Origin of the sequence: Dyella sp. (genome assembly GCF_035277725.1) — a bacterium.
In the GTDB taxonomy this organism is placed as follows: Bacteria; Pseudomonadota; Gammaproteobacteria; order Xanthomonadales; family Rhodanobacteraceae; genus Dyella_B.
This window is the reverse complement of record NZ_DATEJY010000005.1, coordinates 1-57,671: the sequence shown is the minus strand read 5'-3', so window position 1 is coordinate 57,671 and position 57,671 is coordinate 1. Positions and strand designations below refer to the sequence as shown.

The following is a 57,671-nucleotide window of genomic DNA, read 5'->3' as shown; positions in this document are numbered from 1 at the left end:
AGCGCGGCACGAGGTGATACGGAATATCGACGAGGGTGGAACCGGTGAGCAAACCGCGCACGTGATCGGCCGAATGCACCTGCCCCGGATGCGGACGCAGCGCATGCACTTCCGGGTGCAAGGCGCCGCTGCGGCCAGCGAAAGCATCCAACGTCATCGACGCGGCGAGATCGGCCACGTTGAGCAAATACTCCAGCGTATCCAGCGCCAACGCGGCGGTGGCCAGCATCTGCGCCGTGCCGTTGTTGAGCGCCAGACCTTCCTTGAAGGAAAGACGGATCGGCTTCAAGCCCGCGTGTTGCAATGCTTCCGCACCAAGCAAACGCTCGCCCTTGTAGAACGCTTCGCCGCCGCCGAGCAGCACGATCGCCAGATGCGAAAGCGGCGCCAGATCACCACTCGCACCGACGGAGCCTTTCTCCGGCACCACTGGAATAACGTCGTGGTTAAGCAATTCCGTCAGTGCTTCCAGCGTCTCGACACGAATGCCGGAATGGCCGCGCATCAGCGTATTGATGCGGATCACCAGCAACGCACGCACCACCTCGGCCGAAAACGGCTTGCCCACGCACACTGCATGCGTCGTGATGAGGTTGTGCTGCAACTCCTCCAGCAGCGTGCCTTCTGGCTTGTGCGGATTGCCGCCGGGCAATTCATCGCGCAAACGATACGCACCCAGCAACTTGTCTGCATTGCTGCCGAACCCGGTGGTAACGCCATAAATGGGCTCGCCGCAACTCACCTTCTCCGCCAGGAAATCCGCGGTGCGGCGCACGCGCGCGAGTTGTTCGGCATCCAGTCTTACACCGTAACCATGACGCGCCACCGCGACGAGTTGCTGGCGGCTGAGGCTGTTACCGTCGAGGAGAATGGTTTGGTTCACAAAGGCTCCAACGTGTTGTCGATGTTGTTATCGGCGACATGGCGTAGGTTGGGGTGCGAACCCCAACATGGCGATGTGCGCACATGACGATGCTAGGAGCCTGTCGGACTCTGGTTGGCCGGGCTGCAAATCCGCCTGACGCGGTCTCAAAGGCCGCCGAATCTTGCCCTGTACAACCAGCACAGGGCGGCGATCCGTCGACCTTTGATCCTCGCGCAGGCGAATTTTCGCCGCGACCACCAAAGTCCGACAGGCTCCTAGGGTTCGCACCCCAGCCTACGCAGCTGGCGCAACCGGCCGTCAACCCATCACCGCCGCCTGCTCCAGCTCTACCCGCAGCGTCTTCACCAGTTCCGCGCGCGACACCTCAAACTGATCCTCGCGGCGCAGATCCTTCACCGTCACCACGCCCTTCGCCAGTTCGTCTTCACCCAGCACGATTACAAAGCGAATACCGGCGCGGTCCGCATACTTGAATTGCTTGCCCAGCTTGCCGCCTTCCAGCACCACCTCGGTGGCGATACCCGCCGTGCGCAGTTCGCTCGCCAGCGCCAGATACGCCGGCAGTTGCGCGGCATCCATCTGCGTCACCAGCACATCCACCGTGCTGCGCGCCGTGTTGATCAGGCCGGCATCGCGCAACTGCCAATAAAGACGCGTCAGGCCGATGGAAATGCCCACACCCGGCAAGTGCGACTTGGTGTATTGGCCAGCCAGGTTCTCGTAGCGGCCACCCGAACAGATCGAGCCGATCTGCGGGTGATCGTTGAGCGTGGTCTCGTAAACCGTGCCCGTGTAGTAATCCAGGCCGCGCGCGATCGACAGATTCAGCGCGTAGTGCGTTTCCGGCACGCCGAAATCGCGAATCAGGCCCAGCACTTCTTTCAGTTCGGCACGCCCCTGCTCCATCGCCTCGGGACCGGCGCCCAGCGCATCGAGCTTGTCGAACGCATCCTGCAACGAGGTAGAACGCACCTGCACGAAATCCAGCACCTTCTGCGCCACCGCCGCACTGAGGCCGAATGCCTCGCCGGTCAAGGTGTCGCGCACATAATCGGCGCCACGCTTGTCCAGCTTGTCCACCTCGCGCAGCACCAGCGTCTGCCGTTCCGGATCGGTCACGCCCAGGCTTTCGAAGAAACCGCGCATCAACTTGCGGTTGTTCAGCTGGATGGTAAACGCACCGATGTTCAGCTCGCGGAACACGCTGTAGATCACCGCCGGCACTTCGGCGTCATAGCGAACCGACAGGCTGTCCTTGCCGATCACGTCGACGTCGCACTGATAGAACTCGCGGAACCGCCCGCGCTGCGCCCGCTCGCCGCGATACACACGCTGCATCTGGTAGCGGCGGAAGGGAAAGTTGAGATCGTGCTCATGCTCCGCCACGTAGCGGGCGAGCGGTACGGTCAGGTCGAAGCGCAAGGCCAGCTCAGGCTTCTCGCCCTGCTCCAGCGCGCCGGTCGACTGCACGAAATACACCTGCCGCTCAGTCTCCCCGCCGGTCTTGGTCAGCAGCACATCCGAATACTCGATCACCGGCGTCTCCACCGGCAGGAAGCCAAAGCGCTCGTAGTTGCGACGGATCACGTCGAGCATGCGCTGGAAAGCAATCTGGTCGAGCGGCAACAGCTCGAGCACGCCGGGCATGGTGCGGGCCTGGGTAAGCGCCATGGAATCCTCATTGACAGTGGAAAGCGCCGGGCAACGGCAGCCCATTACTTTAACAGATACCCCTTTCCACCCCGCCCCCAACCACACGCGGAAATTCCACCACCGGCGCCTATCCACGCCTGTTGCCAAGGTCACTTAGGACCGTTAAGATACGCGGCTCCCGCGGGGTGTAGCTCAGCCTGGTAGAGCGCTACGTTCGGGACGTAGAAGTCGCATGTTCGAATCATGTCACCCCGACCAAAATTTCAAAAAAAGCCGGCCTTGGTGGCCGGCTTTTTTTATTTGGCGAAGTGCCGTATGCAAGTCTGCTTCGAGTCGACTTCGTTAACCAAACCACCTTGGCGCCACATCAACTGAAAATTGATGCGGCGTCCTTTATAGACAGCAAAGTTTATTCGTCGCTTTTGACGTGAACGGTATGTATGGGACGACACTGCCCACTATCGCAGTCGATCAGCACGCCGTAAGTACCGCAAGGCGCAATAAATGTCGTAGCGCCGTTGGCTTGAACTGCGCCGCAACCCAATCCTGTTGCAACGGACTGTGCGAGAGGTTCGATAGCAGCTATGGCAGCAGAATCCTGCGGGGTTATGGCCGCAACGGACATAGATTGAACCGGCGCAACCGCGGCAGTCTGAGAAGGCAAATCCTGCGCCGCCGATTTGATTTTGGCTACGGGTTCAGGCGTTGAGGTAACAGCTGCAGCTATCGGCGCAGTAGCAACAGGCGTCGAGGACTGAACCTGATTAGGCGCTACTGCGAGCTGCGGTGATGGATTGGGCTCTGTTGGCGCGGCTTCAGCCGTAGGCGTCGTCGATGTTGGAGTTGTCGATGCCAGTTTAGCGTTTGCTGTTGCCGCCAGCGCCATCTCTGCTGATCCATCGCCTTTTACCAGGCCACATTCTCGTACGCCGTCCTCCCCGGTTGCCTCCGTCACCAAATGCAGCTTAGATCGGGCGTAAAGCACACCCATTTTTACTTCCTGCCACACAAAATAATTCTGCCCGGCCTGCATATCGACGGTGAGCGAAGAATCATTTTCAGCCTTTGAAACAATGGTGTGGCTACCCGGTGGCAACGTTTTGAAGATATACGCCTTGGCGACGGTATCGCCTGCCTCCACGCCATCAATGAGCACCGGCATCTTGATCGCCGACCCGATAATCTCGTTCCGATAGATATACAGATTCGCCGTCCCACCTTGCGAAGGACCAAACTGCTTCGCCTTTGCATCTGCATTCTTACCTGCCATCGGCACACTGGCGCAGCCAGTCATAAGTAGCACCGCCGTCAGCACGACGGCAGCCATTAACTTGCGCATCATTTCCCTTCCCCTGTTTTTCCTGTCCAAATTGGACGACTGTCTTTACCGTGTTTACTCCCTAGATACAAGACCGCAGCTTGCGCACCCCCTCTCGAATCTCCTGCACGCTCGTCCCCGAATAACCCAATATCACCCCGCCCCGCTTCGGCGGCTTGGCGTAGCAGATAGATAGCGGCCGCGTAGAGACGCCCAGCTTGGCAGTCTTGATGGATAGCGCCACGTCATCGACGCCGCGCGGTAACAGTGCGGTCAGTTGCATGCCTGCGTGGGTGCCGATCACTTCCAGTTTGCCGCCCATATGCTGGTCGATGGCTTCGAGCAAGGCCATGTGGCGTTCCAGATAAAGCGCACGCATGCGGCGGATGTGCCGGGCGAATTGGCCATCGCGGATGAAGTCGGTGAGTGCGGCTTGATAGAGCGTGGATGAGAACGTATCGAAGGCGTCACGGACGGCGGCGAAGGCGCTGATGAGGTCTTTGGGCACCACGATGTAGCCCACGCGCAGTGCGGGGAACATCACTTTGCTGAAGGTGCCTACGTAGATCACACGGTCGTCGGTATCCATGCCTTGCAGCGAGGCGAGTGGTCGGCCGCCGAAGCGGTATTCGCTGTCGTAGTCGTCTTCGATGATCCATGCACCGGTGCGCGCGGCCCAGTTGAGCAATTGCATGCGGCGCGTGGCGCTCATGGTCACCCCGAGCGGAAACTGATGCGATGGCGAGATATAGGCCGCACGTGCGTTGCGGCTCAGCGTGATGGCTTGATCCACATCCAGGCCTTCATCGTCGACAGGCACCGGCACGATGTGCGCGCCGACGGTGCGCAACGCCTGGCGCGCGCCGGGGTAGCCGGGGTCTTCCATCCACACGTGGTCTTTCGCTTCCAGCAAGGTGTGGGCGCAAAGCTGCAGACCGTGTTGCGAGCCGGTGGTGATGATGATTTGCGATGCATCGCAGCGTACGGCGCGTACGGTGGCGAGGTATTCGGCGATGGCTTCGCGCAGTGGCGGGTAGCCCATCGGGCCGGCGTAGACCATGTGGTCGATGGGCGCCTGCCGCGCGTGACGATTGACGAGCTTGGCCCAGGCCGCGTTGGGGAATTGATCGATCGCGGGCAAGCCGACGCGAAAGGCGCCTTGATTATCGGCCCAGGTTTGCGGTGGCGTGCGCAGGCTTTCCACGCGCTGGGCGATGTTGCGCGGCACGTTTTGTGTAGGACGTTGCGACGCACGTTGTGCCGGGTTGATCGGCTTGGTGTCGGTGGGTATGGAATGCGCCACGCAGGTGCCGGCGCCGACGAAGGTTTCCAGATAACCCTCTGCGAACAACTGCTCATAAGCGCTGAGCACGGGCACGCGGGAAATGTTGAGTTCTTTTGCCAGGCCGCGCGTGGAAGGGACGCGCTGCCCCGGCCGCAGCTGTCCATCGAGGATGGCGCGCCGAAACCACTCCGAAAGCTGGTCGTACATCGGCACGCCGCCGGCGGTATCCAGCGCGATGGGGGGCAGGAACCCTTTGGAGAGCCGTTTCATGCGAGTAGCCTGAAGTGGTTGCCGGGAATCATACCGAAGTGGCTATTTTCGCGAACCACTGGCGGACGTACTTTTTGCCTATTCCCCCACCCAACGCGCATGTTCCGGATGGCGAAAGCAGCACCGCCAGCCGAAGCTTGTCGGTCTTCCGACCCAAGGCCAATCATGAGAACAAGGCTACGCACCGCCCTTTTGCTCTGCATGCTCGGTGGTATCGCGCCGCTGCGCGGTTTTGCGCAGGAGGCGATGAGCGATGCCTGGTGGACCGGCCCGATGTTGGCGAACTCCGCAGAAACATTGCCGCCGGGGCATTTTCTGTTCGAGCCTTATCTTTATGACGTCCGGCGCCCGCACACCGATACGTTCGGCTCGAACTCGTACATCCTTTACGGCTTGATGGACCGGCTTTCGGTCGGCATGATTCCTGTGGTCAGCTACAACAAGGTCAGCAACGGACCGAACAGCTCAAGCGTCAACATCGGCGATTGGACACTGCAAGCGCAGTACCGGCTGACGGAATTCCAACAAGGCAGCTGGATACCGACCACCGCGCTCCTGCTGCAGGAAACCCTGCCAACCGGCAAATACGACCAGCTTGGCAGCCGGCCTGCCAATGGCATGGGTAGCGGCACTTACACGACGACGCTGTGGCTCAATTCGCAGATGTATTTCTGGTTGCCGAATGGACGCATTCTGCGTACGCGCTTCAATGTGTCGCGCTCGTTTTCGCGCAGTGCATCGGTGAAAGGTGTGAGTGTGTATGGCACGGATGAAGGTTTTAGCGGGCGCGTAAAACCCGGCAACGGTTTCTTTGCCGATCTCGCCTTTGAATACAGCCTCACACAGCGGTGGGTGCTGGCGATGGATTTGACCTATAGCCATAGCGACAACACGCGTTTGGCGGGTGTGGACATGGTGGATCCGAATGGCGTGCTTTATCCGCAGGACGTGCACTTGAATTCAGGCCCGAGTACATCGTTTGGCGTGGCGCCGGCGATTGAGTACAACTGGTCGCCGCGGATTGGGGTGTTGTTGGGGACGCGGGTGATTTTTGGCGGGCACAACAGTACGGGGAGTGTGACGCCGGCGGTGGCGATCAACTATGTGTATTGAAGTTGGGTACCGACACTGATCAAGCGACTTCCAGACGCAAATGCTTGCCGAGTGAATTCAGCGCTTTGGCAATCGTGTCGATTTTGGTGCTGTGTCGCAGGTCGGTAACACGGTTGATTTCTTGTCGAGTAAGACCAATGCGATTGGCCAGCTGAGCATTGCTGACATGTTGAGCCAGCATTTCGTTGAGCAGCAATACCTTGGCGGCAACGCTTGGCATCAACTCCACCAGACGCTCTCCCCTGCGCGGCGTAGACGGTAGAGGCACGGGCCGATGATCTTCAAAATAAAAATCCATCGCGGTCACGAGCGCATCGATAGCCATTTCCATGGCTTCTTCCTCGAAGTCGCCTTGCGTGATGGCTTCCGGGATATCACGAAAAGTCACCACGAAACCACCTTCAGGAGCAACTTTGAAACGGGCGGGATAACGCATAGTGACCCTCCTGGAAACATTCATTCGTAGTCATTCGGGCACCGCTGAAGTCTGTTGTTGCGCGATTGCCGATTTACTTGAGGCCCAAGGCCTTTTTTACTCCTTCCACCAATGGCTGTTTAAGTTCAGCGGACGGATGGCGTGGAAGAATGGTTTGCTTACCCAGGTGATAAAGCTTCAGATGTTTTTTGCATTTCTTATCTCTACGCCCTGAGCTCGCAGCCATTTCACGAATTCGCTCTGCTTCATTGCGCTTCCTTGCAACGGGCACTCGCCGGCATTGTAAGCAAAAATGTTTACTTGTCAATAAACCATTTGGCTAGCCCATTTTGCGGGCGGAAAACCGTCGAACCAAGACGAAATTCCAGCATCGCCATGCATGGTCATGCTGGGATTTCATCCCAGCCTACGGGGCTACGAAGCGAGTGCCAGCTGGGTGAGTTGATCCAGCTCTGCGTCATCGAAACCTGCCTGCAAGCGGGCGGGCCGATTGAAGGGGCCGCGTAGATTGCGGCCCATGTAATCGCGCACGAAATCGAGAAACGTCTCGCGTGGATCGACGCCATCACGCTCGCAACACCATCTGAACCAGCGCGTGCCGGCGGCAACGTGGGCGACCTCTTCGCGCAGAATCACTTCCAATATCGCGATGGTGCTTTCATCGCCAACGCCACGCAGGCGCTCGATCATGCCGGGCGTGACGTCAAGGCCGCGCGCTTCCAGCACGCGCGGTACAAGTGCCATGCGCGCGGTGTCGTGATGCGCGGTTTTCTCGGCCATTTCCCATAGGCCATTGTGTGCATCGAAATCGCCGTAGGCGTGACCGAGTTCGGCAAGGCGTTGGCAGAGCATGGCGAAGTGGCGTGCTTCGTCGTTGGCGCAGCTGGCCCAGTCGCGGTAGTAATCCGGCGGCATGTTGCGGAAGCGATAGACCGCGTCCCAGGCGAGATTGATGGCGTTGAATTCAATGTGCGAGACGGCGTGCACGAGTGCGGCGCGGCCTTCGGGGGTGCCCAGGCCGCGATGAGGGACTTGGCGTTGCGGGACGAGCCGCGGCAGTGCCGGACGACCCGGCGCGCCGATGGGATCAGGCGCGGGCGAGTTTGCATCGGGATGCAGCAAGCCCGCTTGCAAGGCGTCCCATGTTGCATGCGTGAGGCGCAGCTTCTCGGCCGGGTCGGTGGCGTCCAGGCAGCGCTTGGCGGCGGTGTGCAGATCGCTCATCGTTTCCGTAGGTTGGGATGCGACCCCCAACATAGCCATGCATGCATAGATCACGATGTTGGGGTTCGCACCCCAACCTACGCGCTGCGGCGGGCCGCTTTTGCATCATCCGAGCGCAGCATCTCGATCTGCTCCAGATAATGCTGATCAAGACCGGTGATGTACTCTCCCGAGAAGCACGACGTATCGAAATGCTTGATGCTTTCGTTGCCGTCCTGCACCGCCCAGATCAGGTCTTTCAGATCCTGATAGATCAGCCAATCGGCACCGAGCATCTTCTCCACTTCTTTCTCGCTATGCCCTGCGGCAACCAGTTCGGAAGCGGCAGGCATGTCGATGCCATACACATTCGGATAGCGCACCGGCGGCGCGGCGGACGCGAAGTACACGTTCTTGGCACCGGCATCGCGTGCCATCTGGATGATCTGGCGCGAGGTGGTACCGCGCACGATGGAGTCGTCCACCAGCAGCACGTTCTTCTTGCGGAATTCCAGCTCCACCGGGTTGAGCTTGCGGCGCACGGATTTCACGCGCTCGCCCTGCCCCGGCATGATGAAGGTGCGGCCGATGTAGCGGTTTTTGACAAAGCCTTCGCGGAACGGCACGCCGAGCATTTCGGCGAGCGAACTGGCAGCAGTGCGCGCGGTGTCGGGAATCGGGATCACGGCGTCGATGCCGTGATCGGGCCGCTCGCGCAGGATTTTCTCCGCCAGCTTCTGGCCCATGCGCAGGCGCGCCTTGTATACGGAGACGTTTTCGATCATCGAATCGGGACGCGCCAGGTACACGTACTCGAAAATGCACGGCGCATGCACCGCGCCTTCCGCACACAAGCGGGTATGCAGCTGGCCGTCGTTGGTGATGAACACCGCCTCGCCTGGCGCCACGTCGCGCAGGCGCTTGAAGCCGAGAATGTCCAGCGCCACCGATTCGGAAGCGAGTGCGTACTCACGGCCTTCCGCGGTGATGCGTTCGCCCAGCACCAGCGGGCGAATGCCGTTCGGATCGCGAAACGCCAGCAGGCCGTAGCCCAGCAACAGCGCCAGACACGCATAGCCGCCGCGTGCGCGCGCATGCACGCCGGCCACGGCCTTGAAGATGTGGTCCGGCGTCAACGCCATGCGATCCTGGATCTGCAGCTCGTGCGCCAGCACGTTGAGCAGCACTTCCGAATCGGAATCGGTATTGATGTGGCGGCGATCGTCCTCGAACATCTCGCGCCGCAGCGTTTCGGTATTCACCAGGTTGCCGTTGTGCACGATGGCAATGCCATACGGCGAATTCACGTACAGCGGCTGCGCTTCGGTGGCGCCTTCGGAACCGGCCGTGGGATAGCGGCAATGCCCGATGCCCACGCGTCCGCGCAGGCGGTTCATGGCGGACTGGTTGAACACGTCGCGCACCAACCCGTTGTCCTTGTGCAGTCTGAGGCGCGCACCGTCCACGGTGGCGATGCCGGCGGCGTCCTGTCCGCGGTGTTGCAGGACGGTGAGGCCGTCATAAAGCGCCGATGCCACTTCAGTGGTACCGACTATGCCGATGATTCCGCACATGGTGTTGCTACCCGTTAGTGTGATGCGTGGTGCCGGCCGCGCTCGAAGCGGCAGCCGGCGAAGTGGAACTGTGCGCCGGGAATCCCTTCGGCAACACCTCAGGAGCCTGTCGGGCTTTGGTTGGCCGGGCTGCAAATCTGGCTACGCGGTCCATATTTCCGTCCATTCTTGACCCATAGAACCACTATGGGCCGGCGAATGACCGAAAATCTGTCCTCGCGCAGCCAGATTTTCGCCTCGACCACCAAAGCCCGCCAGGCTCCTAGGCAGGTGCGCCGGGAAATTTTCCGGGCGCAGGTGCTGGCGTACGTTGGGCGGCATTTCGCTTTCCAGCCACGTCGCCAAGCTGTTGAACTGCGGCAGCAGGGTCGATTGCTGCCACATCGGCTCGCGCGCGAAACCGGTCTGGTTGACCAGGAACACGATCAGCGTCACCAGCAGCACGCCGCGCGCAAAGCCAAAAATCATCCCGAGCAGGCGATCCGTGCCGCCCAAACCCGTGCTGTCCACCAACGCTCGAATGGCGAACCGCACCAGGGCGCCAAGTATCAGCACGGCGATGAAGCACAAACCATAACCAATCAGTACCCGCAAAATCGGCGTCTGGACCGAATGCTCGAAGTGCGCCGATACCGCGGGGCCGTACGTCCATGCCACCCAGAACGCCGCGATCCACGTCGCCAGCGCCAGCACCTCGGATATGAGGCCGCGCCACAGACCTACAAGGACCGACAACACCAATACCGCGATGATGATGAGGTCAACCGCGTTCATGTAATAAGTCGCTTCCGGCCAGGGGCGTCGTGGGGGCGTAGTTTAGTTGGCGCTGACCACGTTGCCGTCGAGGCCCAGCTTGGCCTTGATCTGGTCACGCAGGGCTATCGCATCGCTCCGCTGGGTCTGTGGACCGGCGCGCACGCGCCACAGCTGACGGCCACCGGCGTTCACGCTATCGACGAAACCGTCGAAACCGTTGGCGCGCAACTTGTCGCGCAGCGCCAGCGCATCGGCCTGGCTGCCCATGGCCGCTACCTGCACCGCCCAGGCGCCGGCGCGAACCGGCGCACCGGCGGGCGGCGCCGGCACATCGCCCTGCGGGGTAGTGGCGCCGCTTTCCAGGCGGGCCGGCACGCTGGGAATCGTCTGGGTGATCTTGAGGCGGGCGGCCTCGGCCTGCGCACGGGTTTCGAACGGGCCGGCGCTGACCAGGGTCAGCGTCTTGCCCGCGCGCTGGATGGGTTCGCTGCGCACCGGGTAACCCATGGCGCGCACCTTCTGTATCAGGCGATTGGCGCCCTCGGTGGTGCCGTAGGCACTCAGGTTGACGGCATAGATGCCGCGCGCGGCGGTGGCAGGCGGGGTATCCGGGATGACGGGAGCAGCAGGCGCGGGAGCCGGCGTGACCGGACGGTTTGGCGCGGCCGCCGTCTTCGGCGGCGTGGCCGGAATCACCGGCTGCGATGGTTGCGGCGCGGCCGTTTGCGGTTGCGGTGCGGGGGCGGACGGTGCCGTGTCGGCGGCAGTCGTGTTCACCGGCGTCATGCCTTCCACATTCGCCGCCGTGCTGGCCGGCGGCGGCATGCTGCTGCCTGCGGCGGCCGGGCCGGACAGGCTCATCGTCTTGGTCTGCAGGTCGCGGTCGGGCGCGGGGGGAATCGCCAGGCTGACCGATTGATCGGTGCTGGCGGTCGAGGGCGGCTTGCTCGAAAACATCATCGGCACGAACAGGATGGCCAACGCAACGAGTACGGCAGCTCCCAACAGGCGTGTGTTCAAGACGGACTCCAGACAACCAGCTTGTGCGTGACGCGGCGGATTATACCTGCCCGTGCTCGGTTACATGACAAACGGATGGCGATCGACACGCAGGTTGGGGTGCGAACCCAACATCCCGATCTTGCACGCATGGCGATGTTGGGGTTCGCACCCCAACCTACGACTCGGCCAATACCGCCGAGGCCACGAAGAACGAACCGAACGCAAGAATGCGCTCCCCGCGCCGTGCCCCGGCACGTGCGGCGGCGAGCGCCTGATGCACATTGTCATGCGTCGAGAAATTCGCGCGCGGCAACACTTGGCGCAGCACGCCGGCAAGCACCGATGCGGAAAGCCCGCGCGGCGTGTCTTCCTCCAGGCTGGCCAGATGCCAGTGCGCAATGCGCGAGCCCAGCGCCATCATCACGCCGCCGACATCTTTATCTGCCAACGCGCCATACACGGCATGCACGCGGCCACCGCGCTGCACATCGAGCCAGTCCGCCAGCGCGCGTGCCGCCTGCGGATTGTGGCCGACGTCGACGATCAGCGCCGGATCGCCACCCAATGACTGCAAGCGCGCCGGCGCACGCGGAAAATGCATGCCCAATGCCGCGATGCGTTCCAGTTCCACCGGATTGACCGCCTGCACCGCATGCAAGGCGGCGATGGCCGCCGCGGCGTTTGCGTATTGCACAGGCGCGGCCAGTTCCGGCGCCGGCAGGTTCAGCACGGTGCCGTCGCGGTGGTGCCAGCGCCAGCGGTTCCCCTCGCGCTCCACATAGAAATCGTGCCCTGCCCGTTCGATATACGCGCCCTGCTTGGCCAATGCTTCCAGCAAGCCTTGCGGCGGCTCGGTTTCGCCGACGATGGCGGGACGATCGCGGCGCGCGATGCCGGCCTTCTCGCGGCCGATGCTGTCGCGGTCCGGCCCCAGCCACTCCACGTGATCCAGATCCACGGTGGTGATGATCACCGCATTCGCATCGATGATGTTGACGGCATCCAGGCGACCGCCCAATCCCACTTCCAGCACCGCCACGTCCAGGTCGGCGCGCGCGAACAGATCGAGCGCGGCCAGCGTGCCGAATTCGAAATACGTCAGCGTGATATCGCCGCGCGCCAGCTCGATGCGGTCGAAGCTTTCGATCAGCATGGCGTCAGTGGCATCTGTGCCGGCCAGGCGAATGCGTTCGTTGTAGCGCAAAAGATGCGGCGAGGTGTAGCAGCCCACGCGCTGGCCCGCCGCGGCGAGCATGGCTTCCAGAAACGCCGCCGTGGAGCCTTTGCCGTTGGTGCCGCCGACGGTGATCACCCGCCGCGCGATCACCGGTGCGCCCATGCGTTGCCACACGGCGCGCACCCGATCCAACCCCATGTCCACGCCCAGTGCATGGACGTGCTGCTGGTAGTCCAGCCATTCGGCCAGAGTGGTGGGTCTCGTGCTGGGCTTCACGCGCGGCTCCTGTTCCAAGCCCGCGAACATAAACGCAGCGAAGCGCTTGCACAATCCTTTGCTGGAAAACGTCGATCAGAACAGATGCATGCCGCTCGCGTGGAACACCCAGTACATCGCGAACGCAGTCCAGAACATGCGCTTCAACGCTTTGCCGGCAAGGAACGCCGCCAGCAGGGCCAGCAACCAGGGCATGTATTTGTCGAGCGTGCTGCGCGTGTCGTGGATGGTGTTCATGGCGTGTCCCTCCCGCACCCCATCGGTGCGGGAGGAATCATCTGCCCGAGCGCGCAGTGGCGGCAGGCGCAGGCGTCATTGGTTGAATCTGACAGGCGTCATGTGGCGCTGGGCTTGCCCAAATGCTCGATACATCGTCGCCCCGGGATAACCATGTCCGCGTAGGCTGGGGTGCGAACCCCAGCATGATCATGCATGGCGATGCTGGGGTTCGCACCCCAGCCTACGATTTCATCCCGGCCTACGCGACTACGAACCCTTGTCCAGCAACGGCTTCAACAAATCCAGCGGCAGCGGAAACACGATGGTGCTGGATTGCCCGCTGCTGGACATGCTCGCCAGCGTCTGCAGATAGCGCAGCTGCAATGCCTGCGGCTGTTGCGCCAGCATGCTCGCGGCATCGCGCAGTTTTTCGGCCGCCTGCAATTCGCCGTCGGCGTGGATCACCTTGGCGCGGCGTTCGCGTTCGGCCTCGGCCTGGCGGGCGATCGCGCGCACCATGGTGTCGTTGATGTCCACGTCCTTGATCTCGACGTTGGTGATCTTGATGCCCCACGGATCGGTCGCTTCGTCAAGAATCTGCTGCAAGCTGTGGTTGATCGAATCGCGCTGCGAAAGAATGTCATCCAGATCGTGCTGGCCCAGCACCGAACGCAACCGCGTCTGCGACAACTGGCTGGTGGCCTGGTAGAAGCTCTCCACTTTCAGCACCGATTTGTCCGGCTCCACCACACGGAAGTACACCACCGCGTTCACGCGCACGGAAACGTTGTCGCGCGAAATCACATCCTGCGGCGGTACGTCCATCACCGTCACGCGCAGATCCACGCGCATCATCCGCTGCACCAGCGGCACCAGCACCACCAGGCCCGGCCCCTTGGTGCCGGTGTAACGGCCCAGCGTCAGCACCACGCCCCGCTGGTATTCCGGCAACACCTTGATCGACGACGACAGCAGCGCAATCACGAAAATCACGATGACGCCCACAAAACCGATCATGAAGATTCTCCTTTGCCCAACCCCGATGCAGCCACTTGCAGCAGCAAGCCCTGACGACCGATCACCCGCACCCGTGCGCCAGCTGGAAGCGGCACGTCGCTATGCACGCGCCAACGTTCGCCGCCGATACGCGCCCAGCTTTCGCCACCTGCGGCGACCGCCTGCAGCAATTCGCCCGTGTTCTGCAGCATCTGCGCTTCGCCATTGAAGGCGCGTGCGCGGCGTGCGCGCATCACCAGGCGCAGCAGCATCGCCAGGATCGCCATCGCGCAGCAGGCGATGCCGGCGATCACACCCAGATTCACCGCGTAACCCGGTACGCCGGAGCGAAACAACATGATCGAACCAAGCACGAACGCGATCACGCCACCGATGCCCAGCACGCCCGCCGTGGGTATGAACACTTCCGCCAGTAACAAGGCCACGCCGAGTGCCATCAGCGCCAATCCCGCATAGTTCACCGGCAGCAGTTGCAACGCATACAGGCCAATCAGCAGGCAGATGCCGCCGGTCACGCCCGGATAGAACGAACCGGGATGGAACGCTTCCAGAATCAATCCGTAGATGCCGGCCAGCAGCAAGATGTAGGCGATGGTGGGATGCGTGATGATGCCGAGAAAACGCGCGCGCCAATTCGGCAAGTAGTCGCGCACCGGCAGGCCGCGCAAAGCGAGCGTGACGATGCCGCCATCCACACGTACCGCGCGGCCATCTGCCTGTGCAAGCAACGCATCGGTATCGGGCGCGATGAAGTCGGCCACGTGTTGCGCAACCGCTTCGTTGGCAGTAAGCGTGGCCGCACCGCGCACGGCCTGCTCCGCCCACGCGGCATTGCGCCCGTGCATTTGCGCGAGGGCGCGGATATCGGCAATCGCGTCGTTGAGCATCTTGTGACTCTCGGCGTCGCCTGCGTTGTTGCCGGCCTTGTCGCTCGACTTGCTCGCTGACGGTGCGTTGTTGTTAAGCGGCGGCGGCATCGGCGAGCTGCCACCCAGGTCCACCGGCGTGGCCGCGCCGAGATGCGTGGCAGGCGCCATCGCTGCGATCGGGCATGCGTAAAGAATGTAGGTACCGGCCGAGGCGGCACGCGCACCGCCTGGCGCGACGTAGCCGAGCACCGGAATCTTCGCCGCCAGAATACCGTTGATGATGTCGTGCATGGATTCCAGCAAACCACCTGGCGTATCCATTTGCAGCACGATCGCCTTGGCGCCGTCGTTCGTTGCGCGCTGGATGGTGGTGTTGACGTATTCGGCAGCAGCCGGGCCGATCGGGCCGTTCAATTCAATGCGTGCGACGAAGCTGTCTGCGGCCGGCGCTTCCTTGGCTGTGCGCGTCCATGCCAGCGCCAACGCAGCGCCAAGAATGGCTCCCCACACGATCCACCCTTTCCGTGACATGGCATGGGCCCTCGGCCGGCATGTTCAACGCGTCGCCGTCGTGCGTGGCGGCTTTGGAAAGGATCTTACGCTGATACGTTTGGTGATGCGTGCGCCAAGACCTGAGCCTTCTGCCACACGCAGAAGACTCTCGTAGGCTGGGATGCAATCCCGGCACCCAAAACCCCTGAGTGAAGCTGGGATTTCATCCCAGCCTACGTGCTGTCGATCGTCGCGAAAAACAGTTCCCTCCCCTACTTTCGCAGGGGAGGGAGTGCATCATGGCAAGCGGCGTGGCATCCGGAACTTACCAGCGAGCTGGGATTGCATCCCAGCCTACTTGCCGACGTATTCCACCCGCCAGATCGAATCCGATCCATCATCCGTCACCAGCAGCGAACCATCCGGCGCCGTGGCAAGACTCACGGGACGTCCCCACACGCGCCCATCCGGCAACACGAAGCCGGTGAGGAAATCCTCGTATTCGCCGCTCGCCTTGCCGGTGTGATGACGCGGAATGCGGATCACTTCATAACCCACGCGCGTGGCCTTGTTCCACGAACCGTGCTCGGCGCCGAACAGATCGCCCTGGTATTCGGCAGGGAAACGCGTGGCTTCGTAGAAGGTGATCTGCAGCGCAGCGTTATGCGGCTGCAGCAGCACGTCGGGAGTGATCACCGTGTCTTTCAACTCCGGATGCTTGCCTTCATGGCGCGGATCCTGATGGCCGCCCATGTACCACCACGGCCAGCCGTAGAAGCCGCCTTCGCGTACGGAGGTGATGTAATCGGGCACCAGATTGTCACCCAGGCCGTCGCGTTCGTTGACGGTGGTCCACAGTTGTCCGTTCTTCGGATCGATCGCGATGCCGGACGGATTGCGAATGCCCGAGGCATAGACGCGTTTGTGGGAGCCATCGGGATTGAATGCCAGGATATTCGCGCGCTCATGCTCCGCCGGGGTGGTGTCGGGATCATCGACGTTGGATGCCGAACCCACCGCCACGAACAGCGTCTTGTTGTCGAGCGAAAAAGCGATGTCGCGCGTCCAATGACCGCCGCTCGGCAGATCGGCGATGTGCTCGGCCGGCCCGCGCGCTTTCAAATCGCCATTGCGATACGGAAAACGAATTACCTCGTCGGTGTTGCCGACGTATACCCACTGCGGATTCGGCCCCACCGGATAAAACGCAATGCCGTACGGCCGCTTGAGGCCGGTGGCGAAAACCGCCGTTTGCGCGGGCTTTCCATCCGCGGTGATGCCGCGATAAATGCGGATCTGTCCGTTGCCGCTTTCGGCCAGGAACATGTCGCCGTTCGGCGCTTGGCGAATCACGCGCGGCGTATGCAGGCCTTCGGCAAACAGATTCACTTTGAAACCAGCCGGTGCCTTCGGCAGGACGCCATCGGGACGCGCCACTACTTCCGGACCGTTGCCGGCGGAATGGGTGGCATACGGCGCTGGCAGATCGTTCACCGCAATCTTGCGCAAGCGGCCGGGGGCTTCGTAACGGAAGTCGGTAAACGGTGGCGTGGGCGGTGGTGTGTTGATCGGCGATTGAACGGCCGGTTCCGTCGCCGCGGTGGTCACGTCCGGCAGCGTTTTCACGTACGTCACGACCTGCCAACGCTGCTGTTCGGAAAGGCTGGCCCACGAAGGCATGCCGTTAGCCGGCGAACCCTTGGTGATAAACCAGAACAGCGCGCCTTCCGTCGTCTGTTGCGCGGGACCTTGCCGCAACGCAGGAATATTGCCGCTGCCCTGCCCCGTGCCACCGTGGCAACTGGCGCAATACGTGCCATACAACTGCCCGCCTGCATGCGCGGCAGCGGCCTGGCCGTGATACGGATTGGGTACGGACGATGCAGCAGCCGGCGCGTCGTGGAAATTGTCGGCGGCGTATGCCGTTGCCAGAACCAGGCAACCGGCAAGAACCAAAGGTACTGCGCGAAATGCTGCCGACGACACCAAAGAATGCTTCGCCATGAGCTGCTGCCTCTGATCGCAAGAACCAAGATGGCTTGGGCGCTCCCCACCGAACAAGCGCAAGCCAGGTCAATTGTCGGACCATTGTCGTCGCAGAGAGGTGCACGATGCTACGGGAAATTTGCCAAATCCCATGACCGTGCCATCAGTCATGCCTGGTGCCCACACCATCAACGATGCGGAGGTTGGGGCGAGCGAATGCGAACCCCAACATCCCCGGCGATTAGGTGACATGTTGGGGTTCGGCGACGCCTCACCCCAACCTATGTGCAACGTGTTGCACCGCGCTCAGGCTTCCGAATCGTCGTCGGGCTCCACGTCGATTTCACGGAAGTAATGATCGATCAGGCTGCGCGCTTGCGCTTCCCATTGCGCGCCGTCGGCGGCGGTGTGCTGCTGCGGATCTTCCGGGAAATAAATGATGCCGCCGCGGGTGCCGTCGTTGTTTTCGTGCATGAACTTGATGCCGCGGTATTCGCCCAACTGCTGATCGGAACTCATGCGTGCCTTGCCGGTTGCTCGTAAGGCGGCAAGTGTAACCCGGCCGAACCTGGCGGCAGTCAGAGCGCCCCGATGCGCACCTTGGTGACGCTGGGCGCTAGCGGCCGGCGGTCAGAAACTGACACGCTGAGTACACCGAGCGCGATGCCGATCAGCGCCAGCGCGAGACCGGAAGGCACGTCGGACAGGAAACGAACCAGCTTGGCGGCGCCATACCAGGAATGCGGATTGGTCACGAAATCGCATGCGCCGGGACACACGCCATGAATCCAGGCCATCACCGGCGGCTGCCGGGTCCAGTGCCCGTCGTGCAGCCATTGCAGGCCCTGAAAACCCAGCCACAACACCGATGCCATGTTCAGCATCACCGCGGTCAGCCACAACATGAAGGAGCAGCCTTCACGAGCCAGTACTTCCAAGCGCTTCGTTGTCATGGGCGTGTACCTGCGCATCAACGTCAGTGGATGCGAGGATTCATGCATAGGTCGTGCCTGTGCGCGTCTGCACCTACCTGCTGACGACGAATATGTGATCCGGTATTCAAGTCGCTCGACGTGCGGCCGATACGCGTTCAGGACCTCGCGCAACGGCGAGGCTTCGCACGCCACACAAGGGGAAACGGCCATGACCCTCTCGGTAGTCGAAGAGCTGATGCTGCACAACCTTTCCTGTCCCCAATGCTGCGCCGGCGATCCATGCCTGGTCGCCGAACATATCGAGGACAGCTGGCCACGGCGCGTGGCGCTGGAAGCGGCAAGCAGCCTGCGCAAGATCACCATGCTGGAAGAACAGCACGCAGCCGCGTCTTGATGTCGAAAAAAATATCGTCCCGATATGACAGGCTTTTGGCCTGTCGGGAAATGCCTGGCGCCTGGGTGGCCGCTCTATATTCATGGGACATCCACCCTTAACAGTCTTCCCAGACTGATGGCGCTGGCAGTGATACTCCGCTTCTCACTGCCGCGCCTCTTTTTTTGCCTGTGATGTGCCGCTCGTAGATACGCATGCCGGGATGACATCCCGGTCCGTGTATGGCCGTCATTGACCAGCTTCGCTGTTGTAAAGCACTTCCGCGAAAACGCACTGCTGTCCGAGAAATCGGGAACCAGCATCTTTGCCAGCCTATTCAACGGCACGATTCGTCACCCCGGCGAAAGCCGGGGCCCAGTGTCTTGGGCGAAATGCAAGTCGCTGGGTGATTTCGCTCAGCTCACCCCTTTCGGGGCCGTCCATTCGGACGTTCTCCGCGCTTCGCGCTGCGTCCGGCTTTCGCCGGGACGACGTTGTATTAAGCGTTACGACGAATGTGGAGATTTTTCCCCTGACGGAGCAGTGCGTAGGCTGGGAGGAAGTCCCAGCTTTATATCCGCATGGCGATGCTGGGATTTCATCCCAGCCTACGGGCTCAGAATTCGAACGTTGCAGATGCCGTCGGTACCGGCCGGTCGCCGGCCAACTGCTGCACGATGTCGTGCGACTTCTGCCAGGAATCGTTCTGCCCCAGCGCCTGGTAGACGCGCGCTTCCACCCATGCCGCACGCCAATCGGTCTGGCTCCAGGAAGATAGCCGTCCGCTGATCGCGACTGCCTGGTCCACCTGCCCTGCTGCCAATAGCGCCAGCGCATAGGATTTGCCGGCGCTGACGATCACTTCCGGCACGCCGAGCTTGTCCGCCAGTTCCATCGCCTGCTTGAACTGCGCAAGCGCGTGATCGTGCGCGCCATCGATCCATGCTTGCGCCGCCTGGGCACGCAACACGTAGACGTGCGTCCAATCGTTCTTCACCGGCAGCTGCGTTTCCCACGCCAGCATGGCGGCAATCTCATGCTTGGCCTGGTCGCTCTTGCCCGCGCGCTGCAACGCTGAAATGCGCAACAGCCACGCTTCGGCGTAATCACGCTGATCGTCCTCCTGCAACGCCGGCGTCAGCGCAGCAGCGGCAAACGCGGCAGCACGTTCGTTGTCGCCGCGATCCAGCGCCAGGCGTGCAAGCCATTTGTTGACTTCGGCACGCAGGCCCGGCTCCTTGACTGCATCGGCGTCACGCAACACCTGTTGGAACAACGCCGACGCTTCGGCGGTACGCCCGTTGTCGGCCAACGCGGCAGCACGCACCATCGCCAATTCGTGGCGCATGTCGTCGCCGATGAAACCGAAATCCTTGCTCTTTTCTTCCAACGGCCAGAAGCGGTCGGTGGTAGTCAATTCATCCGGAAACTTCAGCAGCATCTGCTGTGCATAAGCCAGCGCATCCAGGATGGAGGGCAACATCGAGCGCATGCCCATGCTGACGAACTGATCGTACGCATGCTGCAGCAAGATCACCGCGGCATCGGGTTGCGCACGGCGCAAGGCCAGTCCGCCCGTGGCCTGATCGGCCTTGGCCACGCCGACGAGATCGCCCGCCAAGTTGTAATTCACGCGTGCGCGGCCGAGATCCGCGGTGGCCTCCTCCAATCGCCACAATTGGGTGTGGACGTAGGAGCGCACCAGATAAGCAGTCGCCAGCGCCTCGAAATCCTTCGGACCGTGTGTACGGCGTACGCCCTCAAGCATGCGCACCGCTTGTTCCAGCGCAGCTTCACTCTCCGCGGTGCGGCGTTGATCCAGGTAGATCTGGCCGAGCACCGTAAGAATCTGCCCGTGCAACACCGGATGCTGATCGTCGGGCAGGCGTTTGAGCAATGCCTCCAGCCGTTGCTCGCAGGAATCGTTATGCCCTTCGTCGCAATCGATCGAGGCCAGGGCATACGCAAGTTCGGGTTTTTCGCGCAAGGCCGGCGGTGCCTTTTCAAGCAGCTGTTTCGCCAGCTGCGGCTGGCCGGCCAACCGCGTGGCATCGACGCGCTGCATGAATTCCTCCAGCGCATCGCCCGGTGCCGGTGCGGACAGGCCACCGCCATAACCCAGTTGCGCCAACAGCAGATCGCTGGCCGCGCGCGTTGCCGCCAACACATCGCTCGCATTGGATTCGGCGGTCCAGGTGCGGCCGTCTTTGGCTTTGGCATTCAAGTGAACGTGCCAGCCGTCGGCCGACAACTGCGCGCGCGGCTGGATCACCAGCGCAAAGGTGGAGAGCTTCGCGTCCGCTTCATCGCCGTTCTCTTTGAGCAGCTCCAGCACTTCCTGGCTGCTTTCGGTCGGCACGCGCGCATCGCGCAGGCGGTTGGCGACCATGTCCATCATGCCCAGGTGCAGCCATTGCCAATCATCCGACGCCTGCACGTCCACCGGCAGCACCACCGCCGCGCTGCGATTGAATTGAAAACTGGCCTTGGCCGCCCGGCTGCTGAGCAACTGCCAACCGCCATAGACCAAACCCAGCAGCAGCGTGAACGCCAATGCGGCGCGCATCGAGCGGCGCAATGCCGGCGGTGATGGCGGCGCGGCAACCGTATGGCCAGGTGTTGCGTCGTCAAGCAACGCCTCTTCGGCCGGTTCGGCAGCTGGCTGTACCACTTGGATATCGAGCATCCAGCGATAACCGACGCGCGCCACCGTCTTGATGCAGCGCTGTTCGGTACCGGCATCGCCGAGCGCACGGCGCAGGCGCACAATGGTTTGCGCAAGCAGGTTGTCGCTGACGTCGGCGCGTCCCCATACCGCGGAGATCAATTCGTCCTTGCCGACCGGACGCTCGCGGTGTTCGATCAGATAGACCAGGCAGTCGAAAGCACTTGCGGCCAGTTCGACCGGCTCACCGTCACGGCTCAGCTCACGCGCCAATGGATTGAGCTGGAATTCCCCGAAGCAATAAACGGTAGCCCCCTTTTCCGCCATGACTCTTGTCTGCATCGACCCCATTCAAGGGGATGATACATGTCTCATGACAAGTACTGTCGTGAGTTTTATGCGGTATTTGCAGATGACCATCCCAGCATCGGCATGCCTGTAAAAGCTGGGATTTCATTCCAGCCTGCGAACGGCACCACATTCAAAACACTGGCGCGGCCGGCGTCTGCACCGGCCGGTCACCGGCCAGCTTGCGCGCCTTGTTCCACGACGTTTGCGCCTGGTCACCCTGCCCCAGTGCCTGGAACACACTCGCCTCCACCTCGGCGGCGCGCCAGTCCACATTGCTCCAGGTGGAAAGCTGGCCGCTGACGGCCGCGGCCTGATCCGTATGCCCGGTCGCCAGCAAAGCCAAGGCGTAGGACTGGCCGACGCCGACGGTGAATTCCGGCACGCCCGAGGCATCCGCCGCGGCCATGGCCAGCCGCAGCTGCGCCAACACCTGGTCGCGTTGCCCTTCACCCCAGGCTTGCACCGCTTTGGCACGCAGCAGCCAGATCGCAATCCAGTCATCCGGTTTCGGCAAGGCGCTCACCCATGTCTGCATGGCGGTGACGGCACGCTTGAGTTCGTCCGTCTGGCCGGCGCGTTGCAAGGCAACTGCTTGCAGATAGCAGCCTTCGGCATAGTCGCGCTGGTCGTGCTGGGCAAGCGATGATCCTTCCAAGGCTTTGCTTATCCATGTCAGCGCAGCGCGATCGTCGCCACGCTGCAAGGCAAACTTGGCCAGCAGCATGCGTGTTTCCGCGCGCAATCCTGCTTCTTCATTGCCGTTTGCATCGGTCAGCACGCTTTCGAGCAGGCTAGTCGCATCCGCGGTGCGGCCGTTGTCGGCCAGCGCGATCGCGCGCGTCTTGCTCAGCTGATGACGCGTGTAGGGGTCGATAAAATCCATGTGCTTCTGGTCGAACGGCCAGAAGCGGTCGGTGGTTGCCAGTTCGTCGGCATATTGCAACGACATGCTCTGTGCATCGGCCATCGCATCCAATGCCGACGAAAGCAACTGGCGCATACCCATGCGCTGGTATTGCTCGTAGGCATGCTGCAACAACGGCAACGCTGCGCCGAACTGGCCGCGGTCGATGGCGAGCTCCCCCATCGCGCGATCGACGCGCGCCTGGCCGATGGTGTCGCCGGCCAACGCGAACTGGATGCGCGCATGGCCGAGATCAGTGCTCGCCTCATCCAGCTTGCCTTGGTAAGTCTCCAGATGGGAACGATCCAGATAGGCTTCGGCCAGCGCATCGGCATCCTTTTGCCCCTGCAGCAGCCGTACGGCTTCGTCGAGCGCCGCTTCGCCTTTGTCCAGCTGATTGCGGCGCCGGTACGGAAACCATAGCGAGGTAAGTACCTTGCCGCGCAACAGCGGTTGCGTGGTGGGCGAGAGCCGCTTGCGCAGATCGGTCAGCGATGATTCGCATGCGTCGATGTTGCCTTCCACGCAGTAAAGCTGCGCTTGTGCAAAGGCCAGTTCGGGCGTGTTGCGCAACGACGGCGGCGCTTTGTCGATCAGCTGGTGCGCCAGATCGGGTTGCCCGGCAAGCTGCGCGGCCTGGATGCGCAACAGATATTCCTGCTGCGATTCACCACTTGCCATGTTGCGGGGCTGCGTATTGAAACCCAGTTGCGTCAGCAACAGATCGCTCGCGGCACGCGCCGCAGCCAGTACGTCTTCGGACGATGATTCCGCTTGCCAATCGCGTCCATCCTTGGCCTTGGCATCCAGATGCACGTGCCAGCGGTTATCCATCAAGGCGACGTGCGGTGTCACCACCAAGGCAAACGGCGCCAACTGCGCGCTGCTCGCGGTATCCGCCTGGCGAAGCAGGTTGAGCACATCGCGACTGTTCTCGGTCGGTACCTGTGCCTGGCGCAGTTGCGTGGAAACCAGATCCATCAGGCCAAGATGCAGCCATTGCCAATCATCCGGCGCCTTCACCTCGGCCGGCAGCACGATGGCTGTGCCCTGGTTGAAATGCACCGCAGGAGGCGCCTGCCGCGGCAGCGAGAATTGCCAGAGCGCGTAACCCACCGCCACGATCACCGTCAGCAACAAGGCGATCCACAAGGGGCGGCGCACGCGTTGCGGAGTAACTGCGACGTCACCAGTAACAGCAGCGCTTGCATCGTTCGCTTCACGCGTCGATACGGGCGCATCAGCAGCCTGCACCACCGTGGTATCCGGCATCCAGCGATAACCCACGCGCGCCATCGTCTTGATGCATTGCTGCTCGTTGCCCGCATCGCCCAGTGCACGCCGTAGACGCACGATGGTTTGCGCCAGCAGATTGTCGCTGACGTCCGCGCGTCCCCACACCGCGGAAATCAGTTCGTCCCGGCCCACCGGGCGTTCGCGGTGTTCGATCAGGTAGACAAGGCAGTCGAACGCGCTGGCCGCCAACACCACGGGCTCATCGCTCCGGCGCAATTCCCTGGCAAGCGGATTGAGCGAGAAATCGCCGAAGTAGTAGACGGGGGTCCCCATGGCCGAAACTCTACCATCCACGATTCACGCTCGCTCTATCCGTAGGCTGGGATGAAATCCCAGCATGTATCGGCATGGTGGTGCTGGGATTTCATCCCAGCCTACGTGGCAATTCCTGGCGGCATGGCTACAGATAGCGCGTCCAGGTGATCGTGCTGGTGTTGCTGCCGTTGGAACCGGCTTTCGCATCGGTACATCCCTGCATGCACGGCACGCTGCCGGGGTTGTAGGTGCCCGGCAACTGGCGCATGTCCATCAGCGTTGCACCGCTCAGGCTCACCGGCGAGTTGTCGTTCTTGTTCTGCGCGGCCGAAGTGATCGAGCCGTTGATGGTGGTGCTGCCGCCGGTATTGAGCACGTTGCCCGCCATCACGCTGCCATTGATCACCGAGCTTGCGCCCACGTTGATGTTGCCGCCGGAGAATGCGCCGTTGACGTAGCCGCCGGCCAGCAAGGCAATGTTGCCGACGGAATTATCGATCCACTGCTTGTTCTTGGTATCGCAAAAGTTGGTCGGATACATGCCGTCGAAATCCGCTTTCTGCGTTGCACTCAGCTGCAGGCCGGACGGCGTGGCGTTGGCGCAGATTTCGTCGTAGCCGGCGAAGTTCGGTGCATCGATGCGGAACGCACCGCCGGTGCTGATGTTGCCGGTGGCAATCGCAGTATCGAGGTAATAGCCGCCGTTGAAAGCGAGATCGCCTTCAAACCACAGCACGCCGCGCGCCAGGCTTTTGCCGCTCAGCGTCCACACGCCGTTGCTGTAGGAAAAACAGCCGTTCTCTTCTGACTGTCCCTGGCAGACCGTGTTAGCCGGCGACACCGGTTGCTGGCATTGCCCGATGCCGTCGGTGCCTACGCTGTTCGGCACCAGCTTGGTGCACAGGAAATCTTCGTAGCCGCGGTAAGAGCCGCTGGCAAATGACGGCGGATAACGGCCCAGGTAATACGTGCCGTTAGCGATATTGGCAATGTTGGACACGATCACCTGGATGGCGCCATTCACGAACTTGAACTGGTAATTGGCTACCGATTGCAAGGCATACGCATCGATCGCGGGATGATCGATGGTAACCGGCGGCAACGGCGTGATCTTGATGGTCGGCACCGTCACCGTGTAGCCGGGCTGTTCGGTGACATGCACCTTCAAATTCCAGAACTGCTCTTTGGTGAGCTTGCCGCCGATCGTGCCCGTCACGCTGTCGTAGCCCTTGACGTCGAGATCGCCACCCGCCTTCAGCGAACCGATGTCACCACCGCTGGTGCTGTCGACCACGTTGCCCGCGGCGACGACGCTATCGGGGCCGGCCCCGGTCAACATGACATTGCCGCCCGCGGTAATGCTCGTGTGGTTGTTGCTGCCCGCATACGTCACATTGCCATTGGCCTGGATGGTCGAAACGCCGCCGCCCGTACCAGTCCAGTTGACGTTGCCTTCGGTGGTGATTGTGCCAATGTTCACGCCGCCGGCAGGCACGTCGACGTCGCCGATCGCCGTCACCGTCGTCGCACTACCGCCATTGAACGTCACCGAACCATTGGACTGGATCACGAACGGCTTGGCGCCGCCGTCGATGACCACGTTGCCCTGCGCATTGATCAAGTCCGCACTGGCCGCACCGGTCACGGTCACGTCGCCATTGGCATATACCTGGTTGACGTGGATGCCGCTGCCGATCGTCACGTTGCCGGTGGAGCGAATGCTGTTGACGCCGGTGACCGTGGCGTTATCGAGCGTCACGTTGCCCATCACGTTCAAATTGGCGTTTTGCGCGCCACCGAGCACCGTGATGCCGCCGGTCAGATTGAGGTCTTTGTAAAAGTTGAGCGTGTTGATGTTGACCGATGCGTTGCCATTGCTATTGCTGGCACCGGTGCCCTTGGTCGCATTCGGTGTGACGTTGTAGACCACCTGCAAGATGGCCTTGCTCGCTGCCGGCGTACCGGTTGCCGCGCCCGCGGTGATGTTCGCCACCACCTGATAAGTGGTACCGCTTGCGCCCGACGTGGACGAAGTCGGCTTCACATTGAGAATGCTGACGGCAATGCCATCGCAACCGCTTATCTTCAGATCGCCAGACTTCAACGCGCTCATGTCGGCGGCAGCCAGATAACGGCGCACCACTTCCGCGCCCATCCAGGTGGAACCTTGTGCGGGCGTGATCGAGTGCAAACTGAGCTGCCCTTCCTGCGAACTGCGCACGCTGTGCACCACACCCATCGTGGTCACGGTCATCGCCAGGCCCACCAGCAAGACCAGCAATAGATTCATCACGCCTCGCTGGCGAGACGGCGAGGCGGGTAACGTGGCGCGTCGCATCAGTGGGTTCCTTGCTGCTGGAAATTGGGCAGGCATACCGAGAACGTCGGTACGTTGGTGACGGCGGAACTGCTTGAAAATTCGCTGCTGGAAGAACTGGCGGGGTTGTCACCGGACGAACCTGATGAACCATTGGAACCGGACGAACCCGATGCATCGCCGGAGGAACCGGAACCTGATCCGCCGTTGCTCTTGCCTTTGCTGGCGCCGTAATCGTTGCCCTTGCCGTTGTCGCTATGGATGCTGCCGTCGCCCGAGCTGCCGGAACTGCTGCTCGAATCGCTGGAACCGCCGGGAAGATTCGTCTGCCCGTGATCCTGCTGATCTTTCGTCGGCAGGTAATAGCTCAATTGCAGCGTGCTCCCTGTCGACGCCGCCTGCGATTGATACGGCCAGCAACTGCCCGCATTGGCCTGGAACATCGACAGCGGCCCCAGGTAGCCGGTAGCGGCAAGCTGCTGCGGTTTCCACGTCACGCTCTGCCAATTGGCGGCACTCTTGCAGCTCGTCGGCGGCAGCAACTGCAAACCGTTCGACGTGACGATCAAGCCTTCGCACATATAGCCAGCGGGATCGATCGTGCCGGTCGCCGCCGTGGGGTTGAAACCCCAGATCACGGCGTTGCCGTTGGCGGCCGCACTGTAGGAGGTCAGCGCCGTGCCCTTGAGCTTGCCGTTTGTCAACGTGGCATTGCTCAGCACCACCAGGTCCGTACCTACCGTGGCGCCCGTGATGCCGAAGCCCGCTTGTTGCATTTCCTGCTGCGCCGCCAGCGAACCGGTGGCGATCTGTCCATCGCGCATGGATTGCTCATTGATGCTGCGCGCTTCCGTCACCAGGTTGCGGTAAAGCGTCAGCATGGCGGCAATGCCGATCAGGCCGACGGCGATGCCGACCAAGGTGCTGATCAGAGTGAACCCCGCGGCTCGCCTGCGCACGGCGATCAGCTGTGCTGGTTGCATGCCGCCACTCCCGTCGCAATGGCAGAGGCGTCCGTTCCCACCACGATGGAACCGTCAAACCCATCCGTGGGGCTGGGAATGCACAGCACCACGCTGGACGGCTGCGTCACGGCAATGCCGCCCACGGTGATCGAACTGCCGGCCGGGCACTGCACTGTCACCGCATATGACGTATTGGTCAGCGGCAAGGTGATCCTGGCCTGGTTGTTGTTGGCCTGGCCTGGGCAAAGCGTCGATCCGTATTGCTGCAACAGCAAGCGCATCTGGCTCGCCGCCACACCGTCGACGCGCGTGTATTTCGAACTCACTTCCATGCGGCTCACTGCGTAAGCGGTACCGGCACCAATAAAACCCATCACCAGCACGGCGATCAGCGCCTCCAGCAGCACGTCGCCGCGTTGTGCGCGTGGTTTACGGCAGGAAAACATGCAGCGCCTCCTCGGAGCTTACGTTGACGTCGAGGTATGTCACCTGCCCTTGTACGGAGGATTGGGATGGTGGCGATGATGACGCCGATGGCAGCGGTGGCGGCGTGCACGCAAGACTCGCCAATGACACTGACAGCAACACTCCACGCTCGTTATAGGCCGCGCATTGAAAAGGAATATTGGTCGCGGTTCTCACCACCGACGCATCGGAAGAAATCTGCGCCGTCCAATCGGCCTGGTTGGCGCAGGTGACCTGCTTGTTCGTATCCGCGCCAACGACACTCAGCTGCTGGCCGCTGAGACACACGGCGGCGGTCGGCAGACTTTGGTCCGTCAAGCCTTGCTGATTACGCAGCGCGAGTGCTTTGGCACGCCCCAGCGCTTCGGTCAGCTTGCCGGCGGAGTCGCGCTGGTGCGCCGACAATACCCATTCGCGCGCCAGCGGAATGCCGATGGTGAGAAGAAAGGCAACCAATGCGATGGTCACCATCAATTCGATCAGCGTGAAGCCACGCGTTACGCCCCTGTTGCGTATCGTCATGGCTCACCAGGTGGTTATGGAAGCGCAGCTGCCGGATATACCGCGCTGTCCGGCATCGTCCAAGGTCAGGGAGCACGTTGCGAGCGGACCCGCTTTGCCCTGGGCCGTCATGGTGTATGTCGTCGGCGAAGAATCGAGCGTGTACGTGAATGTGGCATCCTGAGACGGAGCCCATCCTTTATAGGCGTTCCTGATGGAATCGGTCGTAATGTTGCTATGCGTGCCGTATACCAGGTTGCGCTGCAACTCGTTTTGAAGATTCAACGACAATGCCGTCAGATCGGCCTTCGCCGCCTGCACTTTCGCGCGAGTGATGTAACTGCCATAGGCGCTCATCGCGATCGAAGCCAGGATGGCGATGATCACGATCACCACCATCAACTCGATCAAGGTAAAGCCGCGCTGCGAGCGCGTACTGTTCATGAGGATGTCCCCTTGCTTTGCGTGTGTTACGTGAGCATCGCCTTGCGGCCTGTGCAACCCGATTGCCGGCAACGGCGCCATGGCAATCAACGATGCAAATCCGACATGCGGGAGTCCTTGCTGCGCTGCTTTTCCGTCGCGGATGGCGTTCATTGGCACGATATCGGTTGTTAAAAATCGTAGGCCTGTGGGCCCAAGCAAACCATGGCATTACGCAGCCCAATCTCTGTCACAGTGGGACATGCGACACATTAGTTTTCCCGGTATTTCCGCAGCCAAACACCGATGACCTCAAGTGACAGTTAATCGAGCCGCAAAGGCAATGGCCGTCATTCGTATGTAAGGCGATCATGCGCGCCACACCACGAGCGCATTGAAGCGGCATGGACATCGCACCGCGTTCGTCACGACTCTCGACAGTCATGCCGCCTGGTTGAAACACATGCACGAACCTCTTGTAGCCAATGCCGCCTTTCGCAGGCTGGCGGAGCTCCGCGCGATCTGCGACCGGGAGCTGGCCGAGCTTTGCCAGCAATACCCCGAAATCAGCCTGGCCGTGGTTGCCACGGCCGATGCACGCCTGATCAGCATGCGTTCTTCCCTCGTGCAGGACGGCAACCGCATCGCCGCCATGACTGGATCGCTGCTGGGCCTGTGCGAATCGCTGGCGCGCGAGCTTGCCGGCGGCAGTTGCCAGTCGACCGTGGTGTCGATGGAGCACTACACCTGCATCATCGTGCGCATCGCCGATCCGCGTCATCCGCTCGCGCTGGCGATCGGTGTGGGACACAACATTCTTCTGGCGCTGTCGCGCCGCGTGGCGCTGGACCTGGCCACACGCATTTCCACGCATCTGCAGAACATGGCGTAAGCACACGCCGCGCGCCTGCTCCACCCCATTGATGGAAAGAACGACATGACTCATTTCAGCCTCGAAACGCTGCGCACCATCGACGGCTACGTCGCCAGCGCCCTGGTCGACGATGACAGCGGCATGCTGATGGCGGGCGACAGCAACGCCAGCATCGATCTGGAAATGGCTGCAGCAGGCAACGCCGAAGTGGTGCGCGCCAAGCGCAAAGTGGCCGCCGCGCTGAAGCTCAACGACACGATCGAAGACATCCTGATCAGCCTTGAGCGCCAATATCACCTGATTCGTCCGCTGGCGACCAACAAGCACGTGTTTCTGTACGTGATCATCGATCGCCAGAAATCGAACCTGGCGATGGCTCGCCATCACCTGAAAGCCTTCGAGAAGACGCTCGATTTTTCCTGAGCGGAACCCTTGAACGGCACCACCACGGAAGCAAAGCTCATGCACATCAAGCTCGGCACGGCAGGTCTTTCCGAAGAGCTGGAATTGCGCCTGTCGCTGGCGTGCGGACTGCTGGCCGCATCGCAGATTCACATTGAAATCCAGGATTGGCGCGGCAACGAAAGCGACATCCTGATCGTCGATATCGACAGCGGCCATGGCCGCCTGGCTTACGAGGTAGCCACGCGGCGCAACTTGCCGCTGATGGTGTTTCCGCGCAGCGGCGACACGGAAACGCCCTATGCCTCCCGGCTCGATCGCGATGCGCCGGCCGCCGCCATCGCCCGCGCTGTGCAGGAAAAATTGCAGCCTGCATCGGAGCCAACTTCCGATGATGTGCAGGGCTTGCTCGGCATCTGCATTCGCGAGTCCGGCTGCAATCAGGATCTGTTGGTAAAGCGCGGCAACATCGGGATGATCCTGCGGCATGCCGCGGGCCGCATTCTTACGCGTTCGGTCAGCGACCTGCCGGCGCTGGAAGCGCGCCTGCTGGAGAACGCGTGGTTGTGCGTGGCGCGCCCGGCGAACGATCCGTATGCCAACGAATGGCTGGTATCGCGCAGCCTGGAAAGTTTTCTGATCAAGGCATGCATGCGGCATCAGTCCAGCCTGCCCTCGCTCGGCGGCAAGCTTTATCGGCTCACGCGCTGGCCCGATCTTGGCGGCGTGACCGAGAGCGAGGAGGCGTTGCGACTTTCCTCGCTGTTGCAACGTTCCGCGTGGTCGGCCGAGACGCTGGTGCAGCACACCGGTATTGCCGCCACCTACATCAATGCGTTCCTGTGGGCAACGCTGGCCAGCGGTGCGCTCGCCTGTGCCGACGGAAGCGCGGTGGCATTCGTGACCCAGCCGGCGCCGACCTCGCTGTCTTCGTCTCTCCTTCAACGCGTCGCACGCCACTTCGGGCTGAAGCTCGGTTACTCGCATGCTTGATTCTGAAAAGACCATCAAACTCCTGTTCGTCGGCCCGCTCGGTTCCGGCAAAACCACGGCTATTCGCGCCATTTCCGATACCCCTCCGGTGTCGTCGGAAGTGCCATGGATGGGTGCCGGCGCCGGCGACAAGACCAGTACGACGGTTGCGCTCGACTACAGCACCATCCAGCTCAACCCCGACGAGACCTTGCATGTGTACGGCCTGCCGGGTCAGGAATACCTTGATTTCATGGGCCCGATCGTCGGCCCCGGCGCACTCGGCGCCGTGTTGCTGCTCGATGCTTCCTCGCAAACACTGGCCCAGGATTGCCGCGCGGCGGTGGAGCAATTGGCACGCATCGATCCCAACCTGAAGTTCGTGATCGGCATCAGCAAGAGCGACATCACTCCCAGTTTTTCGATGGAAACGATGTACGCGCTTGCGCGACGCATGAGTTTGTTCGTACCGATTTTTTGTATTGACCCGCGCGATCCGGCGCAGGTGAGGCAGTTGGTGAAGGCGTTGTTGTATTTGCTTTGAGTCTGCGTCCCTTTGAAGGGAAGCACGTAGGCTGGGATGCAATCCCAGCATTCGCGCACCTGATGCTGGGATTGCATCCCAGCCTACGTCCTCTCACCCAACCCTCTTCTCAAGAGAGAGTCGTTGTTGTTCACGCCACCTGCGCCAACCCACGCTCCAGCTTGTACGGCAACTTCGCCCGATACTGGCTCGGCGATTCGCCCGTCCAACGCCGGAATGCACGCGTCAAGTTGGCAGCATCCGAATAACCGCGGCGATTGGCGATCTCGTCGATCGTCATCGTCGTGTTCAACACGTCACGCAACACTTCCTGCTTGCGCGCCTCGTCCACCAATTGGCGGAAGTTGAAACCCAGGTGGCGCAGCTTGCGCTTCAGCGTGCGGCTGGACATGCACAGGGCTTGCGCCACTTCTTCCATGCCAAGGTAGGTACCGTCTTCCAGCGGCAGCAGGCCCTTGATGCGCGCGATCAGGCAGTTGTTCTGGCCGAGCGAGATGCGCTCGCGCTCGCAGTGCTGCTTCACCTGGTTCAACACCAGCGTATGCGCCGTGGGCAACGGCAGGTCGAGGTAGGCGCTGGGCATGCGCACCTGGCACAGGCCGGTGGCGAAGCGCACCTTTGGCAGGCGCTGGGCGTAGGCGGCGGCGTAGGACGGCTCTTCGTCCTTGAACCACATTTCCACCTCGGGCAATTCCTGCTGCGTCAGCTGCGCGGCGAGGCGGGCCGTCATGGTGGCCAGGCGCTCCAATCCGAAGCCGCGCATCAAGGCACCGGGAGCCAGATCCTGGATGTTCAGCTCGGCCAGCCCGTCGTGTTCGTGCAGGTAGATGCAGAAACCGGTGGTGCGCACGTCCAGGTAGCCGGTCCACAGGCGCAGTGCATCGCGCAGGGTGCGGCAGCTCATCAGCCCCAGTCCCAGGATGCCGTGCCAGGTCACACTGCTGCGCAGGCCGAGCTCGAAACCGAGACCCTCGTTGCCGGTCAGGCGCACGGCGTTTTCGCTCAAGGCGGCGTCTTGCTGCGTGGTGAGACGAAGGTCGCCTTCCAATTGGGCCGACCCGATGCCCGTGTCGGCCAGGGCCTGGTCCGCGCCGATACCCAGCTGCTCCAGATACTCAAGCAGCCCAATCGCATACTCCGCCGAGACGTCGCCCCGGTACCACTCGTTCATGATCCAACCCTCGTTATGTTCAATCGCCGGGGCGGGCCGACCCAGTTTCGGCCTGTCACCCTCGGCGTCGGGGTGGATCATCGGGAGGGGTGTCATGTCACGCATGCGGTTTGCCTATGCGGACTATTCGTTTGTGATGACAAGCTTTTTAATCAATGAGTTAGCCACACAAAAGCCAACGGATTTCACGGTATTTATCGTGGCCGACGTACGGCGAAATGTGGCCTGTCATGCCTGGTGAGGGGTGGTGATGGGGCTGGCCGGAGGTGTCGGATGTGAATGACACCGCGGGACAAGCGGTGGCCCGTAATGACTCCCTTCTTCTTCGGGAGAGGGGTGGGGGTGACGGTCCAGGCGAAGCCCGATGCGAACCTTTTGCGCGAGCACCGTCGCCCCGGCATTTGCCGGGCGACGGATCGACACATATATATGTGCACCGCACAACGGCCCATAAGCACAGCAATGTGTCCCACCCGGCCCTGCGCCGGGGCCAGGCCGCCCCCTAAACTTCCCTCAACCCAATCACCTCCCTGCATCCATTCCGTCCTGGGGTTTCGCGGACTGCATGGCGGGATCGCAGGTGAGCGCCCGACTCTGAACACTGATGTGGCTTCTCCCCGCAGAGTCTCCGGTTGGACTGGCGGGGCCGGCAGAGCGCTGTTTGACTTTGCCGGCCCCGTTTTCTGTCAGGAACACCCGCAGGCTGGAATGAAATCGTAGGCTGGGGTGCGAACCCCAGCATCGCCATGCCAATGCTGGGACTTCATCCCAGCCCACAAAAGCCTTGGGCTTAGATCGGTGCGTTCGGCTGCACCGTGCTGAACTTCACGAACGCCTGGCTGCAATCCACCGGCGCCGGGCTCGCGGTGATGGAACCGGCGAACGACACCCCCGTGCCGTGCTGCTGGGTCAGCTCCTCAGCAAAACTCACCGTGCCGGGACCGAAGGTGAAGACCGTATTGGCCGGCAACACGCTCGGGCTGCCGTTGTGGCCTTTCATATACATGGTCGGCTGCGCGCCATCGAACTGCACATTGTTCAACGCGATCTGCAGCGGTTGCTTCGCATACGCCGCGAACACCGCCTGGCCGCCGCCATAGGCGACGCTGCCCAGGTCATGCAGGCCGTTGATGGTGATGTTCTTGAACCACGGATACTTCTTGCCCTTGGACGAGCTGTAGTAGCTGTCGAACACCAGCGGCTGGCGCACGTTCTGCATGCATACGCCCTGGTAGGTCACGCCGCTCACCACGCCACCCCTGGAAGCGTCGGACTTGATGCGGATGCCCACGCCGTTCGGGCTGTCATGGCCATCCACCACCAGATCCTGCACAGTCACGTCGCTCACGCCGGTGTTGGTTTCGCTGCCGATCGACAAACCGTGCCCGTAATACAGGTGATCGTGCGCGAGCAGCAGGTGCTGCGTGCCATTGCCCGAGCCGGCCTTGATCGCCACGTGATCGTCGCCGGTGCTGATGTACGAATACGCGAGCACAACGTGGGTGGATTCGCCCGGATCGAAACCATCGGTGTTCTTGACCGTTTCTGGCGTAAAGCACGTCGCGTAAGTACCCGACACCTGATCCGGCGTGGTCTTCTTCGGGCAGGCGTACGCGCCTTGCGTATAGGCGGCGCTCGGCGACAGGATCTTGATGCCCCATGCCGTCACGCTGTCAAGGTTGTCGAGCACGACATGGAAATTCGCCGAGTTCTGCAGCGTAACGCCATACAACGTGAAGTTGCTGCCACCCTGCACGTCCAACAGGCGCGGATTATGCTGCGTCACGTTGGCCGTCTTGGTCTGGTAGGCAACGTCCCACCAGGTTTTCACGCCGGCATTCTGGCCGGCGGTGAGCACCGCGCCGCCGCGGCCATCGATCACGCCTTCGCCCACGATACCGGCGCCCACCACCTTGCTCGCACTGATCAGCGCATTGCACGACGCCTTGGTGTTGGTGTTGGCGATGCCGCACAAGCCCAGGCCGTTGTCGTAATCGGCCGGATTGCGCGAACCGAACACGGTCACGCCCTTGTCGATCCACAACGTCACGCCGGACTTGAGCGTGATCGGCCCGATCAGGAAACCGGATTGACCCGCATCGCCCTGCACTAGATGCACGGCTTCGCCCGCGGGACATTTGCTGATGGCAGATTGGATGCTGGCCGTATCCGGCGCCGACTTGCTCGGATCGCTATCGAGTGCGGCCGGCAGCAAACCGTTCACTGGCGTCTGCGTGGCCTTGACCGTCGCGCACACTGCGTTGGACGCCGGCAACGACGGTTCGTTGACCGTGGTGCCCCATGCTGTTTGCAGGCTGCCGGTGGTTTGCGCCGCACAGGCGAACGCAACCGTTCCCAGCACGGTGCCTACCGTGAGGGACAATACTTTCGGCGATAAGGGACTTGCTCTCATGCAATGCTCCGGTAGTGGGTACAACAAAAACGTTCGACAAAAAACACGCGCGCAGCCCGTAGGCTGGGATGCAATCCCAGCTTTCTTTGCGTTTGAAGTATTCGATGCTGGGATGTCATCCCAGCCTACGCGGCTAAAAGATCGAGACAGCAGGTTGGATGGGCTAAACATGCAGCCAAGCGCCATCACTTTTTTCGCACTGTCAGCCCCCTGATTTACGTGCGCAAACATCGGCTGTTGCAACATCGCAACCGTGATGCATACATGTTAGCGACGCATGCGGCAGCTTTTATTGATGGCACGCATAAATCACACAAATCGCGATTGTCACGTGTTTTTGCAAATTGTCCCCAACTGACAATCCTTGCACGAGGCCTTCGAACTTACAGACCGTACGCAAGCGGCGGTGTATGCGGCGAAGTGCGGGTTTCATTGAAGGCGTCGGTGTTTGGTGAGGCGAGCTGGGCCGGGGCGCGCAGGAATGAGACATTGCCTGCGGCGCTTTCGGACCCTAAAGGGCCCGAGTCACTTTTCTTTGCTGGCCCAAAAAAAAGTAACCCAAAGAAAGGCCTCAAAGGCTCGCGGCATGGGTAGGGAAAAAGCTTGAACGTTTACGGCTTTTAGAGACCGCTGGTCGCCTCAGGTTCTACCTTCCCGCTATACCGCAACGCGCCGGGGCGCTGAGGACTTAAAGCAGTGCTTGGTCGAGCTCATCGGTAGCAAGCTTTAAGTCCTCAGCGCCCCGGCGCGTTGCGGTATAGCGGGGGCGTATAGGCTTGGCCCGCCAACAATCAAAGCAACGCGAGAACCTCCAGGCTTGTTACTTTCTCACTGCCACGTGCTCTTCAGGCCATTTCTTTGGGTTACTTTTCTTTGGGCCAGCAAAGAAAAGTGACTCGGGCGCCTACGGCGACCGAAAGCGCCGCAGGCAATCCCACCCGACCGCGCGGTCAATCTCCGCCTCAGCCCCGAAAACCCTCAATAGAAAAAACCTCCCGCACCGCAACAGACACTTTTGTAATACCACCCGACAATTAAGATAAGCCACCTTTTGCTATACGTACCCGCTGCAAAAACCAATGGGAGGAACAGCATGCGTCATGGGCTTTTGAAATGGGTTTTGACCGGTTCGGTATGTGGATTTGCCGCGTGCACCATGGCTACGGGTACGGACCATCGCACTTGGGTAGATACCTGGGCCGCCGCGCCGGATACCGCCGGCCCCGTCGTGAACGCGCAAACCGTGCGGCAGATCGTGCGCACCAGCGTGGGTGGCACGGAGGTGCGCATCCGGCTTTCCAACCTGTTCGGCAACGCGCCCATCACGCTAGGCCCCGCCCACATCGCGCTGCATGCCAGCGGTGCGGATACCGTGCCTGGCAGTGATCATGCCTTGCTGTTCAACGGCAAGCCCACGGTGACCATCGCGAAAGGCGAAAGCGTGCTGAGCGATCCGGTGAAGATGGAGGTAAAGCCGCTGCAGGAATTGGCGGTGAGCCTTTACGCGCCTGCCGATGCGCAATATCACGCCTCGACCGCCCACAATGCCGGGCTCGCCACGGCGTACATCACCGAGAGCGGCGATGCCACCGCCGCAGCGCACTACCCGCAGGGTGAAGTAAGCGGCATGCGCTTCTTTCTTACCGACGTGGAAGTCTCCGGCCCCGCCGCCAAATCCACCGTCGTCACCTTCGGCGATTCGATCACCGACGGTGTCGGTTCGACGGAGAACGCCAACACGCGCTGGCCTGACTACCTGGCAGAGCGCCTGCAGGGCGATGCGAAGCTTTCATCGATAGGCGTGTCAAACGCGGGTATCGGCGGCAACCACATCCTGCATGACAACTACGGCCCCAGCGCCCTGTCACGCTTCGATCGCGATGCCCTGGACAAGCCGGGCGTGCGCTGGATCGTGCTGCTGGAAGGCATCAACGACATCGGCGGCTCGGGCTACGCGTGGGATGCCAAGGACAAGGTTTCTGCGCAGCAGCTTATCGACGGCATGAAAACCTTGATCGCCCGTGCGCATGCCAAGCACGTGAAGATCTACGGCGCTACCTTGACGCCATACGGAGGCAATGGCTGGCCTTACCACAGCGTTGCGGGCGAAAAGACGCGCGAGGAAGTGAACGACTGGATCCGCCACTCCGGCGCGTTCGATGGCGTGGCGGATTTCGACCAGGCCATTCGCGATCCAGCCGCACCGAAAAACATGCTGCCGGCGTATGACAGCGGCGATCATCTGCATCCCAGCACTGCGGGTTACAAGGTGATGGCACAGGCGATTGATCTGAAGTGGTTCGGCACTCCCTGAACATAAGTATCGTCGTCCCGGCTTTCGCCGGGACGACGATAGGTGAGTCATACGCCGTAGGCTGGGATGAAATCCCAGCACCGCCAAACTTCACGAAGTCGGGATTCCATTCCAGCTTACGAATCACATATCACCTTCATACATGACTGCACGCCCCACATGACCGCATCTCTGTCATTCCGGGACGTCGCTTAAACCCGCCAAAAAACATTGACCCCATCTGACAGTTAATCGACCCAAGTTGCGATAGCAGCCACACTCCGCAACCGCGATGATGCTTCGGCATTCTGCAATCGCCCACGCCATGCCGGGCATCCATTCATCGCAACCCGAATGTTCAGGCACGCCGGTTTTTAAGGGGAAAACCTGCACACGCCGCATCGGGAGGAATCATCATGAAAGTCCATATCGGTCTCGCCGGTCTCCCCTATGAAGTCGAACTGCGCTTCTGGCTTGCCTGCAAACTCCTGATGTCGTCGTCCACGCCGGTGCAACTGCACAAGTGGGATGGAAAGCCATGTGACATTCTGGTGACCGACCTGGATAGCGAACAGGGGCAAGTCGCCTACGAAATGGCCATTCACGGCGATACGCGCGTGCTTTTCCTGAGCAAGGAAACGCACGCCGACGAACCCGCCGGCACGCGCATCGACAAGCACGCCACCGCATCCGCGATCGCCAAGACGCTGGAAAGCATGATCCTGGCCACGCCGCGCAGCACGCGTGCCGCCGTCAACGGCCTGCTTGGCATCTGCCTGTTGCAAGGCGGAAACGGGCATGAAGTCCTCGCCAGCAACGGCAGGATTTCCGTCATCCTGCGCGATAACGGCCGGCGCCTTTACGCCAGCTCCAGGGAAGAACTCGATAGCGCCAAGCAACACCTGCTTGACGATGCATGGGCAAGCGTGCCGGTAACCGCGCCTTGCGAACACCAATACGAAGGGCTGGTGTGCGAAACGCTGGACAGCTTCCTCGTTGCCGCCTGCCTGCGTCATCGCGACAGCCTGGCGATGATCAGCGATGCCACGTATCGGCTCAGCGTATGGCCGGATTTCATCGCCTTTCCGGATAATCGCGACGCCGTGCGCCTGTCGTCTGCGCTGTATCGCAAAAGCTGGCGCGTGGCGGATCTTGCCGAACATTGCGGTGTCTCGGTGGCAGTTGCCAATGCCTTCTGCTGGGCCATGCAGGCAAGCGGCGCCTTGCGCCTGGACGACAGCGTCGAGGCGCCTCGCGTGGAATCCGCCAACGAATCGCTACCGCTGGTGCAGCGCGTGGTGCGCCACTTCGGACTCAAGGCGCGCCAGACGCACGCCTGACCAAATACCACCTGCAGGTTCGGTTACCCCGAACTTGATCCCTGTCTCTTGATCACATCTTTTTCGGGCCTGCTGCTCATGGCTCGATAGCCACAACGCCGTAAATCAGTTCCCTCCCCTGCATGCAGAGGAGGATTGGGGTTAGTGCTCCGAAGCGAAGGGGCCTCTCGACCATTGCGGCAAACGGCTGGAATCCAAAACCGTAGGTTGGGGTGCGAACCCCAACATCGCCATGCCGATCATCACGCTATGTTGGGGTTCGCACCCCAACCTACGCGGAGATGGCCATCCCGGGCATTCTCCCCTACTACCGCAGGGGAGGGAGCGATCATCGCAAGGCCCAACTTTCAAGCTACGTCGGATTTGTAATCAAGAGACAGGACGTGATGCGGGGGTAACCCAACACGATCGAGCGGCGTCGTCGGGTCGCTGCGCCAACCCAACCTGCGGCTGTATACGGTGACAGCCATCGCACTGCCGACTTGACGCAAGTCATCGCGCCGCAGACGTGTCCCCCAAAGACAGCATCTGTCCTCCATGGACATGGGCGTCTGCACACCGGCTCCCTACAGTCGCCCGATTCCGAAGACGTTGATTCATACCGCGACGCGCGCAGCGAAGGAGCATGCGTGCGCCGCGCGTGCATACGCACACACAGGGGACAATTCATGCACCACCGCCGTCAGGCTTGGCCGCCAACCAGGCCAGGAGAGCTTGCGAAGAAACGACTGACCGCCATGCTCGGCATTGCGCTGGCTGCCACAGCCATCGACGCCCATGCGCAAACGACGGTCGATGCGCCCACCACCGGCGGTGACATCTCCAGCCTGATTCTCGGCGACGGCGGCGCGGACAACGTGGCGCTGCAAGGCGGCAACTACGTCATCAATCTGCCCACTGGCGTCACCAACTACAGCGGTGTGATTTCCGGTACCGGCACGCTGACGATCAATTCGCCCAACGGCGCGTCCACGCTGGTGCTCACGCAGACGCCGACGTATACCCTGCCCACCGCCGACCAGACGCAAAGCACGCGCTATACCTACGTCAATTACCTGCCTTATACCTATGACGGCCTGACCAGCCCGAACGTTTTCCACGGTGGCGTGTGGGTAACGCAGAACCCCGATCCCACTTCGCTGACCATCGGCAGCAACACCACACTGCAGTTGGGCGATGCCACGCACAACACCGTCACACTGAACAACAACATCCTCGACAACGGCACGTTGTTGTTCAACGAAGGTACCTTCGCCAATGAGGGACCGATCATTGGTCTCGGCGGCACCGTGAGCGGCAGTGGCGGCATCACCGTGCTGAGCAAAGGCTTCAACGGCGGCATTCGCCTGACCGGCGTGAACACCTATACGGGACCTTCGCTATTTCTGTGGGATGGCGCAAACGTCGGCACCGATCACATCTACGGCAGTACGCCGAATACGAAATTCATCTTCATCACCACCTCGTACCTGCCTTCCACGCCGGTGCCGGTACTCGGCCTGCCCGGCCAGGTCGACGTTACGCAGAACATCTGGGAAGACCGCTACGAGAACGACATCAATCTCGATGCGTATACCGGCCTGACCATGTTTCGCGGCGTGTACAGCTACAGCGATTCCGGTGACGAGAACCATCCGAGCCTGACCAACACCAAGCTCAACTACACCAGCCTGGGCGGCAATGCATCGGAGCGCGGCGTCAATATCGAAGGCGGCGTGGTGCAGTTTGGCGATGGCACCACCAGCCAGATGTTCATCAACGGCAACGCGTACAACACGTACATCAATCTGCACAACGGCGGCATTCTCGGTTTCGACTACAACGGCACCGTGACGCTCAATACCGCCATCGGCGGCGGCAAGTATCTGGGTTCGCTGTCCACGCCCGGTGTGGGCGACGTAGTGATTCGCGGCAACAGTTCCAACGCCAACCATGTGATCTTCACGCAGGCGGAGTTCTACAACGGCCTGACACAAATCGATGCCGGCACGACACTGCAGTTGGGCGACGGCACCACCGGCGATGCCAGCGGCACGCCCGGCAAGGTGGGCTATTACGAAAGTTCCGGCGGCAACGGCAGCTTGCTCACGGCCGACAGCGCCAACGGCGCCAGCACCGATCGCATCATCAACAACGGCACCTTGATCGTCGATAACGTGCCCGGCGCCGGCGACGGCATCAGCGCGGTATCGCTGTCCAACCTCAGCGGCAGCGGTTCGCTGCAACAGATCGGCACCCTGCCCCTTACCCTGCTTGGCAACACCACCTATACCGGCACCACAACCATCGGCGCCGGCAGCACGCTCTATCTGGGCACCAACAGCACCGGTGTCGTCGGCAGCATTGCGTCGAGCAGCGCCGTATTGCTGACGGGTTCGGGCGCGACGCTGGATATATCGCAAGCGGGTGCGGAAACGCTGCGGGATCTGGTGGGTGCAACGGGCAGCATTGTGGCGCTTGGCGGCTATCCATTGACGGTGGGCACGGCCAACTCCACTGCGTTTGCCGGCAGCATGGTCGATGGCGGTCTTGCCGGCGGCCAAGGCGGCAGCTTGATCAAGGTCGGCAGCGGTACGTTGGTGTTGAGCGGAACCAACACTTATACCGGCGGCACCACGATCAACGCGGGCGTGTTGCAGTTGGGCATCGGTGGCAGCAGCGGCAGCGTGATCGGCAATATCGTGGACAACGCGACGCTCGCTTTCGACCGCAGCGATACGTTCACTTACAACGGCACGATCAGCGGCAACGGTGGCGTGGTGCAAGCCGGCACGGGAACCACCATTCTTACGGCTGACCATCGTTATACCGGCGCCACGTTTGTGAGCGCCGGCCACCTGCAGCTCGATAGCACGCTGGCCAGCGATGTCACCGTGGCAAGCGCCGGTGAATTGAGCGGCACCGGTGAGGCGAACAGCGTCACGGTGGCCGGCGCGCTGCATCCTGGCGATGCTGCGTTAGCCGAAGCGACATTCAGCATCGCGCACAACCTTACGTTGAATGCCGGTTCGCTGTTTGCCGTGAACGTCGACGCCAACGGCGGACATAGCTTGCTGCAAGTGAACGGCGCAGCGACTTTGCTTGGCGGCAACGTCAGTGTAACGGTGGCAAACGGCACGTATGGCGCCAAGCAGGAATATCTGATCCTTAGCACCAACGGCGGCGTGAACGGTACGTTCTCCAGCGTGCTGGTGAACGGACTGAATCTTGATCCATCGCTGCGCTACACCAGCAACGACGTGTATCTCGATCTGGTCAATCCAAGCGCCAGCACCACGACGTCCAGCAGCGGCGCTTCCAGCAGCAATCCACCAAGCAGCGGCGGGGGCACGTCAACCGCGCCTTCTGCCCCCTCTACCGCGGTGACCGTGACACCCGGTGCGATGCCGTTGTTCTCTTGCACGCAACTCACCTCCAATCAATGCTCGCTGGAACACGCACTGCAGGCGGCTTCCACGCAAAACAACAGTAGCCTGCAACCGGTATTGGCCGCACTGTCCCAACAGACCTTGCCGAACGCGCGTACGGCATTGAATGCGATGGGCAGTGAAATTTATGCCGACGCCGACTGGTTGGCCGCGCACCAGATTGCCGATCTGCGAACGCTGGTGGATCGCCATCCGCTCGCCAGCGATCGCGATCCATGGGTGGAATACCTCGATGGCGATGCGCGTGTTGCCGGCGATGGCAATGCGCTAGGCCTGTCCGCGCACCACAATGGCGTGTTCGCGGGCGTGGATGTACCCGTCGACGATCAACTGCAACTGGGTGCGTTCGCCGGCAATGCACGCTCCACGGCCACGCTGGCCAACGGCGCTTACGCCACTGTCTCCGGACCGCAAGCGGGGTTGTACGCGCGCGGCCTGCTGGGCAAGACGGATGCGTGGTATGGCAACGCGATTGCCGGCATCGGCAATCCGAAAGTGGCGGTGTATCGCTTGCCGGAAGTCGGCGGCATCGCGTACGCCTCCGGCGCTAACTATCGCGAACACAGCGTGGGCCTTTCCGCCGAATTCGGCTATCGCGCCAACGTGGCGGGCGTGGACATGCGTCCGTTCGTTGCCTACGACGGTGGACTTGCCCGCCGCACCAGCGTGCGTGAAATCGCCGATGCACCTACCGATCTTGCGTTGCCAGGCAAGCGCACCGTGGTTTCCACGGCCACGCTGGGTATTCACGCCAGCCGCAACTTCGTGACGAGCAGCGGCCTGGGCGTAACGCCGGATTTCACCGCCAGCGTGGGGCGTCGCCTGCGCCAGGATGGCAGCGTGGTCGACGCCACCTTGCCGGCCGCATCGGACACGGCCTTCTCCACGCAAAGCGTACGCACCGGCCGGATGCTGGCAAGCGCATCCGGCGGCGTGCGTTTGCGCTTCACCCGCAACGTCAGCCTCAGTCTCGACGGCACCTATGCGCATGCACGGCGCGAAAACGATCGCAACGTGCAAGCCAGGCTCAACGTGACGTGGTGACGCCGTCCATCGGCGTGCCTTCGCTGCTTAGGATGCCCTGATCTATTCCACGTACCCGGCATGACGTCCAGAAGGCTCGCAGGGTGGGTTGCGCAGCGCAGGGAAGACTGGCCGTCTTGCCAAGCTGCGCAGCGCAGCCTGCGGGCCTTCTGGACGTCACCCCGTCTTTTGAATTCAACATGTTGGGGCCACACTGGTGACGGGTACGTGGAATAGATCAGGGCATCCTTAACTGCTCGGCCAGTGCATTCGCGCCTTTATCGATGCCCACGCGCGCAGCCTTCAACGCTCCGAAGCTCGCGCCGACGTTCATCGCATTCGGATACTGCTTGGTGATGTACGCGCTGAGCAGCTGATGCGACAACGCATCGTAGATCTCCACCGAGTAGATCACCGAACCGTTCATCAGGCCTTCCCTGCCGCGAATGGCCTGCACGCTGTTGTACATGCCGCCACCGATATCGAACTTGGTAAACGTGCCAAGCACGGCCGTGGTGGTCTTGGCACCCGTCAGCGTGAGCTTGAGCCGCAGCGTGCCAGGACCCGGTTCGTTCACCAGCTCGAAGCGCTTGCCGAGTTTCCCTGCGAACGCGTTCTGCATATAGCTTGCCAGCGCCGTCTTGTCTTCTTCGCGCATGTTGCCGAACTGATTGTCCGGCCCCTGATACACCGTCACCGGATCGATGATCATCTTTTGATACGAACGCCAGCTCACCGCCGTGTCGTAGCGATACGGCACGCGGCTGCTGTGCTTGCTGGGGCTGAGATAAGAAGACGAAGCAATGCCGGAATAAGGCACCGGCTTCACGCTGGCGCAGCCGCTCATGGCAATGCAGACAGCAGCTGCCAGCAGCTGCCGCCGATTGGGGAAACTGGTCATGGGGTTCTCCGTTGTGGGGGCTTGGGGCCATGCGCGCCTGGGATGCGGCTTGCATGGCTAGAGGCGCGGGAGAAGGCTAGCGCGTAATGCGCGCCATGTAAACCGTCCAGACGGTTTGTTTTTACGAAAAGCGGCGAGCGAGTCAGCAGCGTAGGCTGGAAATGAAATCCCAGCTTCCATTGCGGCGCTCTTATGCTGGGATTGTCATCCCTACTTGGTGCGCTTGCGGGATTTGGCGGTGCGCGGTTTCGTGCTTTCAGGCACAGTCCACTTCTTATCGTCCATCAAGCGGCGGAACAAGCGTTCCCGCTCCGCTTCGGAAAACGGGCTCATGCCGAACATCGAGGAAAGCAGCAAGCCCTGCGCCGCCGTCCAGCGCAGCAACGACAAATCCGGATCGGCCGCTTCCGCCTGAATGCGCTCGGCATGACGCGCTGCCGTCTTCCGGCTTATCGCAAGCAGCTCCGGCTCTTCCACCAATGCCGCCACGATCGCATGCGCGATGGAATACGGTTGATGCGAAACCTCGCGCAGCCTGGCGATCTGTTCGGCCAGCGCGATTTCGCCGTGATTCGCGCCGAGCTTTGTCACGCGAGACGTTGAAGTGCTCTCGAAAAAATGGATCTGATGTTCCAGCAAGGCTTTCAAGACATCGATCTTGCTGGGGAACTGATGCATCACCCCGCCCTTGCTTAGCCCACTCTCACGCGCGATCGCATCGAACGTAAGCTTGCCCGGGCCATCGCGGGCAATGATGGCGAGCGCCGCCTGGATGACGGCCTGGCGCGTGCGCTCGGAGCGTGAGGGGTTATCCATACAGAAGCCGGTGAGATGCAGTAAAACGACTTGCAACTATAGCCCAGGTGCATGGATCGTCACGATGTACGCGTACAACCATTAAACGGCGAAAAATTTGACAACAATGTAATCACTTGGCTACATTTCATTCGCCATGAATGAGATCAATCAAACCGAAGAGTTCGCTGCATGGCTGCAGAATCTTCGGGACAATGCAGGGAAAGCCAAGATCATTGGTCGCCTCAAGCGCGCCAGCCACGGAAACTTCGGCGACGTGAAGCATTTCGATGGCATATCTGAAATGCGTATCGACTTTGGCCCGGGATATCGCGTGTATTACGCCAAAGAGGGAAAGACGGTTTACTTGCTTCTGATGGGCGGCGACAAATCCACTCAATCTCAAGATATCAAGGAAGCCCTGAAACTCTGGAAACGACTCAAGCCTTAACGAGAAGACGCACCATGTCCGCTAAAACCAAAATCACACCCTTCGATCCAGCCGAATATTTGGACAATGAAGAAGTCATCGCCGAATACCTTAAAGACGCGATGGAAAGCGGCGACTATGAGGAATTCCTCAGTGCCCTCGGTGACGTTGCGAAGGCCCGAGGCATGACAGAGATAGCCAAAGCCTCTGGGCTGAGTCGCGAGAGTCTCTATAAGGCTGTGCGCCCAGGCTCAAAGCCGCAATTCGAAACAGTCGATAGAATCGTGCACGCCCTTGGTCTGAAGCTCACGGTAACCTCGGCAACGATGTAATACAACCCTCCCCTGCGCACAGGGGAGGGAGCGGATGCCGTATGTGTACCGTCTTACTTCGTCGCCACCAACGCCGAAATAAACGCCGGCCCGATCGGACTACCCCAACCCGTCACCAGATCGAAACCGGTCACGGCCTTGAAACCACCGTTGCTGCCACTGGTGATGTCATGGAAATAGCTGTGATAGCTCGATCCCACGCCGAAGTTGTACAGCGCCGTGTTGAGGAAGCCGATATTGCCCACGCCCTTTGATGCGGCCTGCTGGTTGGCCAATGCAATCACGCCGGCCAAACGCGGTGCCGCGTAGCTCGTACCGCCCACGCCGGTTTCAAGCTGTCCATTGCTGTAAGTGGGATTGTCGAAATTGCCTTCCAGCGCGATATCGGGATCGTTACGGTACTTTGTCGATCCTTTGTTGGTGCTGTTGATCACGCCACTCAGCTGCTGATAGCTCGGGATGGCATAGCCAGCCGATGAGAGATAACCGCCACTGCTATCGGCCCATGCCGTTTCCGATACCCACGAACCGCCGGGTCCGCTGGTGGTGAGATCGGTGGCGCCGACATCGGTGATGTAGGGATCAAGCGACGGTGCCGCCCAATTGCTGGTGGTGTACGAGCCGGCATCGCCGCTCGCATTGACAAAGGTCTGCCCCTGCGCCTGAAATTCTTTGTAGATGGCATCATCGCTGCTGCCGAAATCGCCGCCGCCCCACGAACTGGAAATCACCGAAGCGGTATCGTCGCTGGCCATCTGGTTGAGAATGTCGCCCGCGCTGCTGCCCTCGTAGAACAAGATCTGCGTCAGGCCCGGCGCCATGCCGGCAAGGTTGGCGATATCCAGAATCTGTTCGCCGTCACTGCACGAACTCGAACCCGTGCTGGGATTGGTGCACGCGCCGCTGAACCCATTCACCAGCACGTTGTTCACCGGGACGCCAGGATCACTTGCACCGGTGGCGGAGTAATAGCCGCTGAGGTCGCTGCTCTGGTAGCCGTCATACGAGAAGATCGCCGCCGTCTGTCCCGCGCCAGTCAGCGAGCCCGAACCGTAATACGCCGCGCGAATGTCGCTGGGCAGGTAATTGCCGCTCGGACCGGAACCGCTGGCATGCGCAATGATCGACTGTGCGGTTTCGGACGCCGGACGATGACGCATGTGCGTAAACGGCCGCACGTAGTTGTCCAGTCCGTTCACGTGCAGCAGCTGCACGCCAAGCAGGTCGACCGTCGGCTCGCGATCCGGTGCGAAGAACGTGCGATTTTCAGTGGGATGCTGGTATTGGCGCATCGTCACGTGCAAAGCGCGGTTGATGTCGCTCACCTTGCCCTGCACGTCGACGATATGGCGATTGGCCGTAGTGGCGGTGACCGTAAGATGATTGGCCTTGGCCCAGGCAACGACCTTCTCGTAATCAGCCTGGCTCGGTTCAAAGCGTTCGGTGAACTGCTTCGAACTCAGGTAATGGTGATAAAGCGGACTGGCGGGATCGTAAAGCCCCTTGATCAACGCCTCCAGCTCGGCTTCGTTACGCAGCGGAAGCACCAGGCCGAGCTTGAGTTGCTTGTCGGCGCTGAGCGTTTGCGCGCTCGCCGCCTGGCCGGAACGCACGGCCGCAGGTACATGGTCATGCAGCAACATCGAAAAGGCACCAGCGGTGCCTGCATGGCTGACCTGCGCTCCTAGTCCCAGCGCGCTGGCCATCACCAGCGCAGGCACAGTGCGTTTGAAACGCGACAGTTTCGCAACCGAAGACAAATGCATGTTCGAATCTCCCCAAAGCACGGGCATCTGGCCCGGCTCTATCAGTGGTTGGGCACGAACGGCTGTTGCATGCCATGCCTTGCCGGTGACGAGGTGCTGTTCCGTGCCGTAAGGTTGGTCCCCTGTACTTCGCTTTCGGCAAGCTCCGCTTGCATGGCCACAGGTTTTATACTGAACCGCGGCGTGAATGTTTGATGATGGAAAGAAGTCAGTTACGTGCGCTGTTTCAAATTCGCAGCACGCATTTGCGCTAACGTAAGCGACGCGTAAGCAAGTACCCGCAAACACGCATCACGCCCACGCCGTTGTCATGCATGTTTTCCTTGCACCTGTTGTTCGATCGTCCTGTTCGCAACGTTTTGCCGAGACGGTGACAGCCATGCCACAGAATGCAAACCCCAATACGAATCAAGTAGCGGAAAAGCAGGAGATCCAGCTACTGGTCGGCTTGATCAGGCAACGCCAGCATGTACAAGCCGAGGCGCTGGCGCGCAAGCTGATCGATGCCGGCACATCGCAAGCCGGCGTATGGCAGGCGCTGGGTGCCGCGCTGCATGGCCAAGGCCGTTTTGCCGACGCCGTGGAAGCGCAGCGTACGTCGGTCTCGCTGGCACCGTGGGATGCCGTCGGCCACTATGTGCTGGGCGAAAGCTTGATGGCGATGCGGCAAATCGGGCCCGCCGCGGAAAGCTATCACTGCGCGCGCACCATCAAACCGGATTTCGCCGACGCCCATTTCAAATGCGGCAACGCATTGGCCGTACAGAACCGCCTGGATGAAGCCATCGCGGCATATCGTGACGCCTTGAACGTGCGGCCGGATTTCAGCGAAGCCCACGCCAACCTCGGCTTCACCCTGATGAGTGCGCACCGCTACGTCGAGGCCGAATCGCACCTTCGCAACGCGCTCGAGACACATCCAAACAGCGCTCCACTCCACAACGCGCTGGGCGTGGTGCTGTACGGGCAAACGCGCATGGCGGATGCCGCGGAAAGTTTTCGCCGTGTGATCATGCTGTTGCCGAACGATGCCGAAGCGCATGCCAATCTCGGCAATGCGCTGCGCGAACTAGGCGCGTTCGCCGATGCTGAAGCCAGCTATGCTCGTTCGATAGCTCTCAACAACCAGTTTGCACGGGCGTATTTCGACCTCGGCGGATTGTTTTACCTGCAGGAACGCTATGTGGAAGCGGAGCGGAACTACCGCCGTGCACTGGAACTGAAACCCGATTACGTGGAAGCCTGCAACAACCTCGGGCGCAGCATTCGCCGGCAGGGCCGGCTGGACGAGGCACGCAAACATTTCGAAGACGCGATGCAAATCGACGTGGACTCGGTCGAGGCTTATTGCAATCTTGCTTCGCTACGCACGTTCACGCCGGAAGACACCGAGCCGAAACGCCTGGAGCAACTCGCGCACAAACTCCCTGCCCTGTCGGAAAACCTGCGCATTCGCTACTGGTTCTCGCTGGGCAAAATGCGCGAAGACCTCGGCCGTTACGACGAAGCCTTCCATGCCTATGCCGAAGGCAATCGCCTGAAGCACGCGCAGCTTGCTCCGGACGAAGCGGCCAAGATCGCGCTGATCGACAACGTGCGCGCCGTCTTCGACGAGCGCTTTTTCGCCAGCCGCCCGATACCGGCGTCGACCAGCAAATCGCCGATCTTCATCGTCGGCATGCCGCGCTCCGGCACCTCGCTGATCGAGCAGATTCTCTCGACGCATCCGGATATTCATGGCGCGGGCGAACTGCCCGATCTGGAAAGCATTCTGTTTGCCATGGCTACCGAGGCCGGCAAACCGGTGGAAGCTTTTCCGGAAGTGGCATCCCGCCTGAGCGAGGAAGAACTGATGCGCCTCGGCGAGGTGTATACCGAACGCGTGTGGAAGCTTGCACCGCACGCCACCCGCATCACCGACAAGATGATGGCCAATTTCGCGTACATCGGCATGATCCGTTTGATGCTGCCCAATGCGAAAATCATCCACGCCATGCGTGATCCGATGGATTCGTGCTTCTCCTGCTACGCCACGCTGTTCCACAAGAACAACCTCGACTACACCTACGATCTCGGCGAGGTGGGCCGCTATTACGTGCGCTATATCGAGTTGATGAAACATTGGCAGCGCGTGTTGCCGCCTGGTTCGATTCTTGAACTGCGTTATGAGGACATGGTGGCGGATACCGAGAACCAGGCGCGCCGGCTGCTGGATCATCTGGGGCTGCCGTGGGATGCGCGCTGCTTGAATTTTCACGAGAACAAGCGCGTGGTGAAAACCGCCAGCGCAGCGCAGGTGCGGCGGCCGGTATATCGATCATCGGTGGCGCGATGGAAGCATTTCGAGACGCCTTTACAGCCCTTGCTCGATATCGTGCGCGACTATCGATAACCGTGTGCTGCCACGTAGGCTGGGATGAAATCCCAGCATCGCCATCTACATGAAAGCTGGGATTGTCATCCCAGCCTAAGTGGGTCTATGGCTCGTCATTAATGACCACGCGAGGATAGTGAGCGTTGTCGCCAGGTAAGTAACTCACAAAAAAAGGGCGCCGCAGCGGGCGCCCTTTTTCTATCGTCAAACAACCAACCTTACTTGCCGCTGGAGGAAGCCGCCGCCGGCGCCGCGCTATCCGAAGCAGGCTTGGCAGCAGCATCCGCGCCAGCTGCACTCTTGCCAGCCTCGCCGCGCGAATACACGATCACCTTGGCGCCACCATCGCACTGGCCAACCACCTTGCCGTCGCCAGCCTGGTCCTTCGCCACCACGTCGAGCGAATAATTCGACACGTTGTTGGCCTTGATCTTCGCATCGATGCTGGACTTCACGTCATCGCACGAAGCGTGCGCAACGAACGATGCGGACAGCAGTGCCAGGGCGATCAAGCTGAAGCGGATTTTCATGGAAACCTCCTTGGTTGGGGTGAATCGTATGAGTGTAGGCTAGTGGCGACACGTTACCAAGTGACGGCCGCACCCACGCTCGCACCGATGTCGCCACGTGTGTTGCCGCTCATGTTTAGCTTGTAGACCCAGCGCCCGGTTTCCGACACGGTCGATACGCCAACGGCAACACCGGCCTGCCCATGGAACGATCCAAATGCGACGGCCGCTGCGTTCTGGTTCGGCTGGTACGCCTGCGGCAAACCGGCCATCGCCATGGCCGAAGCGACTCCCGCATTGGCCCGCACGGACACCGTATTGAGTGCCTGGGTGACGTTCTGCAGCTTCTGGTCGACGTAGCTCTTCGCCCAGTTTTCGGCCGTCTGGATGCCCGCGTTCACTTGACCGAGGTTGGCCGCGTCAGTCGCTGCCGTGCCGGCCGCCACGTTGTGGATTTGCGCCGGCGATCCATCCGGATCGAGCGTGACGCTGCCGTAATCGACTGAGCCGTCGCCATGGCGATCGTATTGCACAGATCCGGCTTGCACGTTGTTGAGCTGGCTGATGCTCGCCACATCCGGGCTGGCGGTGCCTTGCGCCGAACCGTTACTGGATGTCGTGCCGTTGTTGGTGTTCGACGACGCGCCTGTACCGGTCGTGTTGCTGCTGCCTGCAGACACAGCATTGCTGCTCGACTGCAGATTATTGATGGCAGTGGCATTGGCGCTCGTCTGTTTCGCGACATCGTCAACCGACGTGTTGATCTGGTCCAGCACGTTTTGCACCGAGCCATACGTCTTGCCGCCGTAATCGAGGCTGGTGGTCAGCACACCGGTGGCAACGTTATACGCGCTACCGCCGCCCAGACTCGTCGCCATGCTGGTACCGAGATTGCTGATCAAGCTGCCCACGCTCGTCACTTGCCCACCCAGGCTGCTCACCTGGTTGGCGACGTTGGTCACGGCCTGATCGGTCGCATACAGCTGCGAACCGTTCACCGCATCCGTGCTGGCGGCATTGATCTGCCCCGCCGCCACATTGGTAACTTGGCGCGGCGCCGTAAGCGTGCCAACGCTGACCACGCCATTCGGCGAGGCGCCGGCGTAGCTGTAGGCGATGCCGTTGATCGTGTCGCCCGTGGTCGGCACGGCTGCGGACGTCACCGTCGAACCCTGCCCTAGAGCCACATTGGAACCGCTCACGCCAGCAGCAATACTCGCGCCCTGTCCCAGCACCGTCGCATTGGCGTTGCCGTTGTCGGTCGCTCCGTTGCCGATCACCGTCGACGCTGCACCTGTTGCCGACGCACCAAAGCCGCCTGCCGTCGCATCCGCACCGGAAGAAACCGGCTGCGTGGCGTTCACCGAGTTGTCGGAAACGAACGGGCCGGTCTTGCCGTTGGTGAGGTTGTCGATGGCCGTCGTATTGTTGGCGATGTTGCTGGTGTTGGTGTTGACCTGCTGATTCGTTGCATACAGTTCCGAACCGTTGACGGCATCCGTGCTGCTGGCACTGACACGACCCGCGGCTACGTTGGTAATGCTGCGCTCGCTGCCCGATGCGCCAACACTCACCGTACTGGTGGGATTGCTGCCGGCTACCGCATACGTATTGCCGCCCACGCTAACGCTGTTGGTCGCCACCACGGTGGAGGTCGTGGAACCCGCACCCAAGGCGACATCGCTGGCATTCGCTGTCGCCGCAGCACCATTGCCGACCGCCACCGCATTCACCATCGACGCGCTGGACAGCATGCCGAGCGCGATCGCGCCGTTGGCGGTGGCACCGGCATTCGCACCGATGGCAATGGATTTGGTAGCGGTCGAACGCGCCGTATCGCCCACGGCCAGCGCCTTGGTGCCGGTAGCGAGTGAATTGCCACCGAGCGCCATCGACGAGCTGCCCGCACTGTTGGCGCTTTGCCCGATCGCGATGGCAAAGCCGTTGGCCGGGTTGCCGTCCGTGCTCAACGAACCGCTCGCCACGGCATTGGCGCCCAGCGCCAGCGCGTTGCGTCCGCTGGCGTTGGCGTTGTAACCCACTGCCGTCGCGTAAATATTACTGGCCTTGGCGGTATCGCCCACCGCGACCGCGCTGATACCGCTGGCATTGCTGTTGTTGCCCAATGCCACCGCATTGGCTTGTGTGGCGATCGCTTGCGAACCCAGCGCAACGGTGCTGCTTGCGGACGCCGCGGCGCCGGTGCCGATCGCCACCGAATCACGCCCGGAGGCTTTCACACCACCATTCCACGCATCGCCAATGGCAATCGCACCGGCGCTGTTGGCCTGCGCACCCGAACCGATTGCCACCGCCATGTTGATTGCCGCGCCATCGCCTGCCGCCACGGCGCCGGAACCGACAGCCACGTCATAGCTGTTGGTGGCTTTGGCACCCGTGCCAACCGCGACGGTATTGGTGGTTGCGGCCATGCTTTGGTTGGCCATCGCCAGTACGCTCACGGCAATGCCCAGTGCGCGCACATAATGGCTGGTGGTGATGATTTGTTTTTTCATAATGTGACCGCTGCAGGTTCACGCGTGGAATAAAAGCCGGCGCGCATACGCATCTGGCGCGCTGAAAAACTCCACAAAGGTGCGCTCTTCCAGAAAAACGGCAACACGGTTCCGCGTGCTGACGACTTGCGCCTCAGCAACTGCTCATGGGGATTCGTGTGCAGCGCATCGATGGCGCTGCGGCCTTCATGCACCCAGCATGGATTGAACACCATCGTATGGAAGTGTGATCAACATCACCATGTGAACAGATGGCCCAATATCTGTCCGCACGGGACGGACAAACGAAAAGCCCTGCTTTTATAGGGAAAAGCTAAATTTCGGTGTCCCAACGCCACAACCAAGTGGCCTGCCGGGACAGGTGCCGCTGAACTGTCGTCCGCACATCGCCGGCAAGTAAGATGCCGGCCATTCGCACGCGCTGCGTGATATGCGGAGTTGCACTTTTCATGCGTCCCGATCGCCGAACTCTTTCGCTTTGCCTGATCGCCATGATCGGCGCAGTTACCTGCTTTGCCGGTTGCGCCGCCGCACCAAGCAGCACCAAAAATCTTTCCCACACCGCACACGCGCAGGGCTTTGCACATCCCGGCCTGCTGCATACCGATGCCGATTTCGATCGCATGCGCACCGCCGTTGCCGAGCAGCGCCAGCCTTGGCTGCAGGACTGGCAAATGCTGATCGCCAATCACCACGCTTCGCTCGATTGGAATCCGCGCCCCACGCCGATCGTCTATCGTGGTGTGGATCGCGTGCATGCGCAGAACTATCCCGTGCTGTTCAATGACGCCGCGGCGGCGTATGCACTGGCGTTGCGCTGGAAGATTTCCGGTGACGATGCGTATGCAGACAAGGCCGTGGCGATCTTGAATGCGTGGTCGCACACGCTGACTGCGATCGATGGGAGCTCGGATCGTTTTCTCGCCTCGGGCATCTATGGTTATGAACTGGCCAATGCCGCGGAAATGCTGCGCACCTATCGCCGTTGGAAGGCTGACGACTTCCACCATTTCCAGTCGATGATGCTCAACGTGTTCTACCCGATGAACCACGATTTTCTCGTGCATCACAACGGCGCAAAAATCGACCACTACTGGGCCAACTGGGATCTGGCCAACATGGCATCGATGCTGGCGATTGGCGTGCTGGCCGATCGCCATGACATCTACGCCGAAGCGGTCGACTACTTCAAACATGGACCAGGCAACGGCGCCATCGAGCACGTGGTGTGGAAGCTCTACCCGAACGGCCTTGGCCAAGTGCAGGAAAGCGGGCGCGACCAAGGCCACACCATGCTGGACATCGCGCTATTGGGCGCCATCTGCCAGATGGCGTGGAACCAGGGCGACGATCTGTTCGGTTACGATGACAACCGCGTGCTGCGCGGTGCCGAATATGCGGCGCAATACAACCTCGGCGAGGACGTGCCGTATACACCGTACAAGAATAGCGACGTCACCCAGCCCGTGATTTCATCCGGTGGCCGCGGCGATATGCGGCCGATCTGGGCGCTGCTCTACAACCACTACGTGGTATTGAAAGGGCTGAAGGCGCCGCACATCGCGGCCTATGCGCAGAAGGCCGCGCCGGAAGGCGGTGGTGGCAATTACGGGCCGAACAGCGGCGGATTCGATCAGCTTGGGTATGGCACGTTGACGTATACGCTGCGGTAGCCACGTAGGCCGGGATGACAATCCCAGCTTCGTTGAGCCTCCCTATGCCGGGATTTCATCCCAGCCTACGTCCGGGCAAAGAAGATGGCGTATGCGTAGAAGGCCGCGCGGGAAGTATACGCTGCGGTAGCCGCGTAGGCTGGGATGGCAATCCCAGCTTCGTTGAGCCTCCCAATGCCGGGATTTCATCCCAGCCTACCTCAGGGCGAAGAAGATAGCGCTTGCTTGATCGCTTCCTTTGCCAGCTTGTCCATTACCGCATAGCCCTGCGCATTCGGATGCACGCCATCGGTGGCGAGCTTCGCGATAAAGCCGCGATGGCCATCATCCAGCGCCGTGAAGTAATCGACATAGGTCAAGCCATTCTGCTTGGCATACGCCTTGATCCAGTCATTGAGCGCACGGATGTTTTCGACCGATTCCACCTCGGGCCGCCACGGATACTTCGCGGCGGGTGTCAGGGTGGCAAGAATCACGTGGATGTGATGCGCCTGCGCCAGCTCCGCCATGGTCTGGATGTTGTTCTCGATGTTCTGCAGCGTAGTGGGGCCCGTGTTGCCGGCGATGTCGTTGGTGCCGGCAAGAATGTGCACCGCCGCCGGATGCAGGTCGATCACGTCCTGCCGAAAGCGCACCAGCATCTGCGGCGTGGTCTGCCCGCTCACGCCGCGGTCGAGCACATCATCGGTGAAGAAGCTGGGGTCTGCATCGATCCATCCTTGCGTAATGGAGTCGCCCATGAAGACCACGCGATGCGACGTGGCGGCCGGCAGCTTGGCGTTGGCTTCGCGGTAATGACACAGACCGCCGAAGTCGAACGCAAGGCGCTGCTCCTCCCACGCCTTGGAGGCAGCCGCCAGGGCAGCCCTGGATTGCGGCAGCAACGGACGTTTCGGACCGGCCAGCGCGGGCGTTTCAGGCGGGGGAAGCAAGGTGTCGCACGGGCTATCCACGATGCCGACGGTGGCGGCAGGAGGTTCGGTGCTGGATGAGCTTGCCGGCGCAGCGGTTTGCGCCATGCAGATGTTGCAAGTGAACGCCATGGCCAAGGCAAAAGAAACGAATGCCGAAACTTTCACGGTTATCTCCCCGTTTTGTTCTGCGTGCAGACCGCCGGAGCAGTGGGCTAGTTCCCTTGTTCCCGCACATGCGGCTTCGACTGTCGTAAGTCAACGTGCGAACCCTGACAGTGTCGCGCACAACTCGATCACTGCGAAAGGCTGTCCCCTCCCCTGCGATAGTAGGGGAGGGTCAGGGTGGGGTGCGAGCGAAGCGAGCCGTGAGCCACGCATCGCGGCGATCCACAACTGCACGCTAACGCACAAGCAACCCCACCCCGGCCCTCCCCTGCCGTTGCAGGGGAGGGAGTGGACCTCGGTAACCTGCAGTTTCCGAACTAAAGCAAATGCCAGCCGAAATCAGGACATCACAATTTCCTGATCTTGATATCTCTAAACCACAACCGTATCGGCGCTTCTCCCTTATCCTCCGTGCCCTGCAGGGAAATATGCCCTTCGTGGAACGTCGCGAAATCCGGCCACGCGGTGAATTTGCTCTTTGCCACCAGGCGCTTCCAATCATCCGACCACAACTGCGTATCGATCACCTTGTGGCCGTTCTGGAAGAACTGCACGTGCCCATGGTCGGCGATGATTTCAAAGTCGTTCCACTGCCCGGCCTCGTTCACCCATTCCACGTCCGAGGAAATCAGGTCGAACAGATCGCCGGAGCGCTCCTTCAGCACGCGGCTGTCCGGCTTGGTGCAGGCGAGATCGGCAATCTGCATTTCCGGGCCGGTTTCGAAGGTGTACTGGTACTTGGGCGATTCCTGCACGTAGAACATCACGCCGCTGTCGGCGCAGGGACTCATTTTCCACGACAGCTTGAGATCGAAATTGCCGTATTCGGCATCGGTAACCAGATCCTGGAAATCGGCCTCGGGATCCTTCGGTCGCTTTTCCATCAGGATGGCGCCATCGCTTACTTTCCAGTCCTTGCCCGGTGTTTTTGCGCGGTAGGAATGCCATCCATCCATGCTGTGGCCATCAAACAGCAATTGCCAGCCCTGCGCCTGTTCTTGCGACGTGAGCGTGTTGTGCTGCTGCGCATGCACCAGGCCGCATAGAACCAGGCTGGTGGTAGCCAATACGCTGCTTATCAACTTCTTGCGAATCATGCGTTGCCTCGTCAATGTCGTGGCCGGGTGCCGTGTGCATCATGCGGCACCCGGCCACCGGTCAGATACCCAGGTCGAAGCCGATGTCGAGATACACCGAGCGTCCCAGCGCGCTGTAATCAGTCACATCGAAATACGGCCAACCGCTGTTGGTGTTATCCATCGGCGGACGTTTGTTGAACATGTTGTTGGCAGTGACCGAAACGGTGGTCTTGGGGGTGACCTTGTAGCCCACGCTGCCGTTGAAGGTAATCCACGGACCGATTTTCGGTCCCGTACCGGCGTAGTTCCAGGTGTTGCCGTTGCGCAGGCCGTAGATCGTGCTGCTCCACTTGCCGATGTTCCAGGTGACCGTACCGTTCACGCGGCTCTTGAACTCGTCGTTGTTGTTGCAGCACAGGTAATTGAGCGTCGGATCGCCGGCCTTTTCCTGATAGGTATGCTTGAGTTCGTCGTAGTAATCCAGGCCGAATTGGAACGAGCCGAAATCCTCGGTTTCCAGCCGGTATTTCACGCTGGACTGGATGCCGGTCTGATATTCCGACGCCACGTTGATGGGGTACGTGTTGACCTGCTTGATCACGTTCGCATTGATCGGATCGGTCGCCGGGTAACGCTGCACCTCGCCAAGCACCTGCTGGCAGGTCGGCGAGTTGATGTCGTAGGTCTGCTCGCCATTGTCCGACACGCCGAGCCGGCAGTTGGCTTCTTCCGACAGGATTTGATCGGTGCTCAGCGTCACCACTTCGTTGTTGAC

The 57,671-nt window shown here is 61.1% G+C and carries 45 protein-coding genes, 1 tRNA gene and 1 pseudogene (1 of these 47 running past the window's edge); 14 read left to right on the top strand and 33 right to left on the bottom strand.

Features of this window, described 5'->3' with window-relative positions; translation table 11 throughout:
* On the bottom strand, positions 1-883 hold the start of the coding sequence (locus VJR68_RS00460; protein ID WP_324145579.1) for an aromatic amino acid ammonia-lyase. 1,010 nt of this gene lie to the left of the window's left edge; the window shows 883 of its 1,893 coding nt (coding positions 1-883); it begins with the start codon at positions 881-883; the stop codon falls past the left edge of the window.
* A gap of 300 nt (positions 884-1,183) precedes the next feature.
* Complete coding sequence (hisS, locus tag VJR68_RS00455; RefSeq protein ID WP_324145578.1) at positions 1,184-2,557, bottom strand: histidine--tRNA ligase; 1,374 nt, start codon at positions 2,555-2,557, stop codon at positions 1,184-1,186.
* 163 nt (positions 2,558-2,720) lie between these two features.
* On the opposite strand from hisS, the gene VJR68_RS00450 reads away from it, so the two are divergent.
* Positions 2,721-2,797: transfer RNA gene (locus VJR68_RS00450), tRNA-Pro, on the top strand.
* A 151-nt stretch (positions 2,798-2,948) separates the two neighbouring features.
* Here the strand turns inward: VJR68_RS00450 and VJR68_RS00445 are convergent.
* Both VJR68_RS00445 and VJR68_RS00440 read right to left on the bottom strand, forming a co-directional pair.
* Positions 2,949-3,881 (bottom strand): DUF2846 domain-containing protein, encoded by a 933-nt coding sequence (locus VJR68_RS00445; protein ID WP_324145577.1) that lies wholly within the window; start codon positions 3,879-3,881, stop codon positions 2,949-2,951.
* A 58-nt stretch (positions 3,882-3,939) separates the two neighbouring features.
* Positions 3,940-5,412, bottom strand: a complete 1,473-nt coding sequence (locus VJR68_RS00440; RefSeq protein WP_324145576.1) for a PLP-dependent aminotransferase family protein — start codon at positions 5,410-5,412, stop codon at positions 3,940-3,942.
* Between the two features lie 165 nt (positions 5,413-5,577).
* On the opposite strand from VJR68_RS00440, the gene VJR68_RS00435 reads away from it, so the two are divergent.
* A complete protein-coding gene (locus tag VJR68_RS00435; protein ID WP_324145575.1) occupies positions 5,578-6,525 on the top strand; it encodes a transporter in 948 nt (315 codons plus the stop codon).
* 19 nt (positions 6,526-6,544) lie between these two features.
* On the opposite strand, the gene VJR68_RS00430 is transcribed toward VJR68_RS00435, so the two are convergent.
* The 12 genes from VJR68_RS00430 to VJR68_RS00375 all read right to left on the bottom strand — a co-directional run bounded on the left by VJR68_RS00430 (position 6,545) and on the right by VJR68_RS00375 (position 18,485).
* Entirely contained in the window at positions 6,545-6,961 is a 417-nt protein-coding gene (locus VJR68_RS00430; protein ID WP_324145574.1) for a type II toxin-antitoxin system HicB family antitoxin, read from the bottom strand.
* A gap of 414 nt (positions 6,962-7,375) precedes the next feature.
* Complete coding sequence (locus VJR68_RS00425) at positions 7,376-8,185, bottom strand: ferritin-like domain-containing protein (protein ID WP_324145573.1); 810 nt, start codon at positions 8,183-8,185, stop codon at positions 7,376-7,378.
* A 77-nt stretch (positions 8,186-8,262) separates the two neighbouring features.
* Positions 8,263-9,738, bottom strand: coding sequence for an amidophosphoribosyltransferase (gene purF, locus VJR68_RS00420; protein WP_324145572.1), 1,476 nt, complete (start codon positions 9,736-9,738; stop codon positions 8,263-8,265).
* Between the two features lie 141 nt (positions 9,739-9,879).
* A complete protein-coding gene (locus VJR68_RS00415; RefSeq protein WP_324145571.1) occupies positions 9,880-10,512 on the bottom strand; it encodes a CvpA family protein in 633 nt (210 codons plus the stop codon).
* A 42-nt stretch (positions 10,513-10,554) separates the two neighbouring features.
* Positions 10,555-11,514 carry an SPOR domain-containing protein gene (locus VJR68_RS00410; RefSeq protein WP_324145570.1) on the bottom strand — a complete coding sequence of 320 codons (960 nt, stop codon included), beginning with the start codon at positions 11,512-11,514 and terminating at the stop codon, positions 10,555-10,557.
* Positions 11,515-11,671: 157 nt separating this feature from the next.
* Positions 11,672-12,949: a bifunctional tetrahydrofolate synthase/dihydrofolate synthase gene (gene folC / locus VJR68_RS00405; RefSeq protein WP_324145569.1), complete on the bottom strand. Its 1,278-nt coding sequence runs from the start codon at positions 12,947-12,949 to the stop codon at positions 11,672-11,674.
* Positions 12,950-13,024: 75 nt separating this feature from the next.
* Entirely contained in the window at positions 13,025-13,186 is a 162-nt protein-coding gene (locus tag VJR68_RS00400; protein WP_324145568.1) for a hypothetical protein, read from the bottom strand.
* A gap of 249 nt (positions 13,187-13,435) precedes the next feature.
* Complete coding sequence (locus tag VJR68_RS00395) at positions 13,436-14,185, bottom strand: slipin family protein (protein WP_324145567.1); 750 nt, start codon at positions 14,183-14,185, stop codon at positions 13,436-13,438.
* Positions 14,182-15,585, bottom strand: coding sequence for a nodulation protein NfeD (locus VJR68_RS00390; protein ID WP_324145566.1), 1,404 nt, complete (start codon positions 15,583-15,585; stop codon positions 14,182-14,184). The genes VJR68_RS00395 and VJR68_RS00390 overlap by 4 nt, the downstream gene beginning before the upstream one ends.
* 315 nt (positions 15,586-15,900) lie before the next feature.
* Positions 15,901-17,550 carry a PQQ-dependent sugar dehydrogenase gene (locus VJR68_RS00385; protein ID WP_324145565.1) on the bottom strand — a complete coding sequence of 550 codons (1,650 nt, stop codon included), beginning with the start codon at positions 17,548-17,550 and terminating at the stop codon, positions 15,901-15,903.
* Between the two features lie 288 nt (positions 17,551-17,838).
* A complete protein-coding gene (locus VJR68_RS00380) occupies positions 17,839-18,051 on the bottom strand; it encodes a hypothetical protein (RefSeq protein ID WP_324145564.1) in 213 nt (70 codons plus the stop codon).
* A 59-nt stretch (positions 18,052-18,110) separates the two neighbouring features.
* Entirely contained in the window at positions 18,111-18,485 is a 375-nt protein-coding gene (locus VJR68_RS00375; RefSeq protein WP_324145563.1) for a hypothetical protein, read from the bottom strand.
* 190 nt (positions 18,486-18,675) lie between these two features.
* Between VJR68_RS00375 and VJR68_RS00370 the strand changes: the two genes are divergently transcribed.
* Positions 18,676-18,861 (top strand): hypothetical protein, encoded by a 186-nt coding sequence (locus VJR68_RS00370; RefSeq protein ID WP_324145562.1) that lies wholly within the window; start codon positions 18,676-18,678, stop codon positions 18,859-18,861.
* Between the two features lie 595 nt (positions 18,862-19,456).
* Here VJR68_RS00370 and VJR68_RS00365 read toward each other — a convergent pair.
* From VJR68_RS00365 to VJR68_RS00335, 7 genes are all read right to left on the bottom strand, one after another.
* Complete coding sequence (locus VJR68_RS00365) at positions 19,457-21,847, bottom strand: winged helix-turn-helix domain-containing protein (RefSeq protein ID WP_324145561.1); 2,391 nt, start codon at positions 21,845-21,847, stop codon at positions 19,457-19,459.
* Positions 21,848-21,986: 139 nt separating this feature from the next.
* A complete protein-coding gene (locus tag VJR68_RS00360) occupies positions 21,987-24,329 on the bottom strand; it encodes a winged helix-turn-helix domain-containing protein (protein WP_324145560.1) in 2,343 nt (780 codons plus the stop codon).
* Between the two features lie 127 nt (positions 24,330-24,456).
* A complete protein-coding gene (locus tag VJR68_RS00355) occupies positions 24,457-26,649 on the bottom strand; it encodes a hypothetical protein (RefSeq protein WP_324145559.1) in 2,193 nt (730 codons plus the stop codon).
* A complete protein-coding gene (locus VJR68_RS00350; protein ID WP_324145558.1) occupies positions 26,649-27,611 on the bottom strand; it encodes a prepilin-type N-terminal cleavage/methylation domain-containing protein in 963 nt (320 codons plus the stop codon). The genes VJR68_RS00355 and VJR68_RS00350 overlap by 1 nt, the downstream gene beginning before the upstream one ends.
* On the bottom strand, positions 27,593-28,039 hold the full coding sequence (locus tag VJR68_RS00345) for a hypothetical protein (RefSeq protein ID WP_324145557.1): 447 nt from the start codon (positions 28,037-28,039) through the stop codon (positions 27,593-27,595). The genes VJR68_RS00350 and VJR68_RS00345 overlap by 19 nt, the downstream gene beginning before the upstream one ends.
* Complete coding sequence (locus VJR68_RS00340) at positions 28,023-28,580, bottom strand: prepilin-type N-terminal cleavage/methylation domain-containing protein (RefSeq protein ID WP_324145556.1); 558 nt, start codon at positions 28,578-28,580, stop codon at positions 28,023-28,025. The genes VJR68_RS00345 and VJR68_RS00340 overlap by 17 nt, the downstream gene beginning before the upstream one ends.
* 3 nt (positions 28,581-28,583) lie before the next feature.
* Entirely contained in the window at positions 28,584-29,003 is a 420-nt protein-coding gene (locus tag VJR68_RS00335; RefSeq protein ID WP_324145555.1) for a type IV pilin protein, read from the bottom strand.
* 442 nt (positions 29,004-29,445) lie between these two features.
* Between VJR68_RS00335 and VJR68_RS00330 the strand changes: the two genes are divergently transcribed.
* The 4 genes from VJR68_RS00330 to VJR68_RS00315 are packed head-to-tail and all read left to right on the top strand — an operon-like array spanning position 29,446 to position 31,774.
* Positions 29,446-29,874: a roadblock/LC7 domain-containing protein gene (locus VJR68_RS00330; protein ID WP_324145554.1), complete on the top strand. Its 429-nt coding sequence runs from the start codon at positions 29,446-29,448 to the stop codon at positions 29,872-29,874.
* A gap of 45 nt (positions 29,875-29,919) precedes the next feature.
* Entirely contained in the window at positions 29,920-30,279 is a 360-nt protein-coding gene (locus VJR68_RS00325) for a roadblock/LC7 domain-containing protein (RefSeq protein ID WP_324145553.1), read from the top strand.
* A gap of 39 nt (positions 30,280-30,318) precedes the next feature.
* The gene (locus VJR68_RS00320) at positions 30,319-31,251 is read left to right on the top strand and encodes a hypothetical protein (RefSeq protein ID WP_324145552.1); all 933 of its coding nucleotides are present in this window, start codon (positions 30,319-30,321) and stop codon (positions 31,249-31,251) included.
* Positions 31,244-31,774, top strand: a complete 531-nt coding sequence (locus VJR68_RS00315; RefSeq protein WP_324145551.1) for a GTPase — start codon at positions 31,244-31,246, stop codon at positions 31,772-31,774. The genes VJR68_RS00320 and VJR68_RS00315 overlap by 8 nt, the downstream gene beginning before the upstream one ends.
* 130 nt (positions 31,775-31,904) lie before the next feature.
* Here the strand turns inward: VJR68_RS00315 and VJR68_RS00310 are convergent, their stop codons facing one another.
* A complete protein-coding gene (locus tag VJR68_RS00310) occupies positions 31,905-32,945 on the bottom strand; it encodes an AraC family transcriptional regulator (RefSeq protein WP_324145550.1) in 1,041 nt (346 codons plus the stop codon).
* Positions 32,946-33,735: 790 nt separating this feature from the next.
* The gene (locus VJR68_RS00305; protein ID WP_324145549.1) at positions 33,736-35,358 is read right to left on the bottom strand and encodes a glycoside hydrolase family 28 protein; all 1,623 of its coding nucleotides are present in this window, start codon (positions 35,356-35,358) and stop codon (positions 33,736-33,738) included.
* Between the two features lie 1,156 nt (positions 35,359-36,514).
* Here VJR68_RS00305 and VJR68_RS00300 point away from each other — a divergent pair.
* From VJR68_RS00300 to VJR68_RS00290, 3 genes are all read left to right on the top strand, one after another.
* Positions 36,515-37,672 carry an SGNH/GDSL hydrolase family protein gene (locus VJR68_RS00300; protein WP_324145548.1) on the top strand — a complete coding sequence of 386 codons (1,158 nt, stop codon included), beginning with the start codon at positions 36,515-36,517 and terminating at the stop codon, positions 37,670-37,672.
* 395 nt (positions 37,673-38,067) lie between these two features.
* Positions 38,068-38,991 carry a hypothetical protein gene (locus VJR68_RS00295; RefSeq protein ID WP_324145547.1) on the top strand — a complete coding sequence of 308 codons (924 nt, stop codon included), beginning with the start codon at positions 38,068-38,070 and terminating at the stop codon, positions 38,989-38,991.
* Positions 38,992-39,659: 668 nt separating this feature from the next.
* A complete protein-coding gene (locus VJR68_RS00290; RefSeq protein WP_324145546.1) occupies positions 39,660-43,463 on the top strand; it encodes an autotransporter domain-containing protein in 3,804 nt (1,267 codons plus the stop codon).
* A gap of 217 nt (positions 43,464-43,680) precedes the next feature.
* Here VJR68_RS00290 and VJR68_RS00285 read toward each other — a convergent pair whose 3' ends face one another.
* Together VJR68_RS00285 and VJR68_RS00280 are read right to left on the bottom strand one after the other, a co-directional pair.
* On the bottom strand, positions 43,681-44,343 hold the full coding sequence (locus VJR68_RS00285; RefSeq protein ID WP_324145545.1) for a DUF3313 domain-containing protein: 663 nt from the start codon (positions 44,341-44,343) through the stop codon (positions 43,681-43,683).
* Positions 44,344-44,553: 210 nt separating this feature from the next.
* On the bottom strand, positions 44,554-45,159 hold the full coding sequence (locus tag VJR68_RS00280; protein ID WP_324145544.1) for a TetR/AcrR family transcriptional regulator: 606 nt from the start codon (positions 45,157-45,159) through the stop codon (positions 44,554-44,556).
* A 136-nt stretch (positions 45,160-45,295) separates the two neighbouring features.
* Here VJR68_RS00280 and VJR68_RS00275 point away from each other — a divergent pair, with 136 nt between their 5' ends.
* Entirely contained in the window at positions 45,296-45,589 is a 294-nt protein-coding gene (locus VJR68_RS00275) for a type II toxin-antitoxin system RelE/ParE family toxin (protein WP_324145543.1), read from the top strand.
* A gap of 14 nt (positions 45,590-45,603) precedes the next feature.
* Positions 45,604-45,900 (top strand): addiction module antidote protein, encoded by a 297-nt coding sequence (locus VJR68_RS00270; RefSeq protein ID WP_324145542.1) that lies wholly within the window; start codon positions 45,604-45,606, stop codon positions 45,898-45,900.
* 53 nt (positions 45,901-45,953) lie between these two features.
* On the opposite strand, the gene VJR68_RS00265 is transcribed toward VJR68_RS00270, so the two are convergent.
* The gene (locus VJR68_RS00265) at positions 45,954-47,666 is read right to left on the bottom strand and encodes a S53 family peptidase (RefSeq protein WP_324145541.1); all 1,713 of its coding nucleotides are present in this window, start codon (positions 47,664-47,666) and stop codon (positions 45,954-45,956) included.
* A gap of 379 nt (positions 47,667-48,045) precedes the next feature.
* Here VJR68_RS00265 and VJR68_RS00260 point away from each other — a divergent pair, with 379 nt between their 5' ends.
* Complete coding sequence (locus VJR68_RS00260; RefSeq protein WP_324145540.1) at positions 48,046-50,058, top strand: tetratricopeptide repeat-containing sulfotransferase family protein; 2,013 nt, start codon at positions 48,046-48,048, stop codon at positions 50,056-50,058.
* Between the two features lie 200 nt (positions 50,059-50,258).
* On the opposite strand, the gene VJR68_RS00255 is transcribed toward VJR68_RS00260, so the two are convergent.
* Positions 50,259-50,570: a DUF1161 domain-containing protein gene (locus VJR68_RS00255; protein ID WP_324145539.1), complete on the bottom strand. Its 312-nt coding sequence runs from the start codon at positions 50,568-50,570 to the stop codon at positions 50,259-50,261.
* A 53-nt stretch (positions 50,571-50,623) separates the two neighbouring features.
* Positions 50,624-53,065: a YadA family autotransporter adhesin gene (locus VJR68_RS00250; RefSeq protein WP_324145538.1), complete on the bottom strand. Its 2,442-nt coding sequence runs from the start codon at positions 53,063-53,065 to the stop codon at positions 50,624-50,626.
* A 449-nt stretch (positions 53,066-53,514) separates the two neighbouring features.
* Between VJR68_RS00250 and VJR68_RS00245 the strand changes: the two genes are divergently transcribed.
* Complete coding sequence (locus VJR68_RS00245) at positions 53,515-54,738, top strand: alginate lyase family protein (RefSeq protein WP_324145537.1); 1,224 nt, start codon at positions 53,515-53,517, stop codon at positions 54,736-54,738.
* Between the two features lie 200 nt (positions 54,739-54,938).
* Here the strand turns inward: VJR68_RS00245 and VJR68_RS00240 are convergent, their stop codons facing one another.
* The 3 genes and pseudogenes from VJR68_RS00240 to VJR68_RS00230 form a co-directional block, all read right to left on the bottom strand.
* The gene (locus VJR68_RS00240) at positions 54,939-55,817 is read right to left on the bottom strand and encodes an SGNH/GDSL hydrolase family protein (protein WP_324145536.1); all 879 of its coding nucleotides are present in this window, start codon (positions 55,815-55,817) and stop codon (positions 54,939-54,941) included.
* Between the two features lie 347 nt (positions 55,818-56,164).
* Positions 56,165-56,914 (bottom strand): DUF1080 domain-containing protein, encoded by a 750-nt coding sequence (locus tag VJR68_RS00235; protein ID WP_324145535.1) that lies wholly within the window; start codon positions 56,912-56,914, stop codon positions 56,165-56,167.
* Between the two features lie 61 nt (positions 56,915-56,975).
* Positions 56,976-57,671 (bottom strand): annotated as a pseudogene (locus VJR68_RS00230) (TonB-dependent receptor); the annotation flags it as partial.

Excerpts from the sequence above, each read along its gene's own strand:
- VJR68_RS00380 (WP_324145564.1), bottom strand. The coding sequence starts at position 18,051 with ATGAGTTCCGATCAGCAGTTGGGCGAATACCGCGGCATCAAGTTCATG.
- VJR68_RS00435 (WP_324145575.1), top strand. The coding sequence starts at position 5,578 with ATGAGAACAAGGCTACGCACCGCCCTTTTGCTCTGCATGCTCGGTGGT.
- VJR68_RS00445 (WP_324145577.1), bottom strand. The coding sequence starts at position 3,881 with ATGATGCGCAAGTTAATGGCTGCCGTCGTGCTGACGGCGGTGCTACTT.
- VJR68_RS00305 (WP_324145549.1), bottom strand. The coding sequence starts at position 35,358 with ATGAGAGCAAGTCCCTTATCGCCGAAAGTATTGTCCCTCACGGTAGGC.
- VJR68_RS00340 (WP_324145556.1), bottom strand. The coding sequence starts at position 28,580 with ATGACGATACGCAACAGGGGCGTAACGCGTGGCTTCACGCTGATCGAA.
- VJR68_RS00245 (WP_324145537.1), top strand. The coding sequence starts at position 53,515 with ATGCGTCCCGATCGCCGAACTCTTTCGCTTTGCCTGATCGCCATGATC.
- VJR68_RS00385 (WP_324145565.1), bottom strand. The coding sequence starts at position 17,550 with ATGGCGAAGCATTCTTTGGTGTCGTCGGCAGCATTTCGCGCAGTACCT.
- VJR68_RS00335 (WP_324145555.1), bottom strand. The coding sequence starts at position 29,003 with ATGAACAGTACGCGCTCGCAGCGCGGCTTTACCTTGATCGAGTTGATG.
- VJR68_RS00275 (WP_324145543.1), top strand. The coding sequence starts at position 45,296 with ATGAATGAGATCAATCAAACCGAAGAGTTCGCTGCATGGCTGCAGAAT.
- VJR68_RS00350 (WP_324145558.1), bottom strand. The coding sequence starts at position 27,611 with ATGCAACCAGCACAGCTGATCGCCGTGCGCAGGCGAGCCGCGGGGTTC.
- VJR68_RS00290 (WP_324145546.1), top strand. The coding sequence starts at position 39,660 with ATGCACCACCGCCGTCAGGCTTGGCCGCCAACCAGGCCAGGAGAGCTT.
- VJR68_RS00440 (WP_324145576.1), bottom strand. The coding sequence starts at position 5,412 with ATGAAACGGCTCTCCAAAGGGTTCCTGCCCCCCATCGCGCTGGATACC.
- hisS (WP_324145578.1), bottom strand. The coding sequence starts at position 2,557 with ATGGCGCTTACCCAGGCCCGCACCATGCCCGGCGTGCTCGAGCTGTTG.
- VJR68_RS00370 (WP_324145562.1), top strand. The coding sequence starts at position 18,676 with ATGACCCTCTCGGTAGTCGAAGAGCTGATGCTGCACAACCTTTCCTGT.
- VJR68_RS00280 (WP_324145544.1), bottom strand. The coding sequence starts at position 45,159 with ATGGATAACCCCTCACGCTCCGAGCGCACGCGCCAGGCCGTCATCCAG.
- VJR68_RS00415 (WP_324145571.1), bottom strand. The coding sequence starts at position 10,512 with ATGAACGCGGTTGACCTCATCATCATCGCGGTATTGGTGTTGTCGGTC.
- VJR68_RS00390 (WP_324145566.1), bottom strand. The coding sequence starts at position 15,585 with ATGTCACGGAAAGGGTGGATCGTGTGGGGAGCCATTCTTGGCGCTGCG.
- VJR68_RS00255 (WP_324145539.1), bottom strand. The coding sequence starts at position 50,570 with ATGAAAATCCGCTTCAGCTTGATCGCCCTGGCACTGCTGTCCGCATCG.
- VJR68_RS00325 (WP_324145553.1), top strand. The coding sequence starts at position 29,920 with ATGACTCATTTCAGCCTCGAAACGCTGCGCACCATCGACGGCTACGTC.
- VJR68_RS00355 (WP_324145559.1), bottom strand. The coding sequence starts at position 26,649 with ATGCGACGCGCCACGTTACCCGCCTCGCCGTCTCGCCAGCGAGGCGTG.
- VJR68_RS00395 (WP_324145567.1), bottom strand. The coding sequence starts at position 14,185 with ATGATCGGTTTTGTGGGCGTCATCGTGATTTTCGTGATTGCGCTGCTG.
- VJR68_RS00345 (WP_324145557.1), bottom strand. The coding sequence starts at position 28,039 with ATGTTTTCCTGCCGTAAACCACGCGCACAACGCGGCGACGTGCTGCTG.
- VJR68_RS00360 (WP_324145560.1), bottom strand. The coding sequence starts at position 24,329 with ATGGGGACCCCCGTCTACTACTTCGGCGATTTCTCGCTCAATCCGCTT.
- VJR68_RS00430 (WP_324145574.1), bottom strand. The coding sequence starts at position 6,961 with ATGCGTTATCCCGCCCGTTTCAAAGTTGCTCCTGAAGGTGGTTTCGTG.
- VJR68_RS00375 (WP_324145563.1), bottom strand. The coding sequence starts at position 18,485 with ATGACAACGAAGCGCTTGGAAGTACTGGCTCGTGAAGGCTGCTCCTTC.
- VJR68_RS00285 (WP_324145545.1), bottom strand. The coding sequence starts at position 44,343 with ATGACCAGTTTCCCCAATCGGCGGCAGCTGCTGGCAGCTGCTGTCTGC.
- VJR68_RS00265 (WP_324145541.1), bottom strand. The coding sequence starts at position 47,666 with ATGCATTTGTCTTCGGTTGCGAAACTGTCGCGTTTCAAACGCACTGTG.
- VJR68_RS00270 (WP_324145542.1), top strand. The coding sequence starts at position 45,604 with ATGTCCGCTAAAACCAAAATCACACCCTTCGATCCAGCCGAATATTTG.
- VJR68_RS00250 (WP_324145538.1), bottom strand. The coding sequence starts at position 53,065 with ATGAAAAAACAAATCATCACCACCAGCCATTATGTGCGCGCACTGGGC.
- VJR68_RS00365 (WP_324145561.1), bottom strand. The coding sequence starts at position 21,847 with ATGCAGACAAGAGTCATGGCGGAAAAGGGGGCTACCGTTTATTGCTTC.
- VJR68_RS00235 (WP_324145535.1), bottom strand. The coding sequence starts at position 56,914 with ATGATTCGCAAGAAGTTGATAAGCAGCGTATTGGCTACCACCAGCCTG.
- VJR68_RS00330 (WP_324145554.1), top strand. The coding sequence starts at position 29,446 with ATGCACGAACCTCTTGTAGCCAATGCCGCCTTTCGCAGGCTGGCGGAG.
- VJR68_RS00295 (WP_324145547.1), top strand. The coding sequence starts at position 38,068 with ATGAAAGTCCATATCGGTCTCGCCGGTCTCCCCTATGAAGTCGAACTG.
- VJR68_RS00400 (WP_324145568.1), bottom strand. The coding sequence starts at position 13,186 with ATGAACACCATCCACGACACGCGCAGCACGCTCGACAAATACATGCCC.
- VJR68_RS00315 (WP_324145551.1), top strand. The coding sequence starts at position 31,244 with ATGCTTGATTCTGAAAAGACCATCAAACTCCTGTTCGTCGGCCCGCTC.
- VJR68_RS00320 (WP_324145552.1), top strand. The coding sequence starts at position 30,319 with ATGCACATCAAGCTCGGCACGGCAGGTCTTTCCGAAGAGCTGGAATTG.
- VJR68_RS00260 (WP_324145540.1), top strand. The coding sequence starts at position 48,046 with ATGCCACAGAATGCAAACCCCAATACGAATCAAGTAGCGGAAAAGCAG.
- VJR68_RS00425 (WP_324145573.1), bottom strand. The coding sequence starts at position 8,185 with ATGAGCGATCTGCACACCGCCGCCAAGCGCTGCCTGGACGCCACCGAC.
- VJR68_RS00300 (WP_324145548.1), top strand. The coding sequence starts at position 36,515 with ATGGCTACGGGTACGGACCATCGCACTTGGGTAGATACCTGGGCCGCC.
- VJR68_RS00310 (WP_324145550.1), bottom strand. The coding sequence starts at position 32,945 with ATGAACGAGTGGTACCGGGGCGACGTCTCGGCGGAGTATGCGATTGGG.
- purF (WP_324145572.1), bottom strand. The coding sequence starts at position 9,738 with ATGTGCGGAATCATCGGCATAGTCGGTACCACTGAAGTGGCATCGGCG.